At 42.7% G+C, this 57,671-nt stretch carries 40 protein-coding genes (1 of these 40 cut by a window edge); 14 read left to right on the top strand and 26 right to left on the bottom strand.

Annotated features, from left to right (window positions below):
• Positions 1-31 precede the first annotated feature (31 nt).
• The gene (locus IPM47_01700; protein ID QQS29692.1) at positions 32-1,117 is read left to right on the top strand and encodes a phosphotransferase family protein; all 1,086 of its coding nucleotides are present in this window, start codon (positions 32-34) and stop codon (positions 1,115-1,117) included.
• Between the two features lie 188 nt (positions 1,118-1,305).
• On the opposite strand, the gene folE is transcribed toward IPM47_01700, so the two are convergent.
• Complete coding sequence (gene folE / locus IPM47_01695) at positions 1,306-2,037, bottom strand: GTP cyclohydrolase I FolE (protein QQS29691.1); 732 nt, start codon at positions 2,035-2,037, stop codon at positions 1,306-1,308.
• Between the two features lie 1,440 nt (positions 2,038-3,477).
• On the opposite strand from folE, the gene IPM47_01690 reads away from it, so the two are divergent.
• Positions 3,478-4,803 (top strand): hypothetical protein, encoded by a 1,326-nt coding sequence (locus IPM47_01690; protein ID QQS29690.1) that lies wholly within the window; start codon positions 3,478-3,480, stop codon positions 4,801-4,803.
• 47 nt (positions 4,804-4,850) lie between these two features.
• Here the strand turns inward: IPM47_01690 and IPM47_01685 are convergent, their stop codons facing one another.
• From IPM47_01685 to IPM47_01640, 10 genes are all read right to left on the bottom strand, one after another.
• Complete coding sequence (locus tag IPM47_01685; GenBank protein ID QQS29689.1) at positions 4,851-6,305, bottom strand: hypothetical protein; 1,455 nt, start codon at positions 6,303-6,305, stop codon at positions 4,851-4,853.
• Between the two features lie 36 nt (positions 6,306-6,341).
• Positions 6,342-14,591 carry a T9SS type A sorting domain-containing protein gene (locus tag IPM47_01680; protein ID QQS29688.1) on the bottom strand — a complete coding sequence of 2,750 codons (8,250 nt, stop codon included), beginning with the start codon at positions 14,589-14,591 and terminating at the stop codon, positions 6,342-6,344.
• Positions 14,592-14,845: 254 nt separating this feature from the next.
• Complete coding sequence (locus IPM47_01675; GenBank protein QQS29687.1) at positions 14,846-15,736, bottom strand: alpha/beta hydrolase; 891 nt, start codon at positions 15,734-15,736, stop codon at positions 14,846-14,848.
• A complete protein-coding gene (locus tag IPM47_01670) occupies positions 15,724-16,275 on the bottom strand; it encodes a GNAT family N-acetyltransferase (protein ID QQS29686.1) in 552 nt (183 codons plus the stop codon). Before IPM47_01670 ends, IPM47_01675 begins: the two co-directional genes overlap by 13 nt.
• A 62-nt stretch (positions 16,276-16,337) precedes the next feature.
• Positions 16,338-17,267 carry a hypothetical protein gene (locus IPM47_01665; GenBank protein ID QQS29685.1) on the bottom strand — a complete coding sequence of 310 codons (930 nt, stop codon included), beginning with the start codon at positions 17,265-17,267 and terminating at the stop codon, positions 16,338-16,340.
• 46 nt (positions 17,268-17,313) lie between these two features.
• Positions 17,314-17,835: an N-acetyltransferase gene (locus IPM47_01660; protein ID QQS31363.1), complete on the bottom strand. Its 522-nt coding sequence runs from the start codon at positions 17,833-17,835 to the stop codon at positions 17,314-17,316.
• Positions 17,836-17,929: 94 nt separating this feature from the next.
• Positions 17,930-18,286 (bottom strand): VOC family protein, encoded by a 357-nt coding sequence (locus tag IPM47_01655; GenBank protein ID QQS29684.1) that lies wholly within the window; start codon positions 18,284-18,286, stop codon positions 17,930-17,932.
• Complete coding sequence (locus tag IPM47_01650) at positions 18,283-18,570, bottom strand: hypothetical protein (GenBank protein QQS29683.1); 288 nt, start codon at positions 18,568-18,570, stop codon at positions 18,283-18,285. The genes IPM47_01655 and IPM47_01650 overlap by 4 nt, the downstream gene beginning before the upstream one ends.
• Before the next feature lie 24 nt (positions 18,571-18,594).
• Positions 18,595-19,038, bottom strand: coding sequence for an SRPBCC domain-containing protein (locus IPM47_01645; GenBank protein QQS29682.1), 444 nt, complete (start codon positions 19,036-19,038; stop codon positions 18,595-18,597).
• A gap of 24 nt (positions 19,039-19,062) precedes the next feature.
• Entirely contained in the window at positions 19,063-19,488 is a 426-nt protein-coding gene (locus IPM47_01640; GenBank protein ID QQS29681.1) for a DUF1801 domain-containing protein, read from the bottom strand.
• Positions 19,489-20,363: 875 nt separating this feature from the next.
• On the opposite strand from IPM47_01640, the gene IPM47_01635 reads away from it, so the two are divergent.
• Positions 20,364-22,046: a T9SS type A sorting domain-containing protein gene (locus IPM47_01635; protein ID QQS29680.1), complete on the top strand. Its 1,683-nt coding sequence runs from the start codon at positions 20,364-20,366 to the stop codon at positions 22,044-22,046.
• Between the two features lie 143 nt (positions 22,047-22,189).
• Here the strand turns inward: IPM47_01635 and guaB are convergent, their stop codons facing one another.
• On the bottom strand, positions 22,190-23,647 hold the full coding sequence (gene guaB, locus IPM47_01630; GenBank protein QQS29679.1) for an IMP dehydrogenase: 1,458 nt from the start codon (positions 23,645-23,647) through the stop codon (positions 22,190-22,192).
• 324 nt (positions 23,648-23,971) lie between these two features.
• Between guaB and IPM47_01625 the strand changes: the two genes are divergently transcribed.
• The 5 genes from IPM47_01625 (at position 23,972) to IPM47_01605 (ending at position 31,892) form a co-directional block, all read left to right on the top strand.
• Positions 23,972-26,221, top strand: a complete 2,250-nt coding sequence (locus tag IPM47_01625; protein ID QQS29678.1) for a T9SS type A sorting domain-containing protein — start codon at positions 23,972-23,974, stop codon at positions 26,219-26,221.
• A 69-nt stretch (positions 26,222-26,290) separates the two neighbouring features.
• Entirely contained in the window at positions 26,291-26,986 is a 696-nt protein-coding gene (locus IPM47_01620) for a CoA transferase subunit A (protein QQS29677.1), read from the top strand.
• Between the two features lie 20 nt (positions 26,987-27,006).
• On the top strand, positions 27,007-27,423 hold the full coding sequence (locus IPM47_01615; protein ID QQS29676.1) for a (deoxy)nucleoside triphosphate pyrophosphohydrolase: 417 nt from the start codon (positions 27,007-27,009) through the stop codon (positions 27,421-27,423).
• Positions 27,424-27,707: 284 nt separating this feature from the next.
• Complete coding sequence (locus tag IPM47_01610; GenBank protein QQS29675.1) at positions 27,708-28,514, top strand: lamin tail domain-containing protein; 807 nt, start codon at positions 27,708-27,710, stop codon at positions 28,512-28,514.
• A 96-nt stretch (positions 28,515-28,610) separates the two neighbouring features.
• On the top strand, positions 28,611-31,892 hold the full coding sequence (locus tag IPM47_01605; protein ID QQS29674.1) for a CotH kinase family protein: 3,282 nt from the start codon (positions 28,611-28,613) through the stop codon (positions 31,890-31,892).
• A gap of 294 nt (positions 31,893-32,186) precedes the next feature.
• Here the strand turns inward: IPM47_01605 and IPM47_01600 are convergent, their stop codons facing one another.
• The 4 genes from IPM47_01600 to gatA all read right to left on the bottom strand — a co-directional run bounded on the left by IPM47_01600 (position 32,187) and on the right by gatA (position 36,690).
• Complete coding sequence (locus IPM47_01600) at positions 32,187-32,768, bottom strand: hypothetical protein (protein ID QQS31362.1); 582 nt, start codon at positions 32,766-32,768, stop codon at positions 32,187-32,189.
• Between the two features lie 207 nt (positions 32,769-32,975).
• Complete coding sequence (gldE, locus tag IPM47_01595; GenBank protein ID QQS29673.1) at positions 32,976-34,394, bottom strand: gliding motility-associated protein GldE; 1,419 nt, start codon at positions 34,392-34,394, stop codon at positions 32,976-32,978.
• 245 nt (positions 34,395-34,639) lie between these two features.
• Positions 34,640-35,107 carry a single-stranded DNA-binding protein gene (gene ssb / locus IPM47_01590; GenBank protein QQS29672.1) on the bottom strand — a complete coding sequence of 156 codons (468 nt, stop codon included), beginning with the start codon at positions 35,105-35,107 and terminating at the stop codon, positions 34,640-34,642.
• A 149-nt stretch (positions 35,108-35,256) separates the two neighbouring features.
• On the bottom strand, positions 35,257-36,690 hold the full coding sequence (gatA, locus tag IPM47_01585; protein ID QQS29671.1) for an Asp-tRNA(Asn)/Glu-tRNA(Gln) amidotransferase subunit GatA: 1,434 nt from the start codon (positions 36,688-36,690) through the stop codon (positions 35,257-35,259).
• Between the two features lie 253 nt (positions 36,691-36,943).
• On the opposite strand from gatA, the gene IPM47_01580 reads away from it, so the two are divergent.
• The 4 genes from IPM47_01580 (at position 36,944) to IPM47_01565 (ending at position 41,039) form a co-directional block, all read left to right on the top strand.
• On the top strand, positions 36,944-38,800 hold the full coding sequence (locus IPM47_01580; GenBank protein QQS29670.1) for a DUF4153 domain-containing protein: 1,857 nt from the start codon (positions 36,944-36,946) through the stop codon (positions 38,798-38,800).
• Between the two features lie 210 nt (positions 38,801-39,010).
• On the top strand, positions 39,011-40,072 hold the full coding sequence (locus IPM47_01575; protein QQS29669.1) for a hypothetical protein: 1,062 nt from the start codon (positions 39,011-39,013) through the stop codon (positions 40,070-40,072).
• 117 nt (positions 40,073-40,189) lie between these two features.
• The gene (locus tag IPM47_01570; GenBank protein QQS29668.1) at positions 40,190-40,552 is read left to right on the top strand and encodes a hypothetical protein; all 363 of its coding nucleotides are present in this window, start codon (positions 40,190-40,192) and stop codon (positions 40,550-40,552) included.
• A 112-nt stretch (positions 40,553-40,664) separates the two neighbouring features.
• Entirely contained in the window at positions 40,665-41,039 is a 375-nt protein-coding gene (locus IPM47_01565) for a DUF4296 domain-containing protein (protein ID QQS29667.1), read from the top strand.
• 118 nt (positions 41,040-41,157) lie between these two features.
• Here the strand turns inward: IPM47_01565 and IPM47_01560 are convergent, their stop codons facing one another.
• The 6 genes from IPM47_01560 to IPM47_01535 all read right to left on the bottom strand — a co-directional run bounded on the left by IPM47_01560 (position 41,158) and on the right by IPM47_01535 (position 49,960).
• On the bottom strand, positions 41,158-42,030 hold the full coding sequence (locus tag IPM47_01560) for a cadherin-like domain-containing protein (GenBank protein ID QQS29666.1): 873 nt from the start codon (positions 42,028-42,030) through the stop codon (positions 41,158-41,160).
• Positions 42,031-42,246: 216 nt separating this feature from the next.
• Positions 42,247-42,648 carry a hypothetical protein gene (locus IPM47_01555; protein QQS29665.1) on the bottom strand — a complete coding sequence of 134 codons (402 nt, stop codon included), beginning with the start codon at positions 42,646-42,648 and terminating at the stop codon, positions 42,247-42,249.
• 281 nt (positions 42,649-42,929) lie between these two features.
• The gene (gene asnB, locus IPM47_01550) at positions 42,930-44,831 is read right to left on the bottom strand and encodes an asparagine synthase (glutamine-hydrolyzing) (protein ID QQS29664.1); all 1,902 of its coding nucleotides are present in this window, start codon (positions 44,829-44,831) and stop codon (positions 42,930-42,932) included.
• An 18-nt stretch (positions 44,832-44,849) separates the two neighbouring features.
• Positions 44,850-48,023: a T9SS type A sorting domain-containing protein gene (locus IPM47_01545; protein QQS29663.1), complete on the bottom strand. Its 3,174-nt coding sequence runs from the start codon at positions 48,021-48,023 to the stop codon at positions 44,850-44,852.
• 186 nt (positions 48,024-48,209) lie between these two features.
• Entirely contained in the window at positions 48,210-49,139 is a 930-nt protein-coding gene (locus IPM47_01540) for a hypothetical protein (protein ID QQS29662.1), read from the bottom strand.
• A gap of 125 nt (positions 49,140-49,264) precedes the next feature.
• The gene (locus IPM47_01535) at positions 49,265-49,960 is read right to left on the bottom strand and encodes an NAD-dependent deacylase (GenBank protein QQS29661.1); all 696 of its coding nucleotides are present in this window, start codon (positions 49,958-49,960) and stop codon (positions 49,265-49,267) included.
• A 303-nt stretch (positions 49,961-50,263) separates the two neighbouring features.
• Here IPM47_01535 and IPM47_01530 point away from each other — a divergent pair, with 303 nt between their 5' ends.
• On the top strand, positions 50,264-53,068 hold the full coding sequence (locus IPM47_01530; protein QQS29660.1) for a gliding motility-associated C-terminal domain-containing protein: 2,805 nt from the start codon (positions 50,264-50,266) through the stop codon (positions 53,066-53,068).
• Positions 53,069-53,139: 71 nt separating this feature from the next.
• Here the strand turns inward: IPM47_01530 and IPM47_01525 are convergent, their stop codons facing one another.
• Together IPM47_01525 and IPM47_01520 are read right to left on the bottom strand one after the other, a co-directional pair.
• On the bottom strand, positions 53,140-53,454 hold the full coding sequence (locus IPM47_01525; GenBank protein QQS31361.1) for a hypothetical protein: 315 nt from the start codon (positions 53,452-53,454) through the stop codon (positions 53,140-53,142).
• A gap of 26 nt (positions 53,455-53,480) precedes the next feature.
• Entirely contained in the window at positions 53,481-54,872 is a 1,392-nt protein-coding gene (locus IPM47_01520; GenBank protein QQS29659.1) for a DUF1446 domain-containing protein, read from the bottom strand.
• Between the two features lie 831 nt (positions 54,873-55,703).
• Here IPM47_01520 and IPM47_01515 point away from each other — a divergent pair.
• Positions 55,704-56,921, top strand: a complete 1,218-nt coding sequence (locus IPM47_01515; GenBank protein ID QQS29658.1) for a ribonuclease D — start codon at positions 55,704-55,706, stop codon at positions 56,919-56,921.
• A 60-nt stretch (positions 56,922-56,981) separates the two neighbouring features.
• Here the strand turns inward: IPM47_01515 and IPM47_01510 are convergent, their stop codons facing one another.
• Together IPM47_01510 and ubiG are read right to left on the bottom strand one after the other, a co-directional pair.
• Positions 56,982-57,533, bottom strand: a complete 552-nt coding sequence (locus IPM47_01510) for a cupin domain-containing protein (protein QQS29657.1) — start codon at positions 57,531-57,533, stop codon at positions 56,982-56,984.
• A 74-nt stretch (positions 57,534-57,607) separates the two neighbouring features.
• Positions 57,608-57,671, bottom strand: the 3' portion of a protein-coding gene (gene ubiG / locus IPM47_01505) for a 3-demethylubiquinone-9 3-O-methyltransferase (GenBank protein ID QQS29656.1). The gene runs 743 nt beyond the window's last position; only the last 64 of its 807 coding nucleotides appear in the window; the start codon falls outside the window, past its right edge; it ends in the stop codon at positions 57,608-57,610.

Genomic DNA, 57,671 nt, shown 5'->3' with positions numbered 1-57,671 from the left:
AAATTCTTAATTTATTTGACACAAAACAATCATGCCTTTATCGTCAAATATAGATCAGGCGGTTGCTGTTCGTCCGGGCGAAGAATTAAACCTTCAGGCTTTAAACCATTATTTAAAGGATGAACTGAGCGATTTTAGTGAGATTATTCACATCAGGCAGTATCCGGGCGGGTATTCAAACCTGACCTATCTGATAGAAACCCAAACCCGAGATTATGTTTTGCGACGGCCTCCTTTTGGCGCAAATATAAAATCAGCGCATGATATGGGGCGGGAATATCAGGTGATTAGTTTGTTGAAACAAGTATATCCACAGGTTCCGACCGCGATTTTGTATTGTAACAATGAAAACATTATCGGTTCACCTTTTTACCTGATGGAAAAAGTGAGCGGGGTGATTTTGAGAAACCGTCCTCCCAAAGACCTCATACTGACAACTGAGTTAATGGGCGGTATTTCAAAAGCTGCAATTGATAATCTTGCCAATCTCCACAAGATCAATATTTACGAAACAGGGTTAATCGGGCTGGGAAAACCCGAAGGATTTGTAGAAAGACAGGTCATGGGATGGATTAAACGGTATCGGAATGCCCAAACGGATGTTTTGACTGACATGGACTTTTTAGCAGATTGGACTGTCTCACATTTGCCTCCCGAAACCAAAACGCCTGCATTTTTACACAACGACTATAAATATGACAATCTGATTCTTAATCCGGACAAACTGACCCAAATTTTGGCCGTGTTAGATTGGGAAATGGCTACGGTTGGGGATCCTTTAATGGATTTGGGCACCACGCTTGCATATTGGGCAGAACCGGACGACCATCCCGCTTTGAAACAGTTTAGCATGACCGCTTTGCCCGGAAACCTGAGCCGTGAAGAAATTGCAGCGCGTTATGCTCAAAACACGGGAAGCAATTTAGATAACTTCGTTTTTTACTATGCTTTTGCTTGTTTTAAAATCGGGGTCATCGGGCAGCAAATCTATGCACGGTACCAAAAAGGCTTTACCAAAGATGAGCGTTTCGGCAATCTGATTTACCTCATAAAAGCATGTGCCCGCAACGGATATCTGGCGGTCAAACAAAACCGGATCAGCAGGTTTGAACAGTAAAATATTCTATAGTTTTCTAACTTTCAAGGCACTCATCCTGCCCTCTTTTTTCAGAGAGAAATAACTGTATAGGTATCACGACATGACTGGATGTTGTTTGCAACAACCCTACTTGCCGGTTTGGCCTGATTATACTAAGGAAAGGGGCTTGCGGTTTTGAAAAATCAGTGAGTACAAGACCAAATGATTTACTTTCCGAGCAGTTTAAGGAATTCGTTTTTAATATCCGGATTTTCAAACTGACCCAGATATTGGGTTGTAATGGTACTCGAATTGCAGTCCTGCACACCCCGCATCATGACGCAGGAGTGGTCGGCTTCTATTATTACGGCCACATCAGGGGTTTGCAAAGCCTTGCGAAGTTCATAAGCAATTTGAATGGTTAGTCGCTCCTGTACTTGAGGGCGTTTGCTGTAATATTGAACAAGGCGGTTGATTTTTGACAGCCCGATCACTTTTTGGTGGGGAATATATGCGATATGTGCCCTTCCGATAATGGGAACAAAATGGTGTTCACAGTTGGAATGAACGGTAATGTCCTTTTCTATGAGCATTTCGTGATACCCGTACTTGTTGTCAAACAGGGTAATTTCGGGCTTATTGTCCGGATGCAGCCCACTGAATATTTCTTTGATGTACATTTTGGCAACACGGCGTGGAGTACCTTTTAAGCTGTCATCGTTCAGATCAAGCCCCATGATGGTCATGATTTCTGCAAATCGCTCTTCAATCAATTCAATTTTGGTATCATCGTCTAAATCAAATGCGCCCTCCCTCAAAGGGGTATTGATATTGGTGAATAGATGGTGATCACCTATGTTTTCAATCAAATCCAGTTCTGCCCTGTTGTGCAGGTTTTTTTTATGGGAAATATCAATTTTTAAACCTTTTTTATTCAGGTTTCCATTTAATGCTTTCATTGGCTTTGGGGGGGGTATTTGGTTAAAATGCAAAGTATTTTTTCTAAAATTTGGGACAGCGAAGATAAGAGGTATGGACTTTATTTAAAAGCATTTTTAAAATATGTACATAGATTTATAACACGGTTCCTTCAAATTGGTTTTGATTTGTTTAAAATAATTTCAAAAAAATTAAACAACCCGATTAAATTTGGCAACTTTACTATTGAAAAACATAATTTTAATGGAACGGTTCTATGGCAAGGCATAGAAATTCTGCAATTCCTAAATTGCCCAGTTGGCGTTCAATCTCATAAAATGCAATCTGCCTAAACAGTTAAGATATTAGTTTTTCATTAATACAAAAAGGATTTTGGTCACCTGCAATAGCATATTGCACCCCTGCAATGACTTAAAGTGCCCCTGCAAAGGGTCAATGCACCCCTGCAATGATTGAATGTATCCCTGCAAAAGGTCAATGCACCCCTGCAATGATTGAATGTACCCCTGCAAAAGGTCAATGCACCTACACAATAACTCAATTTGCCCCTGCATTGAGTTAATGCACCTCTGCAATGGCTTAAAGTGCCCCTGCAAAGGGTTAATGTACCCCTGCAATGACCTAAAGTGCCCCTGCAAAGGGTCATTGCACCCCTGCAATGGCTTTTTGTCAACCACCTTTTTTCTCCTGAGGTATAAAATTTTGCAACACAAGTGCTTAAAAACGATATTCAGATTGGTTGGAATTAAACACTAAATGGTAGGAGGCGGGTAGAAAATAATTTCTGCTTAAGATACCCGGATGAAGGTGTGGAGGGGGCTTTAAAAATTGCACCGGCTATCTATAAGTAAACCCAACTGTTTGTCGTTAGGTATTGGATCAATATTTAGTAAAACTACCGGTTTTGTTTAATTTGTCGGAAGCTGGATAATATAAAACAGGTTTAGGGGGAAGAAACTTGGTGGTTGCAAGGCCATTTGCACGGAATAACTCAATTCGGATAATGAGATTTTGTAGAAAAAAAGAGGCTTTGTATTTACCTTGTCTTAGTTTTTAGCTTTAATAAAAGTGATGGGCGGGGCAGTTTCAAACTGTTGAAAATCCATTATCAGCAAAGAGGCAGGGATAGTTAGCAGGTTGCTTGAGTTGATAAAAAATGAGTCTCAGAAATTGCATTTCGTCTAAACCTGCAATTGTTTTTTGAACTTTGAGTTATAAAACAGGGGAGGTGATTATTTTTGTTGCATAACTGTACGAAACCACCTTTTTTTATATTTGCAGAATTAAACTTCAAATATTTTTTTAAAAAGTTGGTGCAGGTCTGTAACAAAAAACCTACTTTGGAAGTGATTTACAGTTAATGCGATTGCTGAAAACTATAAACAAGTTTATTGAATACTAAATGAACGGCCATGAGAGATTTTCGATGTTTATCCGTTTTTATTTTTGTTGGTTTAATAATGATGCCGCAATTTGGATGGGCGCAAATGTTTTCCACCTTCAGCGGCTCACAGTTTGTTTATGGAGGGGGCAGAATAACCAATATCTTAAGCAGTACCAGTAATGTTAATCCTGCCTATTTAGGTGCAGCCACACAAACAGGGAGTACCTTAAACCTTATGCAGGTGGGATTTAACTCTTATAGCAATAATTTAGGCAGGAGTGATGCCTTAAAATTCCTTTTTTCAAAAGATTCTATTGCGACTGAAACTCAAAACCAAATTGCTCAAAACATCATAAGCAGCGGGGATAATTTTCGACTCAATGGTGCTTTGAACATTACCTGGATTTCAGGATCATGGATTAAGGAAGGTTTCGGAGGATTAAGCATCAACTTAAGCGATTATATTACCGGCAATATGGCATTAGATCAAAATTATGCTTCAACCATGTTTTCAGACGACCCTAACAATGTGGGTGGAAACAACAATCCCAACTCGACCGACCTGGATGCCAATGTACTTTATAACCATACCCGCGTATTGAGTTTGAGCTACGGGCGGTCTGCCTACAAAAACGAAATGGTAAAGGTTTTTTTGGGAGCAAGTTATCGCCATATCTGGGGTATTGGTCATTTTGATTCGAGCATTGCCGATTCGACAGGAACAGGATATTCCTCCTTTTCTGAATTTTACAGCACAATTGGCGATCTGACGGTAGATTCACTTTTTTCCAATAAATCGCGAAAATTATTTGATGCATCGGGTAGGGGTCAGAGTTTTAGTGCAGGGGTTAACTTGTTGTTTTTTAACAAATTGAGTGTGGACTTTGCGGCAATAAATCTTGGCAGAACAAGGTGGAATGACAATGTTAAGCAGGCGGAAGATGCACAAGTGCTGCCCATAGATTCCACCCAAACTATTGATACCTATCAGGTTGCAGAAGAAGTTAAGAGTTTTGCCAATTTACTGCCTTTTCAGGCCGGACAAAATTTTGCCACTCCGACTAATGCAGAAATCAGGCTAAATGTTGCCTATAGGTTTACCAAAGCACTGACGGCTTATACCGATTTGCTGTTCCCGACCAAAAACCAAAGACGGGATTATGGATACAATTCGGGTTATTTGGTAGGCTTAGATGTCGGTATTATCCCTCAGCAATTCCATTTCACAACCGGAGCATACTATAATAAAACCTTCGGGTGGCGAATGCCGGCAGGTTTGGCCATCTCTATCGGCGATAAATCATTTTTGAGCATCACCACCGGAGACATCGTAACCTTGCTGACCAAAAAAGTTAAGCCGATGGCGGCCTTATCTGTTTCGTTGATAGGGGTTAATTTCTAAGCTTCCGCTTTTCAACTTTTTTCCGTACCCTTGAAACTAAGACAACTTTAGTTTTTCAGGTTAAAAAGTATGCCCATTTCGGCACCTACCATTACCGGACGAAGCGGGCTGCCGAGGGTGGTCATGATGCTGTTGTATTGATTGGCGTTGGGTAGCAACATCCGTTTGCCGCTTTGTGCAGCACTGTTGTTGATATCGCTGATACCCATTTGAGCGCGGGCAGTTCCGAACAGATACAAGCGATTGCTGAGCTTAAACGTGGAGCCAACGGATAGAAGCATGGCTGCCTGAAAAGATTTAAGGCTCAGTTTTTGGTTTTCCTGAATTATCTCGCGGTCAGAAATTGTCAGATTTTCATACAACCCGTAGTGATTGTTATAGGCATCGAACTCTTCACCTTCTTCGCTGCGCAGAGTAAATGTATAAATTTCGGGTTGAGTGCGCTCATACGTATTAAATGCGGTAAAAGTGCCTCCGTAAGTATGCTTTCCGGTAATATTCATGCCGAAGGCAAAACCCACATCTGTAAACACGCTCAATGTACCGGTTTTGGTGATGTTATACCGGATAAACAAGGGGAGGTTCATCGCATTTTGGAGGTATTCTTCGCTTAAGTTGCTGATATTGATGTTTCTGGTATAGTTCTCCCCATCGTTGTCGGTAGCCTGATAGGTGCCTGTGTATGAATCGAGAGTCAGTCTCCGCAAAAGACGGCTTGTTCCTAAACCGACTCCCCATTGCATCCGGCTGCCAACACTCAGCAACAGATAGGCATGGGTACCAAAACTAAAAGTGATGGTTTGATTCAGTCCGCTCAGGTTTTCGTAAAATAAAGCACCTGTTCCGCTCAAATCCCCAATCAGGTTTCCAAAACCCGGCATAATCCCAACTCCTACCTGTAAAGGAGGATTTTCTTCTGTTTTTTTCGATTTTGGTACTCTGAACTCTGCAAGAGTAACTGCGGTTTCTTCCATATTGCTGATGGCGGTAATGATCAGTTTCTCTGAGTCTTTGTCATAACCAAGAACAAAATACAATTTCTTCGACTTCTTCTCAACTTTAACTCCTGCTTTATTCACTCCGCTAAAGGTTTTTACCGACGAAACCACAAACATGGAATCGTAATTCAAATCCTGATGTACACCACTTCTCAAAATTTCAGGTTTGCTCAATTGAACGGTCAGCCCTTGAGGAAACCATTCGCTTTGCTGGTCGGCATAAGCGGAAACAGACATTTTTTTACCGAAGTTCGGCGTATCGGGCAGTTCATTATATACTTTTGCATTTTTGGTAAACAATGCCAGAAAACGCTGCCTTGCTAAGGGCGACAAGGCACCATTTTCGTCCACAAGGGTTGCATGAATATTATATTCGTTCAACAGCTTATTGATGCGGTATTCCATTTCATTGTCGTTCATTCCGGTGTTTTGTGCATAGGCAAATTGGAACCCTGCAAACAGCGTAAAGAAAAGAATCAGACAGATAAGAAGAAGGTTTTTCATAGTCATTGTGAATTTAAAAATTGAACCGGTCTGATGTTAGAATTTAAAGATTTTCAATACCTGCTGTTGCTGACCATAGGTTATGTGAAGCAGGTAAACGCCCGTTGGCGCAGGCAGGGTAATGTTTGGGTTGAACAATGCCTCTGATTTGTTGTATTGTTGCCGGAAACATATTTTGCCCGACAGGTCGCAGACCGATACATCAACATTCCCCTTGTAATTGCTTTGTAGCGTTAAGGTAAAACTGCCCTGATTGGGGTTGGGCATAACTTGGATCAAATCTTCGGTTAATGGAGTTTGTCCGAGTTTTCCGCTAAATGCAGCCATACGCCAGCAATTGTTGTAGTTGGTCAAAACAGCGTATTGTTTGGTGGTGTCGGGATCGGTGATGATAAAGGTCTGCATTTGAGCCGTGGGATTCTCCGTCAAAGGTATAGGGGCAAAAGTGAAAGGGTCTGTGGTGTAATACCCCCATTGATAAGTGGCATCGGGTTCATCCAGCACACAAATTAACACCTTTGGCACTCCTGTTTCAGGGGGGTCTTGTTTGATGTCAATGGATGGCCATTCACATTCACCGTCTCCGATTGCCTGCGCCATGTCAAAGACTTCGGTTTGAGGGCAGCCGTTATTGTCGGTAACAGTAAGAGAAATGGTAAAGACCGTTAATTCCGGTGACAGCGTGAGCAGACTCACCAGAATATTTTCGGTCATTTCCCCGTTTGACCATAAATACGACCAGGGCAGATTGGTTTCAGAAACCGGAATAGTGTTCAAGGTCAACTGACCGGTTGCGGCCAGTTGTTCAGCGCTGAATGCAATAGTAAAAGATGGGTTCGGGTTAACCACTAACGATGTTTGAGCGGAGGAACTACACCCGTTGGAATCGGTTACAGTTACGCTGTATATTGTGTTATCAGCAGGATTTACATTGATGGTTTCTGTAAAACCTGCTCCATTGCTCCATTCATAATCAGTTCCTCCTGCTGCGGTCAAAGTCGCACTGCTGCCGGAGCAAATGGTGTTGTCGTTGGTAGTATTGCCCGAATTTTCCGACACAAAGATGCTCGCTTGTGGAAGTTCATTTACAGTCAGTACAACTGAATCGGTGGCTGTACATGAGTTGTCGTCTGTAACGGTAACTGTATAGACGGTTGTTTCAGATGGACTGACAGCGATAACAGCATCAGTACCTCCTGTGCTCCATACATAAGAAGTACCGCCGGTTGCCGTAAATGTTGTGCTTGCTCCCGCACAAATATTTTGATCTTCACCGGCATCGGCGGAAGGCAAAGCGAAAACTGTAACAGTTGCTGAGCCGGTAAGCGTTTGAGTGCATACGGCAGCACCGGTGGTGCTGACACTAATCAGGTTATATATTACTGTGGAACTTAGGTTTCCTGTATTGACCGTAGCAGTCCCGCCGGCACTTAAAACAATACTTAGCGGGCTTCCGCCTGTGTCGTATATTACCGTAGCCCCGGGAGTCCCTACAAAAGACAAAGTAGCCGATTCGCCCGAACAGATCGAGGTGCTGCCGTTAATGATAGCTGTCGGAAGAGCAACTACCGTAATTGTTGCAGTGCCGCTCAGGTTTTGGCTGCATACCGGTAATCCGGCGGTACTGATACTGACTAAACTATAAAGGGTAGTGGCAGTTACAGGTCCTGTGTTTAGCAGGCCGGTTCCGCTTGAATTGAGCAAAAGGCTTTGAGCAGTTCCTCCGTTTACCGTATAAAAAACGGTAGCATTAGGAGTGCCGTTAAAAGCTATACTAGCGCTTTCACCCAGACAAACACCCGCCGTACCACTGATAATGGCCGTTGGCAGAGGAATTACGGTTACAGTAACTGCTTCTGTAACGGGTTGGTTGCAATCCGTTGTGCTGACACTAACCAGATTGTAAACAGTAGTAGTGGTCAGTGGTCCGGTATTCAGAGTGGCGACTCCAAAAGCATTCAACACAATGTTTTGGTTGATTCCGCTGTCGTTCAGGGTATATACCACCGTAGCATTGGGTGTTCCGTTGAAGGTTATTATTGCGTTGTCGCCGTTGCAAATAGAAATACTTCCGCTTATTGCAACCGTAGGCAGCGGATTGGCAGTAATGCTTACAACGTCTGTATCTGTACAACCGTTGCTGTCTGTTACGGTAACGGTTAGGGTGGTGGCTGAAGTTGCAATCAGGGTAGTAGTTGCACCCGAATCTCCATTAGACCATTGATAGGTCTGACCCCCTGAAGCGGTGAAAATCAGCAGGTCGCCTACGCAGGCTGTCTGATCAGCCCCTGCATTGGCAACAGGCAGCGGATAGATAGTTATTCCGAAAGTAGCAACAGCTTCGGGACAACCGCCGGCTTCTGCTACCGTATTTGTAACCGTATAAACTCCCGGGAGACTGGCATTTGAACTGATGATGCCGGTGAAGGCGTTGATGCTTAATCCGCCGGGGGTTGCTGACCATAGACCTGAAACAGCCCCTCCGAGAAGGGCCGGATTGACTATGCCACTTCCCAGGCAATAGCCGCTTTCAGGATAACTGAAATTGGCAGTTGGCGGGTTTGGGCAACTGATACAGGCATTGACGTTAATGGTCAAAATGGCCTGCTCATCCGGACAGGGAGGGGTTCCGGCAACCGTATAACTATATTGATAATTCCCGGGTGTTATGCCATCACCGTCAAAAGTATCATTATTGTTTGACAAAGGCGGAGCACCGCCAATTGGAGTGAAAACTCCTCCCGGATCGCCCGTTATCAAGGTGTTGAGATTGATGATTGTGTTCCCTTCATCGGGATTATTGCAAATATCGGCACTGTTATCAGCACCTGCATTTGGAGGTGATGTAACCTGTACACTGGTAAAAGTACTGCCTGTACAGCCTGCCGAATTGCTGACTGTTACACTGTAGTTGCCGGCAATGGCAGTGGTAAGGGTTTGAGAAGTTACCCCTGTATTCCATAGATAACTGCTGTACCCGGCACCTGCATTCAAAGTGGTAGAATTTCCTGAACAAATCTGGGTAGTTCCGGTAATGACAGGGCTTAACGTAGAACTAATCACGACCAGAACAGAAGCAGAATCTGTACATCCATTGGCACCGGTAACTGTAACTGAATAAGTGCCATTTAATACATTAGTTGAGTTATTACTCACTAATGGATTTTGTTGGTTGGAACTAAATCCATTGGGTCCCGACCATAGATAGGCATTCCCTCCACTGCTGCTAAGGGTCAAGGTTCCGCCCACGCAGGGGTTACTGCTTGATGCTGTTGCCACCGGTGGAGTAAGTACCGACACACTGACATTTCCTGCCGCACTGCAACCTGTGGCATTGGTGGCGGTTACGGTATAGGTTGTATTGGTTAAAGGTGTAACAGTAACAGATGAACCGGTTTGTCCGGTATTCCATGTATATGTTACCCCGTTAAACGCACTCAGTACAGCACTTCCTGAAGGACAGACATTGGCAGGAGAGGCAACCGGTGCAGGATTTGGCAATGGATTGACGGTGATGGTAAACGATTGAGTAGTTCCGGTACATCCATTGGCAGACGGCGAAACAGATATCGTTGCGCTAACCGGCGTTATACCGGTATTTTGTGCTGAAAATGGCGAAATAGTTCCGGTTCCTGATGATGGTAATCCTATGGAAGGATTATTATTGGTCCAGTTAAAAAGCGTACCTCCAACCAATCCGCTAAAAATAATTGCGGACGTAGAAGTTCCGGCACATAATGTCTGATTTGCAGGCAGGGTTACGTTCGGAGTGGGGAGTACTGTAATCGTAAAAGTTTGAGTAGCACCCACACAACCGTTGCCGGTTGGAGTTACGGAAATAGTTGCTGTTACAGTAGATGCGGTATTGTTGAGTGCGGTAAACGCAGGTATATTTCCGGTTCCGGATGCAGAAAGCCCGATAGAGGGGGTGTTGTTGACCCAATTGTAAACAGCACTGCTGACAGAACCACTAAAACTGATGGTAGCGGTGGTCTGTCCTGCACATAGCGTTTGGTTTCCTCCATTTACCACCACCGTTGGAAGTGCATTGATAACTACCACACCAGTATTGGCAGAAGCAGTGCAGCCGTTGCTGTCTGTAACTGTAACCGAATAAACTCCGGCTGAGGTGGCTGTGGCAGTGAGGCTGTTATTTTGCAGGTTACTGCTGTAACCACCGGGGCCGCTCCATACGAAACCGGTATAAACCCCCGAACCACCGGATGGAAAGGCATTCAACATCAGGTTGCCACCCTGACATACCGGGCTGTTCGTTGTTGCTGTCAGCAAAGGTGAGGCAGGATTTGATAAAACGGTATTTAGTACATTTGAAGGACATTCAGAAATATCTACAAAAATATTGGTGTAGTTTCCTGCTGATAATCCTGAAAGAAGAATTTGCCCAACTCCGTTGGCAGTTAAAGTTTGAACCGGCTGAGGACTGCCATTTTGGGTAAATGCAACCGAATAGGCAGTACCCGGTATCAAACCGTGAAGGATAATGCTGCCGTTATTTCCCCCGCAGGTAGTAGGAGGTGTTGTGCTGAGTGTAATAAAGGGGCCATTGGTTACCTGCGGCACATCAATCGTGCCGATGCTGATACATCCATTTGCATTGTCAGTTACGGTTACGATATAATTACCGCCCTGAATTTGATTGATAAAGGCAGTAGTAGCACCGTTGCTCCATAAAAAGCTAAAGTCATCGGCGGTAGTGGTGTTGATACCGACCGACCCGTTGAAAGGTGGGAAGCAAGCGGTATTGGCAACCGGATTGGAAAAATCTAAAAAAGGAGGTGAATGTACAGTTACCAAAACTGTTGCGGTAGAGGTACAGTCGTTGACATCGGTAACAATTACAGTATAGAGGGTTGTAAGTATTGGTGATACAAAAATTTCCGGATCAGTTTCTGAGGTATTCCAAAAATAATCAGTTGCATTTGGAGAAAATGCACTGAGCAAGGTGCTTTCTCCCAAACAGATGTCCACATCTTGAGTGATGGTAATCACCGGTGGTTCAAAAACCGTAACAGTTACAGTGGCTGCCGAATTACACCCATTCGCATCAGTTACAAATACTGTCAAATCTTCTGTAGCAATAGGGGTATAGGTAATGGTCGGAGAGTTGAAGTCGCTTTCCCAAAAATAATCCACACCTTCGGGTGTAAAAGCAGTTAGTGTGGTGCTTTCTCCCAAACAGACAAATAAATTTCCGGTAATGGTTATCAAGGGTAGCGTATTGATGAATACTTCAGTAAAAGCAGAGCCGGTACAACCGTTTCCATCAGTAACGGTAACGTGATAAATGCCTTCGTTTGAAGTAGTGGCTGCAAAAGTAACATCCTCTTCAAAAGCCACGAAATCGTTTGGTCCTGTCCATATAAAGTCAGTATAAAATCCCGATCCGCCCGTTGGAATTGAATTTAACGAAAGTAAATTGCCCTCACAAACAGGGCTGTTGGTTTGTACAGAGATATCAGGCAATGTTGGGCCGGATATCGTTATATTAGTTGCATTTGAAGGACAACCTACGGGCGAAGTTGCAATTATATTGGTATAATCTCCGGCAGATAAATTGAAAAGACTGATTTCGCCCAGCGCATCGGCAGTTTGGGTTTGATTGGGCTGAACAGATCCGTTAAACGAATAACCCAGGACGTAGCTTGTTCCTGCGGCCAATCCGTTGATAATGATACTGCCATCGTCTTCAAAACAACTGATAACATTGGTCCCGATTGCGTTAATGATTGGTCCGCTGGTGTTTTGAGGAACAGTAATTGTAGCAGAACCGGTACATCCGTTGCTGTCTGTAACGGTAACCGTATAATTTCCTCCCTGAAGCTGACTGATATTTGCCGTAGTAGCCCCATTGCTCCATTGATAAAAAACAGTTGACCCGACAGGAGATACAATGCTCACAGAACCGTTAAAAGGTGGATTGCAGGAAGTATTGACGGCTGGTTCACTAAAACTGATGGAAGGTGCAGGAATTTGGGTTACTAACTGGCTTGCCGAGCCGGTACAACCATTGGCATCGGCTACCGTTACGGTGTAAGTTCCGGCAGTGGCGGCTGTAATGTTTTGCAAATTGAAAGCCCCGTTAATTGACCCTCCGTTGCTTGCCTGCCAAAAGTAGGTGTTGAACAACCCTGTTCCTAAAACTGTGTTAGCACCCTGACAAATAACCGGATTACCACTGATGGTTGGTGAGGGATTTGGCACTACGGTTACTTCGACCACATTGGAAGGAATACTGCTACAAGACACACTGTTGAGCGTGGCAATAGCGATGCGATGGTACCAGGTGGTAACCGATAATCCTGCCGGCGGGCTATAAGTAGCATTCACAGCCCCTGTAATGTCTGAAAAACCCGCAGTAGGGCCGGTAGTACTACTTTGCCATAGATAGGTGATGGCTGACGATCCGGTTCCGGGTGCTATATTGGTCAGCATGTTGGGAGTTCCTCCAAAACAAATGGTCTGGTTACTGCCTATTGTGCCCGGAGTAGGTAGAATAACATTAACATCCACCCCATCGGACGTAGAAGAACAGCCATAGTAAGATGCTGTCAGGGTATAAGTGGTGGGGACAGAAGGGGAGGCAATTGGATTAGCCACTGTGGGATCGTCTAATCCGGTCGTTGGAAACCAGTCATATTGAATATCCCCGTTTGGGCAGTTAATACTTGGAACCGTCAGAGACTGACCGCCGGCCAATGTGCCGGCAACAAGAGCTTCATCATAACAAAGAACGGTATAATCAACAACATTGTCATTAAAATTTCCAATGGTTGTCAATGTAAAATTAAGGGGAGGATTTGCATTTGGAATGGTAATAAAATTATCGGAAGCGAAGTTGTAAGGCCCGCCTGTTGCGACAACCTGCCCTAAGGCATCAGTCATGGTCCAAAAGGTTTCATCCATAAACCCACCACCGGAAATATTCAGCAGCAGGGTAGGGACAGAAAGGCTGCCGTTAAGTTGAATACCATCCCCCTGACATACAACACCGGGTTGAGAGACGAAACCATTTACTTCGGGCGTAGGATTCACCAAAACCTTAACCACATTGGAGGGTTCGCTGTCGCAAATAAAACCGTCAAGCGAAGACTTGGTTATCCTTCTGTACCAGGTGGTTTGTGTCAGTCCCGGTGGCGGGTCATAAGTAATGGCGTTTGCTCCGGCTATATCAGAAAAAAAATTCTGTGGTCCGTCAATACTATTTTGCCACTGATAGGAAAGAGCACCGGTAGCGCTGCCATTGCTGATATTGACAAAAGGAACCGGATCGCCGCCGCTACAAATTGACTGATTGTCTGCGATGGCTCCCGGGCTTGCAGTATTGACCTGAACCAGGATGTCGGGAGAAGTTACCATACATCCTAAATAATCAACCGTTACATTGTAGTTGGTATTGCTTGACGGAAAAGCAAGAGGATCGGCTATTGTAGCGTCGCTTAGATCGGAAACCGGAGACCACTGATAAAGCAGGTCGGGTATGCAGTTGATATTGGGTATCGTCAGTTGCTGTCCTGCCGGCAAAGTACCGGCAAGGATAGTTGTTCCGTTGCAAAGAATGTTGTAAACAGCGACATTATCGTTAAAGATACCCTGAGTTTCTAAAAAGAAAGTCAGAGGAGGGTTGTTATTGGTTAAATCGGTGTAATTGGTTGAGTTTTGAGCATAAGGGCCTCCAAACCCATTAAAATTACCGAGCGAGTTGGTCATAGTCCAGGTGGTTTCGTCTAAAAAACCGATGCTGGTTCCGGGTGAAATAACCACCGTGATGTTTGATACGTCAACAAGGGCATTCAGTTGTGTGTCTTCACCCAAACAGATGGTAGGGGACGGAGTAGCACTAACTACAACGGTCGGTTGTGGAATCAAGTTGATGGTAATAAAATATTGAGTTTGGTCGCACCCTGAACTACTTAATACCTGAAGAGCTGCAGTGTAGGTTCCGGAAGGTGCTCCTGCAGGAACATCCACATAAATAATGTAGATATCATTGGTGGTAGTTGTTGGAAGGTCGGCATCATCAACATCCACAAATCCGACACCTAACGCATTATTATCAAAAAAAATCGAATAGAGTGTGTGGTCAGTATTGTTGAAATAGCTAAACTCTACTTGTGAAGTTCCGGTGCATCCGAAAGCATCATTACTGGCTAAGTCCAATCCGCAACTTACCTGTGCAGAGAGTTGCCACGAATGAAATAGCCAAAATCCAAGCATGAACAAAAAGACTGACAGGGTTTTTCTGAGGTGTGGGTTTTCTGTTTTCATACGGTATGGTTGATTAATAGCCGGTGTTGTGAATTGCCGGGGCTACAAAATATCTTTTCCCAAAAAATTCGAGGCAAAAAAATTACCTGAAAATTGAAAGGGCACAATTCGCTGCACCCAATATACTCCCTGAACAGGAATAGTTGTTACGAAATTAGTCATAATCTTTCAATTTGTTCCAAAAAGATATTTTTTGTGCTTACATTTTAGTTTTTCTGCAAGCCTGACCGGTTTTCTTTGAAAATTGGAGTCGGTTATTTATTTGTGGATAAAAACCGGATGACAATTTGATTAAATTCACCGGGGAGGTCGAGATGAAGCCAATGGGTTGGGGAATCCATAAAAATCAGTTCGGAATTGGGCAGAAACTGTCGCAACTCACGGCAGATATAACCAAACCAACGTGGGGATTGCCGGCTTGCCAATAGCAATGTTCGAATAGGTATAGCCTTCAATTTTTCCTTTGTCAGTGGATAGTCAAAAGCATTGCGGCTGTCGCCCTCAAAAGTGAGGATATTGTCTTCCAAAGTTTGACGCAATAACCCGTTTATATCGTCCAAACTTACTTTATGCCCGGTCAGACCTTCCATAACGGCAAGTTTTGCTTTGTCATATTGCCCTGTTTTCAGGTAGAACCTGCACGGGAAAACTCCTTTAAAACCTGAACGCACCATTGAGACTGCTGCAGCTAAATCTTTTTGGGCAAGCGGAATTAACTTGAAAGGATTATAGGGGCTATTGGTGATAAATCCAAATACACTTGGTTCTATCAACACCAACTTGTTTACTTTTTCGGGATATTTTTCTGCAAAAGCTAAGGCAATATACCCTCCGTAAGAATGACCAACGAGCGTAGCTTTTTCAAGGTTTAAATGCCGGAACAACTCCAATAAATCGGTGCAGTTATCGGCTATGGAACTACTCCCGCCTTTGGGATATTTTTCCGGAAACTGATACCGGCGACTCAAAGAGATTACCCTGAAAAATTGGGCGAACTCCTCCGTCTGATAACTCCATGAACGGTAATCACCAATAGCTCCGGGTATCAAAATCACCGGCTCACCCCGGCCTTTTTCAAGCCAATGCAGCATCATGCCGTTAACATTGGCAGATTGCACGCCGGTTGTTGGGTTTAAATATGCCACGGATTCCTGGTTTGCCATTCTTGTTTGGTGATTTTGTACCAATCTACTTTATAACCTTCATCGTCAAAGGATTCAATAAGTTTAAGCCCTGCCTTTTCCAACACCCTTTTTGAACGGACATTGTTATGATCTGCATCTGCAAAAATTTCGGAGATATTTAATTTTTCAAATCCTTGGTTTAGCGCAGCTATCGCCGCTTCAGTTGCATACCCTTTTCCCCAAAAACTGGTGGCCAGTCGAAATCCCAAATCATAAAAATGGGTATGCAGGTTGACGGTCTTAGTTTCCAGTTTAAGACCTGCCCATCCGGCAAAACAAAGACTTGTTTTTTCAATGACTGCCCATCGGCCAATTCCTTTTGTTAAATAGTCCCTTCTGATTTCATCAATGTATTGTCTGCTTTGACCAATGTTTTGGGCTAAGCCGCCACCTAAGTAACGGTGTACTTCGGGGTCGGAGTCGAGTTCAAATATACTTTGCGCGTCACTGGGCAATAGTTCTCTTAAAATTAACCGTTCAGTTTCTGCATAGATCAGCATATACAGGCAGTTTAAATGACAAGGGTAATTGTTAAACTTTAGCCTTGGGTCTTTTATAGTGGTTATCCGACCCTTTGATATTGCTTCAGCACTCTCATTGCCCTTAAAGTGTTCCAACGACTCGGTTTTCCGGCCTGTTCCATTTCAAAATGAACTAACCCGGAATGTCCGGAGGTCAGCTTCCAAAATCCTTCTTTTGTCCTTTTTTCGAACAGATATGCTATGGCTTCGTCCATACGCTTATCATAAGGAGTTTTCGCTGACTGGAAATAGTCCATTGCTTTTAAAACGTTGTAGAACCAACGACCCGGATATCGCAGTTTCAAAAAATTGGGGTTAATGATTTTACCGGTTTTATCGGATTTGAATAAGTGGTGCATCAGGATAAATTCCCGGGAGGTTGATTCGGACTGTTTCAATTCCTTGAGTCGGTATGTATAGCCGTTTTTTTCGTATTCGTGGATGCCTTCCAATACTGACAAGGTGGTGTGCAGAGAACTGTGAACACATCCTTGTTGATTGGATTGACAGTTAAAACCTCCGTCATTCATTTTTTGAGCAAGTAAAAAGTCAACGACAGAGTGTAGGGCAGTTTCATTAGCGCGAAAGTAACAGGCATAGTTTAAAAACATGCCATTGATACACACATCGCTCGGCCTACCTGAGTGTGAAGCAGTAATACCGCCATCATTGCCTTTGGAGTTTTGGAGAATGATTTGAATGGTTTGACCTGCGGGTTGGTTGCCGGGTGAAATTCCGAGATATTTTAAATCCAGCAAAGTGTAATGTGAAGAGATCCATTTTGGTTGGTAAAATCCCTTTCCCCAATGACCATTTGTATTTCTTTGTTTGAGAAATTGCAGCCCCCAGCCTTCAGTTTCAATTCTTTTCTGAAGTTCAGGTTTTTCGGTATCTAAGAGGTCGCGGTAAGTTTGGTATTGAATGGATACATCGCCTTCGAGTAGCCAGGAAATGATTTCTTTGTCGCTCATATTTGTTTGTGAAGGTTAGTGTTCAATTTGGCAAATAGCCGGGTTTCTATACTTCATCAAATTCTTTTGGGTAAATGACGGTACCAGAAACATGAGTTAGCCCGTTTGGAACGAGTTCAATTCCCAAAAATACATTGTCGGGCACATCAAACGGAGCCGTGATGCCCCATTTTTTTGCAGGCAAAAATCCAAACCGGGGGTAATAGTTTTCGTGCCCCAACACAATGACCGATTCGAAACCCAGTTCAGCCGCTTTTTGTAGTCCATTGCGGACTAACATGCTTCCAATACCTTGGTTTTGCAGTTCAGGCAGTACAGCCATTGGGGCTAAGGAAAGACTGCCAAAAATTTCCCCGCTGCCGGATTTGATGATGATTTTGCTGAACAGAATATGTCCGGCTATATTGTTATCAACAGTAGCGACCAATGAAAGTCCGGGTATGAAGGCATCGCTGTTTCTCAAAGCATTGACCAGAACGGCTTCGTTTTGTTGTTCAAAAGCCGAAACATTCAACGCAAAAACTGCTGCATAATCGGCGGTTTCTTCGGTTCGGACAACTACCTGCATCTTTACATTGGATTTTTTTGGGTGCAAGACCATCAATTTATATTAAAAGGCTACCATCAGAAGTTAAAGAACCATGGAATTTAGTTCCTGTTTTTCAAAATCGCTGCCCGAATGTCAGCAGATTGTGATTGGGGTCAATGATGGAAAATTCCTGCAAACCCCAGGGTTTCTTTTTCAGACTTCCAAGTTTTGGGAATGTCGCACCACTTTCGGTTAACTGGTCGTAAAGCACTTCGATATTGGCAGAAACCCTGACATAAACCATGCCCGGGTTTGTTTTTACGTCCAAATTTCTATTCAAGTAAAAATGTAGTTCGAGGTCATCATTAAACTTAATCAGCAAATAGTCTTCATAAAGTCCAATAATTGAGGTCTGAAAATGCTTTTGGTAATATTGTGCTGTTTCATTCAGGTCAATAGCGGGTAGTTTCGGAATGATGGCGGTAATCATTGGCAAAGTTTTAGTTTATGCGGGCTGGTTTTGGGTATTCTTTCAATAATTTTTCTGGCTTCCAAATCGAGTTTAACCGAAACGACATACCACCCTACCTTTCCATCAAAAGTGGCGGATAGTTCATTTTCGGCAAGAGCAATCATTTTTTCAAACGTGATTTCCTGTTCATTTTGAAGCAGGTTCAAAATAAACTCTTTGATTACCAAATATTTTTTTAATGAGATATTTACCCCTTTTTTACCTTGTGGGTGCAGGGTAAGGATTTTTTCTTCGGTTTTCATCTTTGGGGTTAGACTTTTGGTGGATTACAGGTTTTCGGCTATAGTTTTCAATTCGGATAAAGCCAAAGGAAATTTTTCACCGATTGAACTGGCATAAGTTTCCAAAGTATCAACACTGACCCATACTTCGGTGCCGTTTTCGTTGGGAGAGAGGCGGTAAATTTCCATCATTTCCGGCCACGGTTGTGGTTCTTTTTCGGGAGGTAGTTCTTCAAAATTTTCGACCGAACCCAAATGCCTGAAAGCCATATACTTTTCCGGCTCAACTTTATCAATGACGGCATACAACCCTTCCCCTTCCGGTACGAGAAAATGGATTCGGTTTCCTTGTTTGAAACCATCTGTTTTAAAATAACTTCCTTCGCAAAAAGGGCGGGTCCATGTTTTGTAATGTTCGAAGTCCCAGAGAGCAGTCCAGACTTTTTCTGGGGTGGTATTGATTTGGATGCGGTAATCGAGTGTTAACATAGCTTAAAGTTTAAGGTGAAAAAATCAGGGTTGTCCATACCTTGTGTTGATAAATTGGATGGTTTCTTTCATCATCCGGGTCAGCTTATCAATCTTGATATCAGACAGTTTGTTGACGTAAATACAAACTTTACCTATTTTAAACTTGCCAAGCCCCTCCAGAAGATGTTCATGTTCATCGAGTCCGGTATATACATACAGCGAAATTGCGGATTTTCGGGGGGAAAAACCAAGTATAGGGGCATCTCCTTCATGTCCGCTTTTGTATTTATAGTGATAAGTGCCAAAACCGATTATTGAGGGTCCCCACATTTTGGGTTCATAGCCTGAAACCGATTTCATCAGTTCTAATATTTCATAGCTGTCTTTTCGCTTCTGTTCTGTGTCGGCAAATTCGTGGATAAATTCGTACACATCTTTTTCGGTTTCGATAGTTTTGTTTTTTGCCATCTTAAATAGATTTTCAAAAGTTATTCTTCTGCAATGATGTTTCTTCAAACCAATTCCAAATAGTTGGGTTTGATTTTTTCCACCCCTCAAAAATAAACAAACTTGTTTAACATCCGCAGTTTGCCAAAAATAAACCTGCACCTAAGGGTGATTTTGTAACAGACTCGATTTTTAGCCGGTTTTTCAGACAGTCCACCTTCGATTGGTTCAATTCCCAAATTCTTGCAACAAGAAACCGGAAATGGTTTATAAATCCGTTGTAGTAAGAATTGACAGATCGAACCCCAAAAGTAGGTTGACATTTATTTAATGCAGGGGCACAACAAGCCAATGCAGGGGTGCAATAAGTCTTTGCAGAGGCACATTGAGTCATTGCAGGGGTGCATTGACCCTTTGCAGGGGCACTTTAAGTTATTGCAAAGGTGCAAAGACCCTATGCAGGGGCACTTTACTTTTTTGCAGGGGTGCAATGCCCTTTTGCAGAGGCACAGCAAGTCATTGCAGGGGTGCATTAACCCTTTGCACAGGTACTTGAAGTCAATGCAGGGGTGCATTGGGTTGTTGCAGGGGTGCAATACGTTGTTGCAGAGGCAAAAAAAACTTAATTCAAGGATGAATTTACGGGCGCAAAAATCCAGGAGTTGTCCTGAAAAACCCGTTTGTATTCATACCTTTAGCGTGATTTAAACAGAGCCAATAACAAGATTTGTGGTCATTAACCTGCAAAAAAAAGGAGGGGTTTTCTTATCTTTGTGTTTTAACTATATATGTTTTTAGGGAAACAATTTTGATTAACCGGTGTTGTTAAGCTCGGATTTTTCCTAACCAAAAACATAAGTGTTTTGCCATTTCTAAAACCTCTTTAATAATTAAAAATGAAACAATTTTTACGATTTGCGATTGCTTTTTTGATGGTTGTCAGCTTAAAGGCTCAGACCATACAGATTGAACAGGTAAATAATTCGACCGGATGGATGAAAGTAGTTCCTGAAGGTCAGACCGTTCATTTTCCGACTGCTGCATCGGCAACACCTACCCTGAGTTTTTTGATTAGAAACACCGGAACAGAAACATTGGTGATTAACAGTTTTTTTCTGGAAGGAGCGAACCTCACCCACTTCACCATTTCAGGGTTAACCACACTGAGCATAGAACCTAACGGGCAATCTCCGTTTGACCTGATATATACGCCGCCCACCCAGTTTACCCAACAAAGTTCGGCAAGTTTGGTTTTTAACACCAACGCCTCCGGCAGCCCTACTTATACCCTAAACTTCAAAGGTCCCGGAGTCGGTCTATATGGTCCAACCTACCCCACTTATGGAGAACTTGTTTTAAGTTTCTCCAATCCTTGCCCTCAGGGGAATAATTGTATCGGGCGTTCAAGCGGCACCTCAGTTACTTTTTCAGTAGTAGAACAAGCCGAAAGAACCGATACTTACAGGGGCACTGTGGTCGGTTCTGATGGGGATATATGGATTCGAACCTCTTTAGACGGGAGTTCTTATTCCGGGGAAGAAAACTTTACCTTCTCTCCGGCAGATAGCGACCTCGAAGCAGGGATTTTGGTGCACAGAGGCGTTTCTATAACCAATACAGTAAGCGGCGACCTGACTGTTTACCTAAAATATACCGAAACCCTGACTAAGGCGGACGGCGTAACCCCTTACACTTGTATAGACCCGACTACTCTGGGTTTGTCGGAAGAGTTGGGAGGGTTGGCCAAGTTTGACAACAGTACCGATGTTTTGAATGCTCATAGCATCATCACTGCCTCGTTCGACTACGATGGGCCGTTTGAGCCTTTTTTAGATTTTTATGAAGCCATCCCCGACAAAACCTGCGACTGTGCCTTTTATTCAATCAACAAAGGGTTTTATTGGGAAAACCTGAACCCGGAGGTTTTGGTCAACGACACTCTTCAGGTTGAACCGGGTGAAACAATGCCGATTACCACCGATATTCTGAATGTACATGATGATGAGGAGTTGCCCGCAAACCCCCAAAATGTGGTGTTTGATTTTAATGATACCAATCCGCTTTCGTTTAATTCAGGGGTTTTGCGTTTAGATGGTGTTCAACTTTCCGGCTCAGACAGTTTCACCTTGGCCGATTTGCAAAACGGGCTGCTTACTTATGAAAATACCGATACCGAAGCCTTAGAGGATGTTTTTGAATTTAGAGTGAGCGACAGCAGAGGGGAATATGCCGACAATTCCGGATCACCGGTGTTTGCTTTTAACCTCACTATTGGAGGAGGAGTGTCTGTCAATGATATTTCCAATCCATCCTCCATTAATGGATTTCGGGCAAACTTCAATCCTGCTGCTAACGAAATAACCGTCCGTTTTACACCCACCGAAACGGACAAAGCAGTTATCAATTTGTATGCATTGGATGGAAGCAAAGCAGTTTCCGTTTTTGATGGACCGATAGCTGCTTCTGTTCAGTATAGCCTGCCGTTCAGCGTACAGCAACTTCCTTCGGGTGTTTATATGCTTGTTTTGCAAACCCAACATGGCGATGTGAAGCGGGCGAAAATATCAGTAGTCAGATAATATTCGGTTTTTTTTAACGCAATCTTTATTGCAGCAACCCTGCCTGATTTGAGAAAACCGGCAGGGTTGCGTGTTTGTATTCCTTGCTTTTCAAGCAGATTGTAAAAGAAAAGTCGGAGGATTGATAGTACTCTGAAACTGCGTTACCTGATTTCGGCAGTATAATTTGGGGCTTCTTTGGTTATCTGTACATCGTGCGGGTGGCTTTCGCGCAGCCCTGCCGAAGTAATACGCATAAATTGAGCATACTGACGAAGTGCGACCAAAGAAGCGACCCCGCAATAGCCCATTCCGGCCCTTAAACCACCGATGAGTTGATAAACGGTATCGGCAAGCGGACCGTTATAGGCTACCCTGCCTTCAATGCCTTCGGGCACTAATTTTTGAACATCCTCCTGAAAATACCGGTCTTTGCTGCCTCGTTTCATCGCGCCAATAGAGCCCATACCGCGATAGACTTTATAGCGCCGTCCATGGTAGAGTTCGGTAGCTCCCGGGCTTTCGTCACAGCCGGCAAACAGACTTCCGAGCATACAGGTATGAGCACCGGCTGCAAGAGCCTTGACAATATCGCCCGAATATTTTATGCCGCCGTCTGCAATAATTGGAATGTTATATGGTTTAGCCGATTGAGCACAGTTATAAATGGCACTGATTTGAGGCACTCCAACCCCGGCAATGACGCGGGTGGTGCAGATAGACCCGGGACCTATTCCGACTTTGATAGCATCGGCACCGGCCTTAATCAGCGCTTCAGTTCCTTCGCCTGTGGCGACATTACCTGCAATCAGTTGTAGGTCGGGAAAAGTTTTTTTAATTTGCCGAACCGTATCAATCACCCCTTTCGAATGGCCATGAGCAGTATCCACCACAATCACATCTACCTTTGCATGGTAAAGGGCTGAAACTCTGTCCATCGTATCGGGGCCGGTGCCAACCGCAGCACCTGAAAGTAGCCGGCCTTTGTTGTCTTTGGCGGCATTGGGAAAACGGATGGCTTTTTCGATGTCTTTAATGGTAATCAGCCCGCAAAGTTGTTGATTCTCATCTACCAGAGGCAGCTTTTCGATTTTATAGCGCATCAGAATTTCCTGTGCCTGCTCTAAGTTGGTGTTGATTGGAGCAGTCACCAGGTTTTCGGAGGTCATCACCTCGCGGATGGTTTTGGAATGATCGGTTTCAAACCGGATATCGCGGTTAGTGATAATCCCCACCAATCGCCCGTTTTCGGTTACAGGAACACCCGATATTTTGTATTTTGCCATGAGGTCGTTGGCTTCTGACACCAGTTTATCGGGAGACAGGTGGAACGGGTTGCTGATGACCACATTCTGTGAGCGTTTTACCCGATCTACTTCTTCGGCCTGCTGTTCTTCGGTCATATTTTTGTGAATAATGCCGATACCCCCCTGTCGTGCCATGGCAATGGCCATCGCCGATTCGGTAACAGTGTCCATTCCGGCACTTAATAACGGAATGTTTAAATGAATGGTAGAGGTAAGTTGTGTGTTTACGGTAACATCTTTGGGCAGAATTTCAGAATACCCGGGGATAAGCAATACATCGTCGAAGGTTAGCCCTTCCTGAATGAGTTTGTGCATTTGCAAAAAGTTTGCACGCAAATTTCCAACAAAAAACGGCCGTATGCAAATATATACGCTCTTTTTCTTGAAATGGACAAAGAAATGAATGGTTGGATAACAATCGCATTGTCTTTTGATTCCGGTTTGCCTGAAAGACAACCCTAAGTCTATGGCTTTCGTTATTCAATAGTCAATCGCATTTTCTTATGGTAAACCGGGTAAATTCCGGGTTCTTATTTTGCCTCAAATACCGGTATGGGTTTTCCGCAATTACCGGTATTTCCCTAACTTGCAGACCAAAATGCGAAAGATATTATCGGCTTACTTCCAAAGATCCATCTTATGCGCTGTTTTCTTTTAGTATTCCTGTTCATTTTAGGGTCCCATTCTGTTCATGCGCAAAACCCATTTTACCGCCGCACCGATGTGCCGGTGTTTAAAAGCGGATTAGCACTCAAATATCCCTGGACAGGAGGGCTAAACAATCCACAGTTTTCGGAAGCCGACCTGAATAATGACGACATTCCGGATTTAATCATCTTTGACCGCAGCGGCGATTTGGTGCTGACCTTTATAAACAACGGAACTCCGAATCAATCCGATTATGTCTATCGTTCCGAATTCCAGCAAAATTTCCCGCCGGTTCGCAACTGGATGCTGCTTGCAGATGCCGATTGCGATGGCATTTCAGATATTTATACGTCCTCTGTAACAGATGGAATCACTGTTTATGCCGGTCAGTATGACTCAGAAAACAAACTGACTTTTACATTGATACATCCACAGCTAACATTTCAACCCGATAATGAAAAGATATATGTCGCCATATATGATATTCCCGCTATTGTAGATGTTGACTATGACGGCGACCCCGATATTCTTTCATTCGGACCAATCGGGGGGCATGTCTATTTTTACCAAAACCTGAGTGTGGAAAACGGCACCCCCTGCGGCGATATGCAATTTGAACTTAATACCCATTGCTGGGGCAATTTTTATGAATCAGGGATTACCACCACCATAGATTTGGAGGTTGGCTGTATTGAGGGTTATGCTGCACCCGACAATGCCGGCGATCAGGAAAAAGACGGACTTCACCCCGGTTCCACCTTGCTGGTGTTAGATTTAGATCCGCCCGGAACCGGAAACGGTGCCATGGAAATCCTGCTGGGCGATATTTCTTACAGCAATATCACCATGCTCACCAACGGAGGAACCCCGCAGGATGCCAATATGATTGCACAGGACACCTTGTTTCCGGCATACAGTATTCCCGCTATTGTTTACACTTTTCCCGCATCCTTCCATCTCGATGTGAACAATGACGGACAGAAAGACCTGCTGGTTTCGCCAAATACGGTAGCACAATCAGAGCATTACCGTTGTGCTTTACTTTATCAAAACAACGGAAACCCTACCGAGCAGTTCCAGTATGTAACCGACAGGTTTCTCATCAGCGACATGATTGACGTGAGCAGATTGGCAAATCCTGCCTTTTTTGATTATAACAACGATGGACTGTTGGACCTCGTGATTGCCAATTATGGCTATATGGACGAATCTTATGATTTCAATACAGCTTTAGCCCTGTATCGAAATACCGGAACTCCCGAACAGCCTGTTTTTGAATGGGTAACTGACAATTTTTCAAACATTTCAGGGCAATTTCTCCTGCCTCGTTTAGGTATAAGCCCAACATTTGGCGACCTTGACGGGGATGGAGATCAGGATATGATTCTGGGCGACAAAGACGGCTTCTTACATTATTTTAAAAACAATCCCTTGCCGGATGGCTCGGCAAATTTCATTTTGTTTCAGGAGCAGTTTCAGGGAATTGACGTGTTTCAGTACAGCACCCCCCAACTGATTGACATCAATAAAGACGGATTGTTAGATCTCATTATCGGACACCATAACGGAGCAATGCGGTATTTTCAAAACAACGGAACAGCCGGCAATCCGGTGTATAATGCAGCATCTCCCACCAATTCTTTTTTCGGAGGGGTGGATGTAAAAGAAATCGGTTCGCCTACCGGTTTTTCAGTACCGCAAATGATTGAATACGAAGGGCAGTTTTTGCTGATGGTGGGGTCAGAAAGCGGTAAAATCCATGTCTATACCGATATTGAAGACAACCTTGATTCCGGTATGTTATTCACCAAACTTACGGACAACCAACTGCCTGCCTATATCGGAACCCGCTCAAGTCCTGCCATTGCTGACCTCAACAACGATGGTTATTTAGACATGGTTGTTGGCACCTATAATGGCGGGCTTTACTGGTTTTCGGAAGATTTTCCTATTGGTATGGATTTACTTCATTCAGAAGCTGCGGAACAATTCCATCTTTTCCCCAATCCGGCAAAGCAGCAACTTCATTTCACCTTACCGGGCAGGTCGGCAAATGACCTCCCTGTTCAATTTTGCCTCTACAACCTGACCGGTCAGGAGGTCATGAACCGGATTTTATTTCCTGATCTGAATATCATAGATGGGATAGTTCCTCTGCCGGTGCTTCCAGACGGGCTGTATTTTGTTAAAATTATTGACGGCGACAAAACCTTTAGCGCCAAAGTGTTGATTAAGCAATAAGAGGCATTATATTTGCCTTTGCTCAAAAACCGAGATGAGCAGTTGCTTATATTAAATAAACCATGCAAAATGAATAAAATTGTAAAAAACGCAGATGAGGCCATAGCAGATATTCCTTCCGGTTCTACCCTGATGTTGGGAGGTTTTGGGTTATGCGGCATTCCTGAAAACTGCATTGCCTCCCTTGTTCGCAAAGGCATCAATGAATTGACATGTATTTCCAACAACGCCGGAGTGGATGATTTCGGTTTGGGATTTTTGCTGAAAACCCACCAAATCAAAAAAATGATTTCATCTTATGTGGGCGAAAATGCAGAGTTTGAAAGACAGGTACTTACCGGAGAATTAGAGGTTGAATTGGTGCCGCAAGGGACACTCGCCGAGCGCATTCGTGCAGGAGGTGCCGGAATACCTGCATTTTTTACCGCAACAGGTTATGGCACCGAGGTTGCCATTGGAAAAGATATCAGAATGTTTAACGGCAGAAATTATATTCTCGAACATGCGCTTACAGCCGATTTTGCCATTGTAAAAGCGTGGAAAGGAGATTATTTGGGCAACTTAGTTTATCGTGCTACCGCCCGGAACTTTAACCCCATGATGGCAATGGCCGGAAAAATCACCATTGCCGAAGTAGAAGAACTTGTTGCTCCGGGTGAACTCGACCCCAACGAAATTCACACACCGGGCATCTTCGTGCAGCGTATTTTCAAAGGAACAAACTATGAAAAGCGCATCGAACAGCGCACTGTCCGCAAGTCATAACCCAATCATTTTGCAGAACCATGCAAGAAAAACCCGTACCCGTTACGGCAGCCATTCTTGTAAAAGAGGGTAAAATTCTGCTCGCCCAGCGTTTGCCCGGCGACAAGATGGCCGGATTTTGGGAGTTTCCCGGAGGTAAAACAGAACCGGGCGAAACCCCTCAAACCTGTTTGGAAAGGGAATTAGAAGAAGAGTTTGGAATTATTGCCAAAACCGGCCGTTTTTTTGCTGCCTCCGAATATCGCTACGAGCATATTTATATCCGACTCGAAGCCTATTTTATTACAAATTGGGTTGGTGAGTTCCGGTTAAATTCTCATGCCGCGATAGCTTGGGTTTCTCTAAGCCAACTGCTTCAGTATCCTCTTTCACCGGCCGATATTGACATCGCCCTTCAGTTGTCTGAACTACCCTCAGTAAATCAATTTGCAGAATAATATTGCTCTATAATACGGTATATATTCTAAAAGCGATAAATACACAATTGTTATCCCGTTGCTTGGAAACTCACAAAACATAGTTCTCAAATTCGTTCTGAGGGGTTAAAAATTATCGGATAAAAGACTATAAATTCAAAAAACTCTTTTTTCTTAACAAGATGCTGAACAGATACGGATATTTGTGAGTTTCAATATGGCTGCAAACATCGTTTAGTAATAATTGTAAAATTCTTCGTACTTTTACTATTTATTTGTTCATCATCGTTTAATAGATTATTTTCATGAAATTCTATTTACCCGCTTATTTACATATTATCTGTTTGTTTTTAATTTTGACCGGATTGCCCCTGTCAAAAATAAATAGTCAGGTAGTGGTAAATGAAATTTTGGCTTCTAATTCCTCTTATGGTACGGATGAATTAGGACAGTTTAACGATTGGGTGGAATTGTACAACAATGCCTCTTTTTCGGTTTCTTTAAACGGATACTTTTTTACCGACAGTGAAACCAATCTTGATAAATGGGCATTTCCTAACGTCAGCATCAGTGGCCAAAGTTATCTGATTATCTGGTGTGATGGAAGTCCCGAACAAGGACCGCTACACACAACTTTTAAATTAAGTGCTGCAAGCGAAGCCGCCTTTTTGGTCAATCCCCTGTTAGAAGTAGTGGATGGCACCACTTTTCCACCACAACAAACCGACATCAGTTTTGGTCGCTATCCGAACGGCCTCGGACCCTATACCAGCATGATACCAACTTTTAATGCAGCAAATTCTGCAGGAATAAGTACGGCAATAGATCCCCAAAAGCCGGCAGATTTATCCGTTACCCTGTATCCTAACCCTGTTTCATCAGATGTTGTGATGATGGATTTAAATGTATCGAATGTCGCAGAACCTGTTCATCTGAGATTGTGCAATGCCCTGGGGCAAGTGGTCAGACAAATTAACCTGGGCTATACCAACCCCTCCGGCACTCAAACTCAGGTCATGTTGCCATTAGGAAACCTGCCGAATGGTTGGTATGCCGTAGAACTCAAATCCGGACAACACATTACCGCTCAGCCCCTGATGATATCGCGGTAATCGCATAATAAGTGCGTCAGTAAGTTATATTTCTTCAATAATCTCAACTAATATTTCAGCCACAAATTTGCAACTAAGATTTACATCCTAATTTTTATGAAACATTTTTTATACTTCTTCTTGGTTTTAGCTGCCATAATTCCGTTAAAAGCTCAAGTGGTTATTAACGAATTTTCGGCTGCAAATCTCAGTAGTTATACCGACAACTTTGGCGAATACGAAGACTGGATAGAGCTGTATAATGCAGGCGCTTCCATGGTCAATCTCGATGGGTACTACCTGAGCGACAAATTTGACAACCCTACCAAATGGCAACTTCCGTCGGTTAATATTGCAGCCAATGGGTATTTGGTGGTTTTTGCCTCTAAACGCGACATCACGGTCGGTCCAACCCTGCATACCAATTTCAATATTACTCAAACTGCAGTTGACGAAACCATCGTTCTGGCAGACCCATCAGGAACTATCATTGATTTTTACCAAATCCTGACTCCCAACAAACAAGGACATTCTACCGGCCGCATCACCAACGGAGCCTCTACCTGGGGGGTATTTACTGCCCCAACGCCAAATGCAGCCAACAACAATTCTAAGAAAGGGTATGCCCCAACTCCCGACATATCCCCCTCATCAGGGGCTTATGCGTCCACAGTTTCTGTTACAATTTCTTCCATCAACCCGGCAGATGCCATTTATTACACAACCAATGGCTCAGTGCCCACGGCAGCATCTACCTTATATTCCGGACCAATTTCGGTTTCATCTACAACGGTAATCAGAGCCATCGCCATCAGTTCCGACCCCGATATTTTGTCGAGCCTGTATGAAACAAATACTTATCTGATTGATGAAAACCACACCATCCCCATATTGTCAATTGCCGGAGCCGAAGTAGCAACACTGCTCGATGGAAGTTGGGGAGCAGAACCTATTGGCTCTTTTGAGCTGTTTAATGCTTCCGGACAATTGATTGACGAGGCAGAAGGTCAGTTTAACAAACACGGTAATGACTCCTGGGCCTATGACCAAAGGGGGTTTGACTATATCACCCGCGACCAATTGGGATATGATGACGAAATCAGCGGTCAAATCTTCGCAATTTCTCCCCGCGACCAGTTTCAACGCCTTATTCTCAAACCGGCAGCCAATGATAACTATCCCGCCTCTAACGGAGGCGCACATATCCGCGATGCCTATGTACATGAACTTTCACAAAGGGCTAACCTTGACCTGGACGAGCGCTCCTATGAACCTTGTGTGCTTTATCTGAATGGAGAATACTGGGGCGTTTATGAAATCAGAGAAAAAGTGGACGATAACGACTTTACGAGTTATTACTATGACCAGGGCAAAGAATGGATAGATTTTATTAAAACATGGGGAGCAACCTGGGAAGAATACGGAAGCTGGGATGATTGGTACTTATTGCACGATTACATCATGACCAACGACATGTCGGTTCCCGCAAACTATACTTATGTAACCGACAGGCTCAACGTTCTAAGCCTTATAGATTACATGCTGATCAATGTCCACGTTGTTTGCGCAGACTGGTTGGTTTGGAATACTGCCTGGTGGCGAGGACGAAAGGACGAAGGAGTGAAATGGAGGTATGCACTTTGGGATATGGATGCCTCTTTTGGTCATTATATCAACTATACGGGTATGCCCAACACAGGGCCGGACGCTCCCCCCTGTGATTATGAAGTCCCACAGGTCAGCGACCCTGAACAACATACCGATATGGTCATGCGCCTGATGGAAAACCCCGATTTTTTTGCACTTTACATAAACAGGTACGCCGAACTGAACAATACCTATTTTTCCTGCGATTTTATGCTCGATCTGTTGGACGAGCTACTTGCAAGAATTGAACCTGAAATGCCCCGTCAAATTGCCCGTTGGGGTGGAACCATGACCGGATGGCAAAACAATGTGGATGACTTGAGGGACTTCATCCTCTCCCGTTGTGCCGAAATTGACCAGGGAATCGTGGATTGTTATGATGTGGTTGGGCCGTTTGAAATTACAGTCATGGTCGAACCTGCCAATGCCGGTACGGTTAATCTTAATTTAATGACCCTGACCGACTTTCCTTGGGTAGGCAGCTTCTTCGGCGATGTACAGATAGATTTGCAGGCCAATCCCAACACTGGCTATGAGTTTGCTTATTGGGAAATCAACAACAACATCATTTTCCCGGACATCAATGATCCTAATATCTGGTTAAACCTGACTGCAAACGATACAATCACTGCCCATTTCTTTGTTCCTACTCCTACCTATAACATCACTTTAGTTGTAGAGCCTCCACTGACGGGTAGCATCAGCACCGGGGGTTTTACATTCCCATCATATCCCGTCAATCTCTTTTTGGAAGAAGGAACAGTCTTGGATTTATCTGCATTAGCCGCTGCCGGATTTCAGTTCAGTAACTGGGGTGCCAATAGCAGCACAATACTACCCGACCTCAATACAGCCGATGTCAGTTTTACTGTATTGAGCAATGATACTATTACAGCCTATTTTGAGGTTGTCATACCCACCTATTCCGTTACCGTAGCGGCTGACCCTGCCAATGGAGGCAACGTAGATCTGAACGGCACAACTATCAACCCGCTGCCCTATACTGACACGTTCGACGAAGGAACAATCATTACGCTATCTGCCTCTCCGCTCGAAGGGTTTACCTTCAGCCATTGGGAAACAAGCGGCACTATTCCACTGACCGATCCTCAACAAGTTACCCAAACAGTAACTGTTACCGGAAACGAAACTTTTACTGCCTATTTTATTCCAATCGTGTTCGAGATAACCATTACCAACAATAACCCCGATGCAGGCAGCATCACTATTGACGGGGTACCTGTAAGCAGTTGGCCTTATATTATCACAGTTGGCTATGGACAAATCATAGATTTGGCTGCTCTGGCTTCACAAGGCTTTGAGTTCAGCAACTGGACTGTCAATGGAAGCCCCGTAACAACTTTAGACCTGACGGTAACAGCTATGGGTGATTATTCCATTGCCGTCAACTTTAGTGAAATTGTTGTGCCCCCACCGCCACCGCCTCCTGTAGTAAACTGTGAGCCTGCCGTACCAAACGCTTTCAGCCCCAATAACGACGGGGTGAATGATGAGTTTATCATGCGCTTGAACCCTGTCTGTCAAATCAGCAATTTTAATATGCTGGTTTACGACCGTTGGGGCAATGTAGTATTCGAAATCTCCGACCCGGTACAAGGCTGGAATGGATGGAACAAAGGCACTTCAATGCCAATGGGAACTTATGTTTGGTGGATTCAGTACGACTTGAAAGGACAGGATGACAGTCTCACTCCAAAATCTTACAAAGGCAATGTAACACTTATCAGATAGGAGTTTATCTTTAAGAAAGACAAAAGGGCGGCTGTATCCAAAGTACAACCGCCCTTTTTTTGTGGCAATTAATTTATACCAACTATGGTTTAATTTTGAATCATCAATGAATGGCAATCGTCTATTAATTCTCCTCCTTTCCCCATTTGGGGGGCAGAGGGGTGTCAGGTTAGGGGTGGGCTCTTTTAGATAGTGAAGTGCAATTAGCTTCCGGTTCGTTATGAAATCTTTCGTAAACTACATGCAGCAGGACTTGGCGCATAATATACGCCTGTAAGCTCTAAAATCAGGGTGTTACTGCTTCCATTCAAAGGAATTGATGAGATGTTGCAAGTCTTGGTTAAAAAAGGCAGTAACCGGTGCGATAGAATCCTGATTGGGAGTTGCTTTTACATAAAAAGAGGCCCAAAGAAAATGCCGGATGCTGTCTGTTACAAAAAACTGCATAGATGAAGCCGCATCTCCCCCTACATTATAAAACACACCGGAAACATTTTTTGGAGTGATAAACAAACTGTCTTCAATAAAATCAGCTTTGACAACGTGCTTGGCATTCATCGTATAGGCATCGTTAATGAGTTTGGGCAATGAGGTTTTTTTGCTGTCAATTTCTCTGTATGACAAGTATAATTCAGCTTTAAAATCGCTAAAATAAATGTTCATCCAACAGGGAGACTCGTCTTCCTGAAGCAGGCGGACACTGTCTTTTTGGATGTTGCCATAAACCGGATACTCAAAAGTAAACGGACAATCCGGAATTTCAAACTTTGTATAGCTGTGGTTTGGGAAAATGATGCGGGGATAAGCTTTGGGTTTAGGCACATAATCTTCGGAACAGGCGGTAAACCACAAAGAACCTAAGGCAAGGCATATTATGAATAAAAAATAGGGTCGGCAAACAGAAAAAGGAGTTTTCATGGCTATTAATGAATGGCGGCAAATATTTTATTGTTTTACAACGGATAAATAACGGGTTCTATTGGATTCAGGCATAAAAACACCTTTAAACCTTTCTTAAAGGTAAGACCAAAGAAAAAAATATCCTGATATCAATAAGAAAAACGTGGTGTTGGCAACAGTGCACTAATCTTGCTTAACAAAATCTATTTGTACTTTTTCAATATTGGTATCATCTATTTCTAATACGGTAAATTTAAAGTTGCGGTAAGACAGAGTGTCGTCCTTTTTTAAAAATTTCCCTGAAATTTCGAACAACATACCGGCCAAAGAATTTGCCTCGCCCTTCACCTCAGTAAAGGTATCCCGGTCCAATTTCAATGCTTTGCACAAATCAAGCAGTAAAATATGTCCGTCAACACGGTAAGAGTTTGGAGGGATAAACTCAATATCAATTTCTTCTTCATCCTGATCAAATTCGTCCTTGATATCTCCTACTATTTCTTCGAGAATATCTTCCAAAGTAATTAATCCCGAAGTGCCGCCATATTCGTCAACTACAATAGCCAAATGGGTATGTTCCAACTGCATTTCCTTCAGTAGTTCATAAATGCGCTTGTTTTCGGGAACAAAAAAGGGTTCTTTTAACAAGGTTTTCCAGTCAAAATCATCATCTTCTTCAAGATATTCGAGCAGATCTTTAGCATACAAAATGCCGGTGATATGGTCCATATCATCCGCATATACAGGAATCCTTGAATATCCTTCACGGATAGTCAACTCCCTTACCTGAGTAAAAGGGGTAGCCTGATCAATGGCAAACACATCAACCCTCGGGCGTTTAATTTGCTTTACCATTGTATTTCTGAGAGCTACAATGCGTTTCAACATATCCATATCCTTCAGCTCGGGTTCCCCTTCGTTACCGGCTTGAGCAACAATATCTATAGCCTGATGGATTTCTTCCTGACCTATAAAATTTTTTCGCAAATGTTCTGCGCGTTTTTCGAGCGCTTCGGTAGAGAAGGCTAACAATCGGCTAAAAGGGTGAAGCAGATAATAGGCAATTGAAAGTGGGAGAGATGTGAAAATTGCCAACCTGAGATTGTTAAAATTAGCGTAGATTTTGGGTGTCAGTTCGCCCAATAAAACCAAAACAAAGGTTACCAATACCGTATTCACGATAAACCCGACGAGGCGTTGGTCTTCGGGAATATAAAAAACAGTTCCGATGATATAGTTTGATATCAGTACAATGGAAATATTGACTAAATTATTGGCAATCAGGATTGTTGCCAACAGATAATTAGGGTAATGAATCAGGTGTAAAATTCTTTTGCCGGCAGGGGTTTCCTGTTTACGTAAAAAATTCAACTGTTTTTCAGTCAATGAGAAAAAAGCAATTTCAGAACCGGACATGATGCCGGAAAGAAAAATTAAGCCTATGACAACGCTCAGTGCAAAAGCGATTGCCAGGAAGTTAATATCTGAATTGAGTACGGGAAAAGTAACCAGGAATAACCAAATGTTATGCACTACATCTGCTGCAAATTGATTAAGCAGCCATATGAGAGGAGGGGCACTATCAGCACTACTACTGTCCAAAATTCTATTTTTTAGTTAAACCATGCAATACTTGCAAAAAAAGTATTGTGCCGTTTGGATAGCAAGTGCAAAGTTAGTATAAAAATAATCGTGTTAGGTGATTTGTCTTTCGGAAATATGTGCTTTGCTGCGATAGTAGATTAAGATGGGGTATAAATATATGAATTTATACCTAAAAGCGGCTCATCAGCTATGTAAATCAAGGTTAAACGCCTGCCTTCTAATTGAATTCCGGTGAATTTAGATTAGAATGGGAGGTCGTCATTTTCATCTGTTTTAGGTGGGTCAATCTTTGTTTTCTCTGTCGTTTTATCATTTTCGTAACCTCCGCTATTGCTATAACCACTGCTGCCTGTTCCACTTGCTTTACTGGAATAACCTCCTTCGCCGGCACTTCCCAACATTTGGAAATTGGTGGCTTCAATTTCGGTTATATAGCGCTTCTTTCCATCCTCTTCCCAGGAACGGGTTTTAATTTTACCTTCAATAAATACTTGTTTCCCTTTATGAAGATAGGTTTCTGCAATTTCTGCCAACTTGTTCCAACAAACAATATTGTGCCATTCAGTCGCTTCGACAACCTGTCCTTCTTTGTTTTTATATTTTTCAGAAGTGGCTAAACTAAAGGATACTTTTTTTACACCGCTTTCAAAGGTATTTACTTCAGGGTCTTTACCCAAATTTCCGATCAACATTACTTTATTCAGACTCATGGTTATGTGTTTAGAAGTTAGAAGATTAAAAAACAAGAATTTAGACAAAAATAAGGAGAAAATTGATATATCATCTTTCCAGTGCTAAATAATTTGGACAACAGTTAATTTTTTTGAAAATGGGTTGCCTGTCTCTCAGTTTGAAGACTTTAGCCGGTCGTATCAAACATTTGACTTTGAGCAAAAGACAACAATGATGACTCACTAAAATTAGGCGACATAATTTGCAACCCGAATGGCAGCCCATTGGAGTGTGTAAAGAGGGGAATAGAGATAGCCGGCACACCTGCAAGGTTGGCTAACACAGTATAAATATCGCTCAAATACATAGAAACTGGGTCTTGATAGGATTTTTCACCCAAATTAAAGGCCGTAGTTGGAGTAGTCGGCATCACTAAAAAATCATGCTGTTCAAAAACTTTGTTGACTGAGTTTTGCAATAGTCTGCGCACACGTTGAGCTTTGGTATAATATGCATCAAAATAGCCCGAACTGAGGACATAAGTTCCTAATATTATACGCCGTTTTACTTCCTTGCCAAAAGCTGTTGACCTGCTTTTGACATAAACTTCCTCCAACGTAGTTGCCTCAGGGCTTCGGTAGCCATATCGCACCCCGTCATAGCGCGACAAGTTCGAGGAGGCTTCGGCGGTGGTTAAGATGTAATATGTAGGAACCACATATTCTAAATAGGGAAAGTTGACGCGATTAACTGTATGCCCTTGCCGGGTAAGCATTTGCAATTGAGCTTCTGTTTGCTGCTTTACTTCAGGGTCAATTCCCGGATGTGTAAGTGTTTCTTCAAAATAAGCTATCCGGGCAGGCGGAGAGTTTTCTAAAAGCCTGCTGAAAGTGGGTACAGGTTTTAAAGAAGCAGTCGGGTCAAACTGATCTTTGCCTGATATGATTTCCAAAATCAGGGCTGCATCTGATATATTGGTCGTAAGTGTACCGATTTGGTCGAACGAAGATGCATAGGCAATTAAACCATGTCTTGAAATTCTACCGTAGGTGGGTTTCATTCCTACAACATTGCAAAATGAAGCGGGCTGTCTGACTGAGCCGCCCGTATCGCTGCCTAAAGCCGCCATACACAATCCCGCTTGCACTGCCACAGCAGAACCTCCCGATGAACCTCCCGGCACTTTAGTTGGGTCGGCTGCGTTTAACACAGCACCATAGGCTGAATTTTCGTTAGTGGAACCCATCGCAAACTCATCACAATTTAATCTGCCAATAATGATGGCTTCTTCCTGCAATAACCGATCAACAACAGTTGCAGAATATAGGGACACAAATCCTTCTAAAATTCTGGAAGCAGCAGATACCGGATGCCCTTTATAACAAAATACATCTTTTAATCCAATTACCAACCCATGTAACCTTCCTGTTGGCAAGCCTTTTGCTCGATTTAAGTCCAATTCTCTGGCTTTTTGCAAGGCTTCAGTCGAAAAAACTTCTAAAAAGGCATTGAGATGCTTTTTTTGTTCAATTTGGGTCAGGTAGTATTGAACGGTCTTTTCACAGGTAGTTTCTCCTCGTTCTATTTGTTGGGAATAATCTTGGTAATTGCTATATTTCACTTCGTTATCAGATATTTTTGGGCAAAGATAGCTGTTTTTGTGCCGAAACCTAAAACCCGATTTCAACCCATTACAGCAAATCTATTTAGCATTTTACCGTAAAAATCAAAGTAATAATAGAGGTTTCCGGTTCAGTATTAAAATTGAGTAAATAGAATTGTCGTTAATTGCAATATTGAAAATCAATTTTTTCTTTGGCAAATTATCTCTGTATAAAGAAAAAAGGTAGGTTTGATGCTTAAAATATCCAACCATGCGTCTTCCTTCTCTTTCTCATGTTTTCACACAACTCAGCAGTGTTTTGTTGCGTTTTCCGATATTGTCTTTAGTAACCGTAACGGGAACTTTAGTTTTAATTTACAGTATTGAACATGATTTGCGTTTAGAGCAACACCGTTTGCTCAATTTAATCATCACTTGTGCTTTAGGCATTCCCTTATTGCTGGCTTTTGCCTTGCGCGGCGAACAATTTGGACGTTCAACAGACGAACAACCGAATGCAAGTGCGGGAATAATAGCCCAATTAATTGGACTGGCTTGTCTTTCAGCCTATTTCTTTTTCCTGCCTTCAATTTGGGATTATGCCCCTGAATACTATATCATTCAATATGCTTTGTTGAGTTTAGCTGCACACTTTGCTGTATCAGTTGCACCTTTTAAACCTACCGGGGTTCAATCTTCTTTTTGGACCTATAACCAAATTCTCTTTATCAATATCCTGACAGCCGCTTTGTATAGCCTGGTATTATTTCTCGGGCTGACAATTGCTCTGGTTTCCATCGAAAACTTGTTTAATGTTCACGTCAATTCCAAGTTATATGTTCAGATATTTGTCTTTATAGCCGGAATTTTCAACACCTTTTTTTTCCTTTCCGGTGTACCGGATCAGGCAAATAAAGATAATACCGAAGAACCTTACCCCAAAGGCCTGAAAATATTTACCCAATATGTGCTTATCCCGTTAGTTACTCTCTACCTGATAATTTTATACAGTTATGCAGCAAAAATTGTCGTGGAGGCCAGCCTTCCAAAAGGATGGGTCTCATACCTTATAATGGGTTATTCAACATTGGGAATATTTGCCCTGCTGCTCGTACACCCGATTAAAGACCGGGAAGAAAACTCATGGATCAACACTTTTTCAAAATGGTTTTACCTCGCATTAGTTCCGTTGTTGGTGCTGTTGTATGTGGCGGCACTGAGACGGGTCGTTGATTATGGCATTACAGAACCAAGATACTTGCTGTTGTTGTTAGCGGTGTGGTTGACCGGAACAACAATATATTTTATTTTTTCGACCAAAAAGAATATTAAAATGCTCCCACTCAGCCTTTGTTTGCTGGGTTTGTTCAGTGCTTTTGGTCCATGGGGAGCATCGGGAGTTTCCAAATATAGTCAGCAACAGCGAATTTGGAATGTATTACAGGCAAATGGGGTATTGAATGAACAAGGCAAAGCCGGCAAATTTACCAAAGCACCATCTAAAGAAGATGCCGAAACCCTTTCCTCTTGTTTTGATTACCTGAACAGGGTTCATGGTGTTTCAGCGATACAGCCTTTTTTCAATGAAGACATCAAAGCCCTGATGATAAACGACTCTCTCCACACCATTCATCCACCAACACTTGCTTTTAAGTGGTTAGGGTTAGATACCCTGAATTATATTCCCGACTACGTAGAAAACTACTCTTTTTATGTTCAGGACCCCGAAGCTGTTTTAGTTACTGGATACGATATGTTGCTGAGCAATATTATGGTAGATATGTATAACCGCAATATTGATAACAATCAGAAAGTAACCGTCAAAGAGTTTACCTTTCAGCAAAAAAAATATTCTATCTCTCAAAACCCGCAAAGCGGAAATATTTATCTGCAGGAAGGTGCTGATGTTCTGTGGCAGGCGAATATTGACAGTATGGCGTTAGAAATGGCCAACAAACATGGTCAGTATCCGCCAACGCTTGCACAAAATGAGTTGATTTTTCAAAGTACTACTCCACAAAAGGTAAAGTTACAGATGCTCCTAACTAACCTAAGTGCCAACAAATCGCCCGAGGGCAAAATGCTGACTACCTATTTTTCGGGTTCTGTTTTAATTGATTTCCCTTAACTTATTTATCCCGGTATCGTTAACTTTTTGTCAGATTATGCCGTTTTGATACTGTTAGACGGCATTTTATAATGATGCCTTTTTATGTTCAATTCTTGTATCTTTGCCTCTCATTTTTAATGAATAAACAAAAAACGTTTTGGAAGGCAATTTTCTGATATTATTTCAGTTTACGACCATCTATTGCTTTTCCACTATTGTATGCCCATTATGACTTCAGAGTTTCAAACTGATGCCACGTTAAAAAACACCATTCTTGTACTCAAAGACTATTTTTTGGAGTACTTACGCAAATGGTATGTATATCTTATTATTGGAAGTTTGTTTGTAGGATATGCTTATATTAATGCCAAGAGAAAAGCTAAAACCTATACTGCTACTATCACTTTTATGACAACAGATGATGCACCTACCCGGTTTTCCGGCATTCTGCAACTGGCGGGGCAGTTGGGCATCAATACCGGTTCGAGAGGGGAAGTAAAATCAGAAAAAATACTGGAATTAGTGTCTTCCAAAAACATCGTTTACACCACGCTATTAAAAAAAATAGAAATAAACGGCAAAACCGATTTATTGTTTAACCATTATATCGAGCAATTCAAAACGCTTGATGAACTTACTTTAACAGATACCAGTCTATTCAACTTTACATTTACTTCCACAGATCTGAACAACTTCAATTTTAAAGAGAACAAAGTTGCAAGTTACATTTACAAAGAAATTTTCGACTTTTACCTTTCCACCTCTATCAGTGAGAATGGAATTATGAAAGCAGAATGTATCACTAAATCGGAACCTTTTTCCAAAGAATTTACCGCCGAACTGATAAAAACGCTTAGCGATTATTATATCAGAAAAACCATAGAGCAGGAATCACAGGCATATCGTCTGATTGACAAAAGAGTAGACTCTCTATATCGGTTGCTACTCGGAAAGGAAAATGCACTTGCTGATTGGATAGACAGCCACAGAAATGCCATAAGAGCCGGGACATTACCCGCCTCTGTATTGATGCAACAACAACGACTCGAAAGTGAAGCAGAAGTCTTGAGTGTGATGTACATGGAAGCTGCTAAAAACCGTGAAATTGCCAAAATGAACCTTGTTGCTGGTACTCCTATTATTCAGATCATTGATTTTCCGACTTATCCACTTCCCGAAAAAAGGCATGGTGCTTTGATACCGGCAATTCTGGCATTATTTACAGCAGGCGTTTTAGTTACTATAGCTTTAACACTCAATAAGCTGATAAGAGATGCTTTTTCTACTTAATCTTTTTGCCCGCCGATTTCTTAACTTAAACAAATTGACTTAAATCATTGTATTACATCGGGTTAGTGCCGATATTTGAGGCGCTAATTACATTGACGATAATTAAAAAATCAAAATATGCTTATTACCGAAGACAGAACAATCAGCGATATTCAAGTTGAGTTTCACAAAAAATTTCCTTTTTTGAAGTTAGAGTTTTATGCAGCCCCACACGAAGAAGGTGGTGTATCTTCAGACAGAACACTCATTGATTCCAATAAAACGGTAGCTGAGGTCAGAACAGTTAAAAATTCCGGGGATCTTAGCATCAATGGTCACTTGAAAGTAAGTACATTGGAAAGCAATTTCAGAGAATTATACGGGCTTAATGTACAGGTTTTCAGACGCTCTCGAAAAATTTGGTTGCAAACTACTGCTACTGATGAGTGGACACTTTCCGAACAAAACAAGCTTGGAGAAGAAACCGGACAGTTCGATTAAGCCAATTTAACCGGCGAGGAGAAACGAAGTGTTTTGGGCTTAGAGTAAGTGTCAGATATAAATCTGATTTTGTTATTTTTTGAAAAATGAGAACAACTGAATTTCAATACTTATGAGGCATTTTATTGTAATTTCAGTTTTTCTGGTGGGTTATATATGTTTTCTGAATTCTTGTAAGGCCAAAGATGAGGCCATAAAGCAATCGGATTTAATTCATAGAGATAGTATGATTGCCATTTTGGTTGATATTCATTTGGCGGAGACCATGATTCAAACTATTAGACGCGATAAAGATTCTACACAAACTGCCACAATACAAGAGTATTACCAAACCATTTTTAAGCAACATCAAATTACAGAAAATCAATTTAGCGAATCTTTTAACTACTACAGCAAGGATATTGAACAGTTTGATGCAATGTATGAAGAGATGCAAACCATTTTGAGCAAAATGGAGGAGGAGACTAAAGTTGAAACCCCAAAATGAATCTGAAATACAGTAAAATACATCAGAAATAAAGACCAGAGATTGGTAAAACAATAAAAGCCGCCTGTTTCAGGGCGGCTTTTATTGTTTTGTAAACTTGGAGTGGTGTAGTTAATTTCTATTTGGTAACCTTTATATAGACAGTAGCTGTGGAACATGCACCGTTAAAATCGCAAACAGTATAAGTAAAACTGTCGGTACCGGAAAATCCATTTTTGGCAGTATATGTTACCGTTTTGGTGGTGCGTTTGATTTTGCCATAAGTAGGCAGGGTAACCTTGCTGATTTTAGGATCTAAAGTATCTTCGGGGTCAGAGTCATTTTCTAAAATTTCGATAGTAACCGGTTGAGTACCCTTGACTGAAACATTGTCATCTACGGCATTGGGGGGCTGGTTGTCTTTAGAGTCGGGAATCAAATGTAGCTTCATGTGAATAGCTTCCTGGTACTGAATTCCGCAAATGCCGTTATCTTTATAGACTGTAATTTCATAGATAACGGTACCGGTAAAATTTTTATCAGGGGTATAAGTGGCTTTGCTTTTGTCTTCAGTCAGTTCGAGGGTCCCATGATTAGGCTCAATAGTAAGTTTGATGAAATTACCCTCATATTCAAAAGTTTGAACGGTTCCTTTCGCTTCGATTTTTTCGACCATTTGGGGGAAAGACGGTTTACCAATAGGGCATTTTATCACAATCACCGTGGCTTTATCGCATTGTTTCTGTTCGTCACAGATTTGATAGACAAACCTGTCATTTTCGGGATCTGAATAATCAGGTTCATACCAGATTTTGTCTAAACCTTTGTCGTGTCGCACTTCGAGTTTTGCTTTTGCGGCTTCTAAGATGGTAATCTTGGTCTGCTTGTAGTCGAAAGAAATGTAGTCATTGACTAAAATATTGTGCAGTTGGGCATCTTTCTTGCTGACTAAGATTGTATCATCAACTGCTTTGGGGTGTAAAGCACCGGTTTGAGCAACGATAGGAGTCAAGTTTAAGATCGAATAAACGATCAATATCATGACAAGAAAATAGGGAAGTTTGTTTTTACAAATCATAGCTCTTGAGGGACGGATTAATGTGGATGAAACAGTTTTAATTCGTAAATGTAGGTTTTTTCTGTCAATCACTATCCATCTAACTCTGAAAGGTGTCTGTCTAAGTTATATAAATTGGAATTCGACCAATATTTGGAAACATCTCAAATCTTAAGGCAGAACTTTGTTCAACGGGTTATCGGCTGAAAAAGCAGCAACAGTCGCATATTGATAACCTTTTCTGATCAACTCCAGACATTTTCTTTCAGCCTCCGTATAGCTCTTATAGCAACCAACCGTATAAGTGATATTGTCTTCGTTTTGGATAACACTTAGATCACTTCTTACTGCTTCCCAATAATCCGCTTCAATTGGAATACGGTGAGTAAACACCCCCAGAAGTACGCGGTAATTCAAATCATGTATTTTGGCGATACCGTTAGTTGAATTATTTGCGGGCAAATCGGTATAAGTGCTGCGATACGAAGCAAGCAGGGTAACTTCGTTTTGTTTTTGTGCCTGAGTGGTGCTACAGTAAGCTAACAAAACCAATAATACTAATAGCGGTTTCATAGTTATCCGTTTATTTGACAAAAATAGGACAACAACTATACCAAAACAATTCAATTTTTTCAAAACACAAAAATGTGAGGTAATTTTGACAAAAAAATGACTACATTTTATTTATAAATACTGTATAGTATATTGAAAACCAATGGCTTTGTGCTTAATAAGGATAACTTGATGAATTAGTCAAGTTTAAAAAATGACAAATTTGTGATAATCAAAAGCATCAAGGTTTGGAGTAGGTGAGACAGTGATGTTTACTAAATTGTACAATGAATCAATACATCCTACACCATATACCTTTTCCACCAATATTGGAAAACCAATAGCGCCCAAACGGTATTTGCGGAATCTGCCGGGTTGGATGATTGTAATTGTTTCAGTAATTTACCGGTTGATAGTGGGTTAAATATACCTTGATGATGTAAAAAATCAGGATGAAGCAAATCATCTGCAAGTAATGAGTATAATCCGGTTCGCAACCATCGAAGTAAGGGGATCTCAAAACCCTGCTTTGGGCGGTTGTAAAGTTGGGCAGGAAGCATAGTTCTGAAAGCGTCACGGACTATTCTTTTTTTAGTGCCTCGAATAATTTTGTATTCGGCCGGTAGAGAAAATGCAAAATTGACTACTCTGTAATCCAGAAAAGGGGTCCGGACTTCCAACCCATGAGCCATGCTCATACTATCCACTTTTCGCAGCATATCTCCGGGAAGAACTAATTGCATATCGGTCAGGAGTATGCGGTTAAAATCTGCCCCTGTGTTTTGTATGATGGCATTTAACCATTGTGTCCGGCGCTGAAGATAACTTTGTTCGTCAGGCAAATTTGCCAAGAGAGACCTGGCAGCCTCCGGCGTTAAGATGCTAGCCCAAATCCAATATCGTTGTTCTTCAGACAACCCCAATCCCTTTGCGAACCGGTTGATTTGTCTGAAAAAGTTACCCAAATAGGTGTTTCTGGATTGGGGCAATTTATTGAATAGTGGTAAAAGCAAGCGGGAAATTCCGGATGCCCGGCTCCATTGTTTTGCCTGCAATTCTGCAGCATGTTTGTGATAGCCGGCAAAAAGCTCGTCTGCACCGTCGCCTGACAAGGATACTGTTACCTTCTGACGGGTATGTTTGCTCAAAATATTGACTGCCAAAGCAGAGGGGTCTGCAAACGGCTCATCCAAATAATCGAGGGTTTCGAACAAATGCTGATAGAGGTCATCGGTGGACAGCAGAAACTCAGTATGATTGGTTTGGTATTTATCTGCCACCATCCGGGCATACTTAGTTTCGTCAAACAGGGGTTCGTCTTTAAAGCCGATTGAAAAAGTATTAAGGTGTTTAGTATGCCGCGATGCTAAAGCCACTATGACCGACGAGTCGATGCCTCCGCTCAAAAATGCTCCCAATGGCACATCGGAAATCAAACGCAATTGTACTGCATCATCCATCAATGCGATCAATTGTTGTTGTGCTGCCGGATAAGGCAATGCAGGCCTGTTTTCAGGTAGAAGATAGGGTATTTTGTAATAGGCCTCCTGCCTGATTTGAGCAGTTTGCAGTTGGATAGTCATACATTCGCCCGGAGGCAAATGCTGTACTTTTTGGAATATTGAAAAAGGCTGAGGAACATAGTTTAGTTGTAAATAGGCATAAAGCGAGGCCGTATCAATTGACCGGGGAATTTTTGCGGCAAACAGGGCTTTCATTTCTGAGGCAAAAACGAAGCGGTCATGATCGGTAAAATATAACAATGGTTTTATGCCGAATCGGTCTCGGGCCAGAAACAGGGTTTTGGAAGGGAGGTGGTAAATTGCAAAAGCAAAAAAACCGTTTAGTTTTTTTAAAGCAGATATTCCCCACCGGATATAGGTATAGAGCAAAACTTCAGTATCACTATGGGTGCGAAACTCCACACCTTCGGCAGTTAATTCTGCTTTCAGAGATTGGTAGTTAAATATTTCACCGTTGAATATGATGGCATAGTTGCCACTTTGATCAAATTGGGGTTGATGTGCGGTTTCGGCGGTGTCAATGACAGAAAGGCGGGTATGTCCAAACGCCAGTTGGTCATGGATAAACACCGATTGATTGTCGGGGCCTCTGCGGCGCAGGGTTTGGGTAACTTGTTCGATTAAGGGTATATAATCCTGACCTGAGGAAGTAAATGCTGCTATACCTGCAATTCCGCACATGATTGATAGAGAAACAGGTTAGTTTTTTAATACTCTGAATGTAGCAACGCCCAATGTCGGGTGAGTTACCTGTAACAGATAAATACCGGAAGGCAACATACCTAACACGAGTTCGGCAGATTGGGTATAAGCGGTTTGAGCAGACACCAAACTGCCGTTCAGATCATATAGTTGCAGGCGGCAGCCTTCAACTCCCTGAACATGCAGCAGACTGGTTGCCGGATTGGGGTACACATTAATTTGAGTTTCGAATGGAACAGTTTCAACTCCGGTGTTAAGGGTAACGGTGATATTGTCCACTGCAATACAGCCAAAGGCATTGGTTACGGTTACTGAGTAAGATCCAAAAGAAGTTACCTCGATAGAGGAGGAGGTTTGCCCGTTGGACCACTGATAAGTGAGCCATTCCTCGCCGGTTGGTGTCAGTGTAATGGGGAACTGAGAAGGCAAGGCATATAACACTGCCGGACCAATATCTGTGATGCAATATGGGCGCATATCGGCCAAGACAAAAGCAGTATTATTAAACTCACAATCTTCGACAATTTCAAAGCTTCCGTCAATAGTAAAAACAAAAGAATTGAAGCCACTATGTTCAGGCAGGTCATTGGGCAGGTATATGGTCATTGTATCGGTATAAACCGTTGAAGGAAGCCTTTGCGACAGAACCGGCAAATAATCACCTTCAGGAACGATTCGGGTAACTACTAAATCAACCGAGTCGGATTTTACTTCTCCCAGGTTTTTCAAAATTATTCTGGTCTCAAATCCGGGCATTTGCGAATTGACCAACGGAGGATTGCTTAAAATTGGAAAGCCGTTTACGGGGTTGTAGAACGAAAATTCATCTGCCGGCAATAAATAATCGGGTTTCTTGCGGGGAACCGGACTAAGTGCAGGGTCTGCAGCAAGTGCCATAGTTTGAATGGTGAATAAGAGGTTATTGTCATCGGGAGATGCATTGAGTGTTAACTCAGCGGCTTCTTTCAGGCTCAAAGCCAGAGATTGTCCATAATTCAGGTTGTTAAAATTTGAAATAACTGCGGTAGTTAGTTCCTGCGATTCTTCAGAAATTTTGGTGTCGGTGTTTCCCATAAAGGCAGCGCTTCCGCGCAGAGGAGCAAGGGTGTAATTTTCAACCATTGTTGTAGAAGGTCCGGTTGCATAGTCAAACATGTTACCGGTTTTACCGGCATTAGCCAGCATAACCGGGTAACGCCCTTCGTTGGTATAAAATCCGGGCTGATTGATGGTCGTTAACCAATAGCCGTTGTTATTGGCATTACCTGCAAATTGCACAAATCCCACCCCATTATTGATGATTTGCCCGATTTGCGGCAAACTGATGGTTCCGAATTTATTGTTTTCAAAAAAACCCTTTACCACACCACCATAACCAACAGTGCCTTCCAATACAGCGCGATGCTGGTTCAGATAGGCGGTATTTATGTCCACTTCGCCGGTATCGCCCTGAGAAAGAAACAAGACATCTTTACGCCAGATATTTTCCTTTTCGCAAAACAGGTCAGACTGTGAATTTTCGTACTGAATAAGTTTGGTCAGATAGTCACTGACCTGATCGGGCGAGGAGGCAGGGACCCGGCTGATGGCCACCTGCGGCATGGAACTTGAGGCATTTCTGGCAGCAAGCAGGGCATCTGATGCAGGAACACCATAGGTAGGAACAAGGCAGGCATTTGCTGCTGCAGCATTGAAAGTTGTCTGGCTATAAGAAACACCTTTACCTAACAACAAAACATATTGCATTGGAACTGACCAACTATCGAGCGCATAGTTGATAAAATTCCGGATGGATAGCGGATGTTTGGAAATTCCCCAGGCAAACTGGTCATAAAGTTCGTTGATACTGACCACTTGCACGTTATGAGCGCCTCCGGCTATTGAAGCGCGGTAATCTGCATATCCGGCAACTACGTTGGTATCCCCCATAGCTAAAGAAGGGTGGGAGATGATAATGAAATTTCCCTGATTGTCAGGGCTGGAAAAATCGGTAAAGGTAACGGATGTTGCTGTGAGGGTTTGAACAATGCCGCTGTTGGTATTGGTTAAGCACAAATTGCGGCTGCTTGAAGAGGCAAGTCCAACAGGCAGCTTAAATTTTAACAACCCGCCTTCCTGAATGGCTTCTATTCGCAGGCTGTTGGTAAGGTCGTATAAAACGGGAATATCTCCGCCGTTAAAGTCAGCAATTTCGAGATATTTTGACCCATCATTTGGAAGGGCAAAGGAAAAGAAGTCCGCATTGCCGAAACTATAAGCATGGGGGTAATCTAAACGGTAAAAGGAGGCTGCATTGATATCAACCGGAGAAGTGCTGCCAACAGAGGTCAGGTTAATCTGAGGAGTGCCTGTGGTTAGGCCGGATAATGGCAATTCGAAGGCAATTACGGTACAACCAAACCCATCATAGGTTGCATTGGTTATGGGAGTTCCATTAATACCGATTACTACTTCATGGTCATTTGATAGGTCGGGATTATCTGAACGGCCTACTATTTTCAGGGTTATCTCTGCGTTTACCGGTGCCGAATCGTAAATCTGCGGAGCACTGAGATTGTAGGATTGTGTTGCTCCGGCAGCAATATTCACCCCCACAAATCCTTCACATTCATCGTAGCCTGAAAATCTCAAAGGTATGCCATTGTAATTTGAAAAGGGCATTCCTAAGTTGAATTGATTGTTGATGGTGTTTTGTGTAGTATGCCAGAACCAGGTTTCGACCGGCGGCGCATCTGTCAGATTATTTTCAACTGTTTCATAACGCAGGTTAGGAAAAGTGTTGTTCCAGGTCAGGAAATAAGTGGCTGTGTCTGAAAACAAGCTGCGAACATCCGTCAGTTGCTTGGAAGGGTCGTCAAACAAATGGGTATCTAAGCTGCCATTGTTGGGTTTGCCGACAAATTCAAGATAATCGGAAGCACTGAAATTGCCTTGAGTAGTGGTGTAAACCGGAACCTGTTGTCCGTCCCGGTACAATTGGTAGCCGCTGCCGATTGCAGGAAGTCCCAGACTTAGCAGAGTACTATGGTTTAGGCGGTACAGACCATTTGCAGCTACTTTTATTTTAGCATAGTTTTGACCATATTGTATCCATTCGTTCTGATAGGGTTGACTATGGGCTGTTTTTAAACCAAATATCAGGAGCAGGAAAATAAAAATAAATCGGGACATCAGGTTAAGATTGTAGTTTTTCATTAATAATATTCATCGCTGAATGTCAATCAAACGCAAAATTAGGACTTTTAGCCTAATGAAGCCCGATGAATTTCAGCAATGCCATCAACAGACAACAAAAGCCGGAAATTCTCAGCTTAGAAATTGAACCCTTTTATGTTGTTTAGAAGAGGAATGGCATACCTATATAGTCTGATAATTTATAAGAGAAGTTGCGCGGTCAATCATTCCTGCCGAGGCAAAATACTTTAACCGCCCGATAGTAAAGGTTTTGCGGTAAAAAAAGGCATTGTCTTTCCATTCTCCCTGCTCGTTGATGCAACCCGGTGTTTGTTTATGCAGGGATTGAAAAACTTCAAAATGCTGACAAATCAATTGATGACGGCGGTTAAAGCTCCATTTAACGCCCAACATGAAGCCTTCTTCATGTAAATGGCTCAAAATTTTTGATGAAAAGCGAAGCGTTAATATATGCGCCGATGGGTCAATGCTCTTTTTCCATTCTTTTGTTTCAAACAACATCCGCAAAGTTTGAGAGTTGCTGTTTTCGATAAAGTCCAATTTTTGGGGCAATAACTGTTGTTTCCCATATCGCTGCTGACGTGCAAAATGACTGTATTGTGTTAAGGTGGTGTTTTTTTCCAACTCATAGTAATAATAAGAATCTGTATAGCGAAGTCGGCTGTTTTTGGTAGTATTGATTAGAAAATGGTCTATATCGGTCCATAAATCTTTACCTAACAAATATGCGCCGAACACCGAAACTACCGACTCGACAGAAAAAAGGTCGTCCGGTTTTAAGCCTGCAAAAATGATAGCGATAGCACCCCCTAAGATCAATCCGAAAGTTTTATTCATTTTTTCTGAAATCGGGCGGTAAGCCGAACGATGCCGGTTGGCAATATCTTGTATATATTCTTCAAACGGTGTGAAATGATAGCGCTTTGAAGCTATTTTTCGGCTATAGGGATATAATACCAAATGACATTCCAACTGGTCATAATGTTGTTTTACCAAATCCAGGCAGTTCAGATCCACTTCAAAGATTTCGGGCTCCTGAAGATTCTGACGAAGGGTGAGCAATGAGTCAGGCAGGTTTTCCGGATTGAACATGCGGGAGGTTTGGTTTTAATACGGTAAAAACAAGGGTAACAAGGTATGCAGGCAAAGTTTTAATGGCGCATATCCGGTCAAATATCCGTCAAATTGTTGAGTATTAAATTTCGGGAACAGGGAATTTATAATTTACCCATCAGTTCATCTACCAAAGCAGGCACCCCAACCGTAGCGGGTTGTTCTATTTTATTCAAGCCTGATATGTTAACAGAATAGGGGATGTTGGGATCAATAATATAGATGGGAATATGGTTTGGCGCAAAATGGATGAGCGAAGCGGCAGGATATACCTGCATGGAAGTACCGATTATAATAAACAGGTCGGCATCGGAAGTAATAAGTTGTGCTATTTCAATATTAGGCACCATCTCACCAAACCAAACAATATTTGGTCGGAGTTGAGTGCCCATCGGACAAAGATCGCCCATCTTTATCGGCTTATCCCCGATATCTACCACATAATCGGAATTGCCGCTGCTTTTAGCTTCACTTAATTTTCCGTGCAAATGGATGATATGCGTAGATCCGCCACGTTCATGTAAATCGTCCACATTTTGGGTAATCACGGTTACTTTAAACTTTTCTTCCAACCGGGCTAAAGCATAATGTGCCGCATTGGCGTTAACCATTGCCGCAGCTTTTCTTCTCAGGTTGTAAAACTCAAGGACTAATTCAGGGTTGTGATTCCAACCCCAAATACTGGCTACATCTTCAATTTTGTGGTTTTCCCAAAGTCCATCTGTTCCTCTGAATGTAGAAATTCCACTTTCTGCGCTGATTCCTGCTCCAGTTAAAATAACGATATGTTGCTTTTCCATGCGTATTTTTGCTTTATCGGCCTAATTAACGACATTTATTTTTAAATCAAGAAAAATAAACTTGCAGGTTTAGTAATTTGGCTAAATTTACGTAAATTTTAAAAAATTTGCTCAAAAAAAAACCTCACGTCAACTATTTCGATTAAGTAGATTATTTAATTTTGATTGACGGTAAAGTTTGTAACAAATAATATTCATCTGAAAGTGTTATTTGCAACTAAAAACAGTTGAAATCAGTCTGAAAATTTCCCGATATAACATATTTAATCATCTCCAAACCGAATATCCTAAAAATTCTTCAATATGGCTCATAAATTACCTATTGCTTTTTCGTTTCGCGCATGTTTTTCACTGCTGTTTGCAGTAGTTGTAACCTGCTTACAGGTTTCTGTTCCTGCATTTGCACAAAACCAGCGAAACCTGTTTTTCAACAGTTTTGACAATGTTATCCGTCTTGATTTTGCCACTGACCCTCCGATACCGTACGGAACCGGGGTGGCAGGCTCTTATGAGGGGATCGCCCACTATGAGGACGGCAGCGGCAACCTGCTTTTTTGGTTCAACTCCAACGGAGTATATGACCAAAACGGTACTTTTATGTCAGGCTCATTTGGTATGTTGGCAAATTCTTCTTCCGCAGAGATTTGTATTTCTCCCGTTCCCGGAAACCCCAATCAATATTATATTCTATACAATGCAGAGACTTGCAGCGCATTGTATTATTCTATTGTTGATATGACCTTAAACGGAGGATTAGGTAATGTCATTTCGCTCAACACCCTGATTAGCAATGCCAACCACTCTGAAGGAATGGAGGTGGTTCAGATTCCCGATACCGAAAACTACTGGTTCCTCACTTATCGTTGCGGTGTAGGCTTTACCAAATACCATATCACACCTTCAGGTATTGCTACGGGTGTCGTATTTCACCCTTATCCAATGCCTTTGGGAGGCTATGACGGACGCGGCGAATTTGACTACCACCGCGGACGAATCGGTGCCGGATTTGCCTGGTCAACTCAGGTTTTTCTTGCTGATTTTGACCCCGTTGACGGAGAAGTGTGTTCACCGGTAACACTGAGCTCTACCGATTTCAGCAATAACCCCTTTGGTGTGGAATTTTCTCCAACCGGCAACAAAATGTATTTCACGCTATGGTACACCACAGGGCAGCCTAATATTTTTCAGTATAATTTCGAAACAGGAACTTATACCGGCTATCTGCCTCCGTTTGGCGGGAGCGGATTTATCAGTGGTTTGGGAGAAATAGAAATGGGCAGCAACGGTAAACTTTATGTCATCCAGGATGGCGGTACAAATATCACGGTAATTGAAAACCCCGACGACGATGTACCCGTTTTCAGCCTGATTCCAATTCCTGCATCCACGACAGGTTTGGGTATTTCCGACCATATTCAGTCGAACGTTTACGACACGGGCATCAGTTACACCGACACCCTTTGTGCCGCAGTTGGCTCAAGCTTAGTGCTGTTTCCGGCAGTTGATGGAGAATATGAATGGACAAGCAGCGATGACCCGGGCACTGTTCTGGCGGTTGGCTCTTCCTATTCAGCAACAGTTGGAAATACATTTGGCATCTACACCGCAACAGGTGTCGGCGGCACAGATTGTTTCGCCATTTTCAACCAATATCAATGGTCTGTTTTCCCCCAACCCGATGCCGATGCGGGACCTGATAAAACCATTCAGATTGGTCAGGGAACTACTTTGGACGGCAGTACGGGTGTGGCGGATCCGACCATTATTCTTTGGTTCCCTTCAACCGGATTGAGTAACCCGTTTACCATTAACCCAATAGCCACACCTACAGTTACAACAACTTATACCCTGACCGTTCAAAACGGACCCTGTCAGGGGATTGATCAGGTTACCGTTACGGTACTCCCTGTTTCAGTTTTGGAAACTTTATGTGTTGTTTCCGGAACTCAGCCTTCTTTGAATGCACCCGATACATTGAGCAACGTGCAATGGTATTTGGCAGGAGATCCGGGCAATATATTAGCCACAGGAAATGCATTCACGCCACCTGCGGTTGTCAGTTCCAATATTACCTATGTAGCTTCCGGTGTCGGACCCAATACACCCAACGGAGCGCTCTATTCTATTACCCTCATTCCTCAGCCCGACCTGAAAGCAGGCGACAACGTAACCATTTTTGCCGGCGAATCAGTAACCCTTAACGCAAGCGGTGGCGACCAAAGCGGTTATACCTGGGCGTTTGATGCTTCGCTGAGCAGTTTGGTCATTCCTAATCCAGTGGCTACCCCAACCGTAACTACTACTTATCTGCTGAGCAGTGCTTTCGATGCAGCCTGTCCTGCCGAATCCAGTGTTACTGTAACTGTATTGAACCAAAACGCCATTTTGGATACCCTATGTGCTGTTGTTGGCAATCAGATAAACCTATCAGCGCCCGGCTCTTTTGCCTCTGTTGAATGGTTTAATGCCAATGACCCCAATACAGTTTTAGGAACCGGAGCATCTTTCAGCACTACTGCTGTGAATAGCGAAGTAACTTTTGTCGGACAAGGCACCGACTCGGCAGGCAATATTACCGAGTATTTTTACACCCTGCTGCCCAATCCGGTCATAGATGCCGGACCTGATAAGGTAATCCTCGAAGGCACAAGTCATACCTTTAACATCACCGGAGGCACTAACCTGCAATGGGAACCGGCGCAGTTGTTCTCAGACCCCACTTCTGCCAATCCCACGGTCTCGCCAATGGAAACTACCACCTTCACCGTAACCAACACCACCGACAAAGGCTGTGTGTTCGCTGACGAGGTTACCATTACGGTTAAATCGGAAAGCTATATGCTCATTCCCAGCGGGTTCTCACCCAACGACGACGGGGTGAACGATATCCTTCGCATTGTACCGTTTAACGTAACCGAGTTGGTAACTTTTGTGGTCTATAATCGTTGGGGCAATAAAGTATTTGAAACCGATAACATAAATGAAGGTTGGAACGGAACCTATAAAGGCGAATTGCAGGAAGTAGGAACTTATGTCTATTATGCCACCGCCATTTCTAAAGATGGAGAAGAATATACCCAAAAAGGGAATACCGTATTGATACGCTAAGCTATTGAGGGAAGAACTAAATTTTGATAAACAGGGGTTGCCGGATATTCGTTTCGGCAACCCTTGTTTATTTATTCATCTTCCGCAATTAGAACCATCCGCAGCAGATGGCTCGAAAAGTTTTTACCCAAAGTATCCATCCGCATGGAGCGCGAAGCACCGCCATCCAACGCTCCGGTACAGACAAAATTGAGGGCTTCGATAGCATCCCACTCATACCGCACCACCTCGCCTTGTATCAAACTGCCGAAATGGGCTTTTACCTTGTCGGCACTCAGGTGTTGTTTCAGCAATTGATAGGCTTCGGGGGACTTGGCCAATACCCCTATATTGCATACATCGTTTTTGTCGCCCGACCGTGCAGCGGCTATATCAATAACCCGTATAATGGTTTTGCTCATCTGAACTAAGTTTAAATTTCAACAATTGTTACCCGCTCCTGTACTTCCCCGCGAGGGATCAGGGTTGGCCAAAGGCTTAACTGAAGCCGGTTGGTTTTACCCCATGCCGGCATAGAAACCACTCCGGGAGGCCCGTTCAGCCCTAAGCAAGTGATAGCCTGTATGGCTATTTTACCTGCCTGCGGATCAGTATGTTTCAGGGCAACACGTACCCCAAGCTCATTCATTTGTTCGAGTATTTCGGGAGGAGGCAGTGGGGCTTCGTTGCCGGAAATGCCGTTGATGCCTAACACAGAAAACTCTTTTCGTTCAATTTTTACAGGCAGCCGCTTCCAGATTTCTTTGACAGCTTCGATAAACCGAAGGCATTTTTGATAGGCAAAAGGCCAGGAAAAATAAAACAACTGCTCGCTGATAAATCCCTCGTTCAGCCCAATCGCTAATTTGAGATTTTCGGGTTGAGGAAAACCCACCGCCCCTTTAAAAGCAACGCGGTTGGGGGCAAGTTCGGTCAATGCAATGCGGGTCAGGTCAACGGTTACATCGGGAGTGATGTAGCGGGCAGGATTGTGAATTTCGTACACCAACTGCTCGCGCAGGGTGTTGCGGCTAACTTTTCCGCCTTCCGAATCTAATTTGGTCAACACCGCGCTACCGTCTTCGCTGACGTGGGCAATGGGATAGCCGAGGTTGCTGATGGGGTACTCCATCGGCCATTCGGCGTAGGAATTGCCGCCCGAAGCCTGCCCGCCACATTCGAGCAAATGACCAATAGCAATACCACAGGCCAACCGGTCAAGGTCGGACTGATTTAAATTGCCGTTGAGTTTCCACCCAAATCGGTGCACCAGTATGCCTAAGGTCAGGCACGGATCTGCTACCCTTCCGGCCAACACTAAGTTTGCCCCGAGATCTAAGGCTTCTGCGACTGACTGAGCACCAATATACACATTGGCATGGGTTACAGGATATGTATTTGACGAAAATGGAAGCCCGGTATCTAAATGCCGGAGTTCATGTCCGTTTTCCTGCAACTCGGGCAAACGAGACAACAGGTCATCTCCGGTAATGATGCCAATTTTAAAATCGCTTATCCCTTGTTGTTTGAGTATTTCAGACACTCTTTGGGCCGCACTGTACGGGTTCAAGCCTCCGGAATTGGTTACTATTTTTATACCGTTTCGGTGCGCCATCGGGATAAGGAATTTTGCAAGGGTTTCAATATCGCGGGCATACCCCAGATTGGGGTCAGCTTGGCGGTCTTTTTGCAAAATCGAAAGAGTCAATTCTGCAAGTGCATCATGTACCAAAAAATCTGCTCCATTTTGCGCAGCTATCGAAAGGGCGGCCATCGGGCTATCGCCATAAAACCCCTGCGCGCCGGCTATGCGTACATCAACCATCGGTAAAAGTTAATTTATCCTCAAAAATACAATGCACACATTGATTTTTGCAAGTTTAGCCATCTTTTTTTGAAATTCTTTGTACAAATCTTTGCGTTCTTTGCATTAAAACGAACTGCATTTAGTGAAGAACAGCACCAACAAAGGTACAACCTAAATAGTTACTGTTAATTTAACATTTTTGAATTAAAAATAAACAAAATTCGGTGCTAAAAAAAGGGGGGACAATGGATCATTGCAGGGGTGCAATGAGTCATTGCAGGGGCGATTTAGGGTAATGCAGGGGTGCAATAAGCCTTTGCGTAGGGGATTTGAAATAATGCAAGGGTGCAATAAGCCTTTGCGCAGGCGATTTAAAACAAAACAGGGGTGCATTAAGCCAATGCAGAGGGGATTTGAAGTAATGCAGGGGTGCAATAAGTCATTGCAGGGGTGATTTAATGCAATGCAGGGGTGCAACAAGTCATTGCAGAGGTGATTTGAAGCATTGCAGGTGCGCAACAGGTTATTGCGGAGGATAAAAATTGCACCAAATACTTCATACTCAAAACAGGAGTTTGTGGAAATCCCATTGTAATATTTGTTCATTTATTTCAGTTTTTATGGATGCCGGTAAAATTTGAAGAATTTTAAAGGGCTCTCATTTTGTGTAAGTTTACTCAAAGAACCATACACCAAGGTTAAGCTAATCGCAAGGATATCTGTAAAGCAGTTTCTTTCAATACGGGGCCGTTGAATTTTAAGTTAATATTTATGCAATTGAGACCCCCCATCGGGTAAAAACGAGTTATATTTGCGGTTTATCAGCCGGCTACTATAAAAAGAAAATTCATGTCTGTCTTTCATAAAGAAAAAGAAATTATCCTTATTGAAACCCGAAAATCGCTGAATCGTTATTGTGAAAAAATCCGGCAGGAGTCTGAAATAGCCATTGATACTGAATTTGATAGAAACAGATATAGATATGGGTTAAACCTTTGTGTTGTTCAGATTGCCACACTTAACCGGTGCTATATTATTGACCCCATAAAAATATGTCCTACCGATACTGAGTTTCAGGAATACCTCAGTCCGCTTTGGGACATTGTCAATAGTTCTGAGGTGTTAAAAATCATTTACGACTGCTCGGAAGACCTCAAGGTATTTACCAAATACCAATGCAACCCCGTACATTTTTTTGATTTAAAGGTTGCCGAAAAAGTATTGGCATTGTCCAGCGTTTCATTTATATCGCTGATTAAAAACTTAGCCGGAATTGATCTGAACAAAAATTTGCAGGTAACCAACTGGTACAGACGACCGTTTTCTGAAGCTATGGTGCAATATCTGGCAAACGATGTAAACTACCTCATAGAAGCAAAACAAATCCTACAAACCCAATTGAATGAAACCGGCAGACAAAGTTGGTTTGACGAAGAGATGAAACTCATCATCACCAAACAGGCCATAGACACCGAAGACGGGACTAACAAGTTTTTCAATAGTGCCCGCTTTAAACGGCTTTCTGAAAAGGAAAAGTTTATTGCTACGGAGCTTTGGAACACCCGTACAGAGTTTGCCAAAAAATACAATATTCCGGTTCATTTTGTTTTTTCGGAAGACAAGCTGTATGAAATTTCTTCTGCACTGCCACATTATTCAAAGCTACGCGACTGGTATTACGAAAAAGGGGTACACCGCAGTTTAAAAGTTCAGGACAACCATGAGTTTGTACAAAAGTTAAAAGCGATATTATCCCAGTCGGCACAGATAACTGAGGTTCGGGAAACAAATAAAACCTATTCAAATCAACAAAAAGAAGATTTTAAAAACAGCACAGATGCCCTGAAAATCGAACGGGAGGCATTTAAAACCTTCATGCAGCCTGTTCAGTTGTATCTTGAACAGAAATATGACAAACGAACTCAGGAAATTATTTTGAGCAACCGGTATGTACAGGATTTGTTCAAAGCTAAAAAGTTAGAGGTGCTGAAAAGCTATGCAGTCAACGAAATACTGAAAGCCGCCCGGGAACTTGAGATAGACCTGTCAAAGTATTTGAAAATTTAGCATACAACTCAATTTGATACAGCGCCGTATTTTAAATTAGCCGGAAAGAAGTTTAGCGGGTCAGGCGGTATATTTAGGATAAAAAGCACGATATCCCAACAGTTTGGCAACCGGTGTCAGAACAGAAGCCAGTACATTCTGAACTCCAACCGGAATATCGGCAAGATAAGTCCGGTTGTTTACTTCCTTTAACCATACCATCACCTGTAAAAAAGGAGGTTGTCCCGTTTGGTCGAGATACCCGTCTGCACCTAACCCAAACAGTGTTTCCAAAAATCTTTCGACATCTAAGCAGGGGGTAATGGTTTGGAGAATGACGAGATCTTCAGGGTGATTGTTCCAGTGCGCATGAGCCTGATTTCGGGGGAAGCTGATTTTGTGGCCGGCAGTTATCGTTTCCTCAACGCCGTTTAACTTAAAACTGAGTGTTCCGGAAATGACTTCAAAAATTTCGTCTGCAAACGGGTGAATATGGTTGACTTTAAAGCCTCCGCCTTGCTTCAGTACACTTTTTATGGTAACATGGCTGCCGTTGGTTTCTTTTGAGGTTTCGGTAAAAGTTACCACTTCCCCCGTTTTTTGATTGACAAATGTTTGACCGGTGTATGGCATATTGTATTTGAGTTTTATACTGGATTTATTAGGTTCTTTACTTGTTCCGGAAAGAATGTTCCGGTCTGAAAGGGTTATTTCTTAACTGCATAGCCCATATATCCAACCATCATGTCGTTGCTCTCTTTCAGTTGAAAT

Source organism: Sphingobacteriales bacterium, from assembly GCA_016700115.1.
Classification (GTDB): Bacteria; Bacteroidota; Bacteroidia; order Chitinophagales; family UBA2359; genus UBA2359.
Note: the sequence above shows the minus strand (reverse complement) of the source record. Positions and strands in the feature narration are given on the sequence as shown.

What these genes read in the sequence shown, in the direction of transcription:
- IPM47_01700 (QQS29692.1), top strand. Translation starts at nt 32, where the DNA reads ATGCCTTTATCGTCAAATATAGATCAGGCGGTTGCTGTTCGTCCGGGC.
- folE (QQS29691.1), bottom strand. Translation starts at nt 2,037, where the DNA reads ATGAAAGCATTAAATGGAAACCTGAATAAAAAAGGTTTAAAAATTGAT.
- IPM47_01690 (QQS29690.1), top strand. Translation starts at nt 3,478, where the DNA reads ATGATGCCGCAATTTGGATGGGCGCAAATGTTTTCCACCTTCAGCGGC.
- IPM47_01685 (QQS29689.1), bottom strand. Translation starts at nt 6,305, where the DNA reads ATGAAAAACCTTCTTCTTATCTGTCTGATTCTTTTCTTTACGCTGTTT.
- IPM47_01680 (QQS29688.1), bottom strand. Translation starts at nt 14,591, where the DNA reads ATGAAAACAGAAAACCCACACCTCAGAAAAACCCTGTCAGTCTTTTTG.
- IPM47_01670 (QQS29686.1), bottom strand. Translation starts at nt 16,275, where the DNA reads ATGCTGATCTATGCAGAAACTGAACGGTTAATTTTAAGAGAACTATTG.
- IPM47_01665 (QQS29685.1), bottom strand. Translation starts at nt 17,267, where the DNA reads ATGAGCGACAAAGAAATCATTTCCTGGCTACTCGAAGGCGATGTATCC.
- IPM47_01660 (QQS31363.1), bottom strand. Translation starts at nt 17,835, where the DNA reads ATGCAGGTAGTTGTCCGAACCGAAGAAACCGCCGATTATGCAGCAGTT.
- IPM47_01655 (QQS29684.1), bottom strand. Translation starts at nt 18,286, where the DNA reads ATGATTACCGCCATCATTCCGAAACTACCCGCTATTGACCTGAATGAA.
- IPM47_01650 (QQS29683.1), bottom strand. Translation starts at nt 18,570, where the DNA reads ATGAAAACCGAAGAAAAAATCCTTACCCTGCACCCACAAGGTAAAAAA.
- IPM47_01645 (QQS29682.1), bottom strand. Translation starts at nt 19,038, where the DNA reads ATGTTAACACTCGATTACCGCATCCAAATCAATACCACCCCAGAAAAA.
- IPM47_01640 (QQS29681.1), bottom strand. Translation starts at nt 19,488, where the DNA reads ATGGCAAAAAACAAAACTATCGAAACCGAAAAAGATGTGTACGAATTT.
- IPM47_01635 (QQS29680.1), top strand. Translation starts at nt 20,364, where the DNA reads ATGAAACAATTTTTACGATTTGCGATTGCTTTTTTGATGGTTGTCAGC.
- guaB (QQS29679.1), bottom strand. Translation starts at nt 23,647, where the DNA reads ATGCACAAACTCATTCAGGAAGGGCTAACCTTCGACGATGTATTGCTT.
- IPM47_01625 (QQS29678.1), top strand. Translation starts at nt 23,972, where the DNA reads ATGCGCTGTTTTCTTTTAGTATTCCTGTTCATTTTAGGGTCCCATTCT.
- IPM47_01620 (QQS29677.1), top strand. Translation starts at nt 26,291, where the DNA reads ATGAATAAAATTGTAAAAAACGCAGATGAGGCCATAGCAGATATTCCT.
- IPM47_01615 (QQS29676.1), top strand. Translation starts at nt 27,007, where the DNA reads ATGCAAGAAAAACCCGTACCCGTTACGGCAGCCATTCTTGTAAAAGAG.
- IPM47_01610 (QQS29675.1), top strand. Translation starts at nt 27,708, where the DNA reads ATGAAATTCTATTTACCCGCTTATTTACATATTATCTGTTTGTTTTTA.
- IPM47_01605 (QQS29674.1), top strand. Translation starts at nt 28,611, where the DNA reads ATGAAACATTTTTTATACTTCTTCTTGGTTTTAGCTGCCATAATTCCG.
- ssb (QQS29672.1), bottom strand. Translation starts at nt 35,107, where the DNA reads ATGAGTCTGAATAAAGTAATGTTGATCGGAAATTTGGGTAAAGACCCT.
- IPM47_01580 (QQS29670.1), top strand. Translation starts at nt 36,944, where the DNA reads ATGCGTCTTCCTTCTCTTTCTCATGTTTTCACACAACTCAGCAGTGTT.
- IPM47_01575 (QQS29669.1), top strand. Translation starts at nt 39,011, where the DNA reads ATGACTTCAGAGTTTCAAACTGATGCCACGTTAAAAAACACCATTCTT.
- IPM47_01570 (QQS29668.1), top strand. Translation starts at nt 40,190, where the DNA reads ATGCTTATTACCGAAGACAGAACAATCAGCGATATTCAAGTTGAGTTT.
- IPM47_01565 (QQS29667.1), top strand. Translation starts at nt 40,665, where the DNA reads ATGAGGCATTTTATTGTAATTTCAGTTTTTCTGGTGGGTTATATATGT.
- IPM47_01555 (QQS29665.1), bottom strand. Translation starts at nt 42,648, where the DNA reads ATGAAACCGCTATTAGTATTATTGGTTTTGTTAGCTTACTGTAGCACC.
- asnB (QQS29664.1), bottom strand. Translation starts at nt 44,831, where the DNA reads ATGTGCGGAATTGCAGGTATAGCAGCATTTACTTCCTCAGGTCAGGAT.
- IPM47_01545 (QQS29663.1), bottom strand. Translation starts at nt 48,023, where the DNA reads ATGTCCCGATTTATTTTTATTTTCCTGCTCCTGATATTTGGTTTAAAA.
- IPM47_01540 (QQS29662.1), bottom strand. Translation starts at nt 49,139, where the DNA reads ATGTTCAATCCGGAAAACCTGCCTGACTCATTGCTCACCCTTCGTCAG.
- IPM47_01535 (QQS29661.1), bottom strand. Translation starts at nt 49,960, where the DNA reads ATGGAAAAGCAACATATCGTTATTTTAACTGGAGCAGGAATCAGCGCA.
- IPM47_01530 (QQS29660.1), top strand. Translation starts at nt 50,264, where the DNA reads ATGGCTCATAAATTACCTATTGCTTTTTCGTTTCGCGCATGTTTTTCA.
- IPM47_01520 (QQS29659.1), bottom strand. Translation starts at nt 54,872, where the DNA reads ATGGTTGATGTACGCATAGCCGGCGCGCAGGGGTTTTATGGCGATAGC.
- IPM47_01515 (QQS29658.1), top strand. Translation starts at nt 55,704, where the DNA reads ATGTCTGTCTTTCATAAAGAAAAAGAAATTATCCTTATTGAAACCCGA.
- IPM47_01510 (QQS29657.1), bottom strand. Translation starts at nt 57,533, where the DNA reads ATGCCATACACCGGTCAAACATTTGTCAATCAAAAAACGGGGGAAGTG.